We start from the raw sequence: 56293 nt of genomic DNA, 5'->3' as shown, positions 1-56293 counted from the left end.
CGCACAGGGCAGTTCCCGCACTTCGGCGCGCGGATACCAGGCCGGCCAGGTCTGCCGGAGCAGGTCCGCCGACAGTGCCGGGTCGAGCGCCCCGGCGATCGCGAGCGCCGGGACGGTCGCGCCCTCGACACGGTTGTGGAAGTCGTCCCGCGCCCAGGAGTCCAGCCAGGCGCGGAACGCCTTGGGGTCGCTGCACGCCAGCGAGCGTGCGACCATCCGGTCCAGCCAGGCGGCGGGGCGGCGTCCGCCCGTGGTGATGTCGATGATGGCCCGCCGGTTCTCCGGCCGGTGCGCGGCGTCGGCGAACAGCTCCCACTGCTCCGGCGGCAGCGCCAGCCCCGAGGCCGGCACCGGTGAGACGCCCACGATCCGGTGTATCCGGTGCGGGGCGACGGCCAGCAGCCGCTGGGCGACCGCGCCGCCCATCGAGTGCCCCACCACCGAGAACCGCTCCCAGCCCAGCCGGCCGGCCAGCTCCACCAGGTCCAGGGCGGCCTCCCGGGTCGTGTACTCGCCCGGGGCGTCGCGGGCCTCGCCGTAGCCGCGCAGGTCGACCAGCGCGTACTGGAACGCCGTGCGGTCCAGGTCCGGCAGCACCGGCGCGTACGCGGAGCGGTCGGCGAACCAGCCGTGCACGGCGAACACTTTGTGGGCGCCGTCACCGTGCAGTTCGTGGGGGAGTGCGAAGGACGTCATGGGCACCACCGTGGCGGGAGGTCGAAGGGGCGGCAAGGGTGTGCACGAGCGAGGAACACGAGTGCGTACACGGGAGGAACGGACCCGCTCCCGCCCACGCTCCCCGACCGGCCGCGATTCACGCGATGGTGTGATCATGTGCGGCCACGCGGATGCCCCGCCGGGAGCGGGGGTAGGGCCCGGCCATGACGCAGCCCTTCGAACTCCCGCACTTCTACATGCCGTACCCCGCGCGGCTGAACCCGCATCTCGACGAGGCGCGCGCCCACTCGACGGTGTGGGCGCGTGAGATGGGCATGCTGGAGGGCTCCGGGATCTGGGAGCAGGCCGACCTCGACGCACACGACTACGGACTGCTCTGCGCCTACACCCACCCCGACTGCGACGCGGACGCCCTCTCGCTCATCACCGACTGGTACGTGTGGGTGTTCTTCTTCGACGACCACTTCCTGGAGACGTTCAAGCGCAGCCAGGACCGCGCCGGCGGCAAGGCCTACCTGGACCGGCTTCCGCTGTTCATGCCACTGGACCCGGCCGCGCCCGTGCCCGCGCCGCAGAACCCGGTCGAGGCGGGCCTCGCCGACCTGTGGGCCCGCACGGTGCCGTCCATGTCGGCCGACTGGCGGCGCCGGTTCGCCGTCGCCACCGAGCATCTGCTCAACGAGTCCCTGTGGGAGCTGTCCAACATCAACGAGGGGCGGATCGCCAACCCCGTCGAGTACATCGAGATGCGCCGCAAGGTCGGCGGCGCCCCCTGGTCGGCCGGTCTGGTGGAGTACGCGACCGCCGAGGTACCCGCCTCCGTCGCCGGATCCCGCCCGCTGCGGGTGCTGATGGAGACCTTCTCGGACGCCGTGCACCTGCGCAACGACCTGTTCTCCTACCAGCGGGAGGTCGAGGACGAGGGCGAGAACAGCAACGGCGTGCTCGTCCTGGAGACCTTCTTCGGCTGCACCACCCAGGAGGCCGCCGACACCGTCAACGACGTCCTCACCTCACGGCTCCACCAGTTCGAGCACACCGCGCTCACCGAGGTCCCCGCGCTGGCCCTGGAGAAGGGGCTCACCCCGGCCGAGGTCGCCGCGGTGGCCGCGTACACCAAGGGACTCCAGGACTGGCAGTCCGGCGGCCACGAGTGGCACATGCGCTCCAGCCGCTACATGAACGAGAACGCCACCGCGACCGGCCCCGGGCAGGTCCTCGGCGTGCTCGGCACCTCCGGCACCGACATCCGCGGCCTGCTCGCCTCGGCCGGGGCGGAGCGGCTGCGCGCCTACACCCACCGGCCGTACCAGAAGGTCGGCCCGTCCCGCATCCCCGACATCCGCATGCCGTTCCCGCTGCGCCTCAACCCCGGCCTCGACGGCGCCCGCGCGCGCCTGCTGCCCTGGGCGCACCGGATGGGCATCCTCAGCGAGGGCGTCTGGGACGAGGACAAGCTGCACGCCTACGACCTGCCGCTGTGCTCCGCCGGCCTCGACCCGGACGGCTCCGACGAGGCGCTCGACCTCAGCGCCCAGTGGCTGGCCTGGGGCACCTACGGCGACGACTACTACCCGCTGGTCTTCGGGCACCGCCGCGACCTCGCCGCCGCGCGCCTGACCACCGAACGCCTGGCGGCCTGCATGCCGCTGGCCGGCGAGACGCCGGTCGTCCCGGTGAACGGCATGGAGCGCGCCCTGAGCGACCTGTGGCGGCGCACCACCGCGGGGATGGACGAGGACGCCCGCCGCGTCCTGAAGGACTCCGTGAACGTGATGACGGAGAGCTGGCTGTGGGAGCTGGCGAACCAGATCCAGAACCGCATCCCCGACCCCGTCGACTACCTGGAGATGCGCCGCGCCACCTTCGGCTCCGACATGACGATGAACCTGTGCCGCATGGGCCACGGTCCCTCGGTCCCGCCGGAGGTCTACCGCAGCGGCCCGGTGCGCTCCATGGAGAACGCGGCCGTCGACTTCGCCTGCCTCCTCAACGACGTCTTCTCGTACCAGAAGGAGATCGAGTACGAGGGGGAGATCCACAACGCGATCCTGGTCGTGCAGAACTTCTTCGGCATCGACTACCCGACCGCCCTCGGTATCGTCGCCGACCTGATGAACCAGCGCATGGAGCAGTTCGAGCACGTGGTCGCGACGGAACTGCCCGTCGTCCACGAGGACTTCGACCTGTCCGACGAGGCCCGCGCCGGGCTGGAGAGCTATGTGAACGCGCTCCGGAACTGGATGGCCGGCATCCTGAACTGGCATCGCGCGGTGGACCGCTACAAAGCCGACTGGCTGGCCGGCCGTGCCCACGGCTTCCTCCCGGACCGCGCGCCGGCGGTGCCCGTCCCCGCGTGGGTCAGCTGATCGCCCGAACTCTTGAACGCCAGCCGGGCAGGCCGATCAGGATCTCCAGCGCCTCGTCGGCGCTCGACGAAGGCGGCCAGGGCGGCCGGCCGGCGGTCCTGCCGCAGCTGCCGCAGCGCGTGATCGGTCATGTCGCAGAACGTGACAGTCGCCACCGACAACGGCTCCGGTGGTACAGAGGAACGGACTTCCAGCTCCTGGGCCGCGACGCCTACGACGTCTCGGGCTTCGACCCGGAGATCGGCGGCACCCGCAGCCCGATCCGCTACGACGCGCGCACCCGCATCCCCCTCGCCCCCAACGAGCGCGGCCACAAGGACACGTTCCGGGTGCCGGGGAACCAGATGCTGCGCGTCATGGGCCGTTCGACGGGGCGTACGGCCGCTTCATGTACCACTGCCACCTCCTCGAACACGAGGACATGGGCATGATGCGGCCCTTCGTGGTCATGCCGCCCGAGGCGCTGAGGTTCGACCACGGCGGGGCCCACGGCGGCCACGGCGAGGGCCACACGGGCTGAGGCCACGGGCGACCGCGTGCCGCCCCGCGGACGGCCACTGGGGCGGCACGCGGGTGGGGCGCGCGGGTGGGGCGCGCGGGTCAGACCGGCTGACGTGCCTCCCGCGCGGCGGCGTGCCCGACCGCGGCGCGCGCCAGCGCCCGGATCACAGGGTGCGGCTGCGAGCCGTCGCCGGACAGCTCCGGCTGGAACAGCGTGGCGACGAAGAAGGGGTGCCCCGGAAGTTCGGCGATGCGGACGGCGCCGTCGTCGTCCCGGCCGGAGAACCGCAGCCCGTGCGCGCGCAGCGTGTCCAGGTGCCGGGAGGGGCCGTAGTTGCAGGAGTAGCGCTCGACCGTGCGCTCCGAGCCGAGGAGGGAGTGGATCAGGGAGCCCGGCTCCAGCCGTACGGCGGCCTCGTGGCCGGCCAGCGAGCAGGCCAGCGGCTCGATCAGGAAGTCCTGGGCGCCGGGGTCGTTCTCGGCGTGCGCGACCCCGGTCAGGCCGCACACCGCGCGGGCGAACTCCAGCAGCGCGTGCTGGAAGCCGCCGCACGTGCCGAGGAACGGGATGCCCTCCTCCCGCGCGGTGCGGATCGCGGCGAGCACGCCCGCCTCACTGCGGTACGGGCTGCCGGGCACCACCCACACGGCGTCGAACCCGCGCACCGCGCCGTCGGCCTCGGCGTCCTCGGAGGGGATCCAGTACGGGTCGAGGACGAGCCGGTCACGCGCGGCGAGCGCGTCGAGCAGCCGCGGAATGCGGGCGTGCGAGACGACGTTGGGCGTACGGTCGCCGACCAGGGCGACCCGCGCGGGGCGAGCTGCGGTGCGAGCTGAGGTGCGAGACGCGGGATGAGGGGCGGGGGGAGGCGCGAAGTGAGATGCGATGTGTGATGCGGTGCCCGATGCGGGGCGAGCTGCGGTCGGTGTCATGGCGTTCATCCTCCGCACGGCCGCTCGTTCACGTCCAACGATGATCTCTGCACTCTCGATAAGCAACGCTGATGAGAGGGTGACCCCCATGGACCCGCACCTCCTGCGCACCTACGTCACCGTCGCCCGCCTCGCCTCCTTCTCGGAGGCCGCGCGGGAGCTGGGCTACACCCAGTCCGCGGTGTCCCAGCACATCGCCGCCCTCGAACAGGACCTCGGCGCGCCGCTGCTGACCCGCCGCCCCGTGGCCCCTACCGCCGCCGGCGAACGGCTCCTGGAGCACGCGGGCCCGCTGCTGCTCCGCCTCGACGCGGCCCGCGCGGACGTGTCCCGGATCGCGGCGGCGCCCTCGCACGGGCTGAGCCTCGCCGCCACCCCGACCGCGCTCGGCCCCCGCGTCCTCGCCGCCCTCCCGCCCGCCGGCGTCACCCTCCGGGTCCGCACCCGCGAGGAGGTCCCCGCGGCCGTCGCCACCGGCGCCGCGGACCTGGGTCTCGTCGACGGCCTGGCCGCCCCCAGCGACCCGCTGCGGATGCCCGACGTGGCGCCGCTGACCACCGAGGGCGTCGGCGAGGAACCGGTCTGCGTGCTGTTGCCCGCCGGCCATCCGCTGGCCGGCCGCAGCGGACTGCGCCTCGGCGAGCTCGCCGACGCCCGCTGGCTGGACGCCCCCGACGCCGGCCTGCCGCTGGCCCAGCTGCGCGCGGCCGCGGGCGGCCGGGGTTTCCGCCCCGCCCTGCGCTACGAGGGCACGGACCTTCGCGTGCTCACCGCACTGGCCGCCGCCGGCCACGGACTGACCGTGCTGCCCCGCGCGGCGGCCGTCTCGGTCCCGGGCGCGGTCGCCGTCCCCGTCGTCGCCCCGCGCGTCGTCCACCGTACGGAACTGGTGTTCGCGGGGCCGCCGAGGGGAGCGGCGGCGGGCCTCGCGGACGCGCTGCTCGTCCGCGCGTGAGGTGCCCGCGCGGGGAGCCTGCGCGAGGCACCCGCGCGGGGTGCCTGCGCGAAGTACCGAGACCTTCCCGCCCCTGACCACCGGTCAGTCTCACTCGTTCGTGGCACGTCGCGCGCCGGTGCCCCGGGTAGAGCACCAGCCGGAGGCGATCGATGGAACAGAGTGCGCTGCGTCCCAAGCCGATGCCCGGTCAGGAGCCCGGCGGCGGCACAGGCCGCCCCGCCGGCTCCGTCCGGCCCCCGCACACCGTGCGCCGGCGCGGCCGGCGGCTCACGACCCTGCTGCTCGGCCTGTTCGCCGGGACGGCCCTGCTGCTGTCCGGGGTCGGCCTCGGCACGGTCGGTGCCACCGTGATCGGTGTGAGGACCCTCGCGGAACTCCAGCAGCGACCGGGCCAGACGGGCCAGACGGGCCAGACGGGCCAGACGGGCCAGACGGATCAAGCAGGCCAGTCAGGCCAGACGGGCCAGACGGGCCAGACGGATCAAGCAGGCCAGTCAGGCCAGACGGGCCAGAGGGGTGAGCCGGGGCGGCCGATACGGCCGGGCACGCAGTCCGCGCCCGCACGCCCCGGCGCGTCCGCGTCACCCACGCCCGCCCGGTCACCCGCCAGGGCGATCCTCGGCCTGGAGGTCGTGGACGCGGGCACGTCCGGCGCCCAGGTCGTCGGGGTCCACATCCCCGGCCCGGGATACGCGGCGGGCCTGGTCCGCGGCGACGTCCTGCTCACCTTCGACGGCATCCGCGTCGACTCGGCGGCCGACCTGGTCGAGGCCGTGCACCGGGCCCGCCCCGGCGAGCGCGTCACACTGACGGTGCGCCACCGGGGCGGCGGCCACCAGCGGCTCACGATCGTCCCCGGCGTCCTGACCTGACCGCGCGGGGCACCACGCCGGGGAGGAGCCGGTACGGGCCGCGGCGGGGCGCGTCACGCGCCGAAAACCACTGGTCGGCCCCCGCCGCGCGGAGCGACGATGAGCCCCATGCTGAGCACCCTCCTCGTCTTCCTCGGCGCCTGCACCCTGATCGCGGCCTCGCCCGGACCGAGCACCGTGCTGATCATCAAGCAGTCGCTGCGCAGCCGCCGCTCCGGCTTCCTGACCGTGCTCGGCAACGAGACCGGCGTCTTCGTCTGGGGCGTGGCGGCCGCCTTCGGCCTCACCGCCCTGCTGACCGCCTCCGAAGTGGCGTACGACGTGATGCGCGTCGCCGGCGCGGTCGTCCTCGTCTGGTTCGGCGTCCAGGCCCTGCGCCAGGCCCACCGGATGCGGCGCACCGGCGAGGCCACCGAGGTCTGGCAGGACGTCGAGCGCAGCGGCTGGTCCGCCTACCGCGCGGGACTGCTGCTCAACCTCGCCAACCCCAAGGCGGCCGTCTTCGCGCTCTCCTTCCTCCCGCAGTTCGTCCCCGAGGGCGCCCCGCACCTGCCCGCCATGGTCGGCCTCGCCGCCGTCTGGGCCGTCTTCGAGATCGGCTACTACGGCCTGTACGTGTGGTTCGTCGGCCGGATGAAGGCCTTCCTCTCCCGCGCCGGGGTGCGCCGGCGGCTGGAGCAGGTCTCCGGCGGCGTGCTGCTCCTCCTCGGCGTCCGCATGGCCCTCGACAGCTGAGCCACGACCGCGGACGCGCCCGCCGTGACAGCGGCCCCCGCCGTGACCGCGGACCCGCGTCCCGTAGCCGCGCACCCGCCCGCCATGGCCACGGACCCACCCGCCGCAACCGGGCACCCGCCCGCCGCGACCGCGCACCCATCCGCCCCCACCGTGCACCTTCCCACCAAGGCCGGGCACCCTCCCGCCAAGGCCGGGCCCCCCTCCGCCAGCCATGAAAGCGCCGCGCACCGGCTCGCGCGGCCCCCGCTGGCCGGGCAGGATGCTGCCCGTGGTTCCCGCACCCGCCGAGGAGGCCCGGATGACCGGCAGCAGCACACCCGCGGGCAGGGGCGCGGCCGCGCCCTTCACCGCCGACGACTACCGGGCCCGCATGGAGCGCGCCGCGCGGGCCGCCGCCGACGCCGGGCTGGCCGGGCTCCTCGTCGCCCCGGGGCCCGACCTCGCGTGGCTCACCGGTTACGCGCCCACCGCGGTCACCGAACGGCTCACCCTGCTGGTCCTCGCCGCCGGCCGGGACCCCGTCCTCGTCGTCCCCACCCTGGAGGCCCCCGACGCCGAGAAGGCCGCCGGCGCGCCCGCACTGACCCTGCGTGACTGGACCGACGGCAAGGACCCCTACGCCGCCACCGCCGCCCTCCTCGACGCCACCGGCACCTTCGGCGTCAGCGACAACACCTGGGCCATGCACCTGCTCGGCCTGCAGAAGGCGCTGCCCGGCACCTCCTACGCCTCCCTCACCGAGGCCCTGCCCATGCTCCGCGCGGTCAAGGACGAGGCGGAACTGCGTCTCCTGGCGGCTGCGGGGGCCGCCGCCGACGCCACGTTCGAGGAGATCCGGAAGGTTCCCTTCGGCGGGCGCCGGGAGTCCGACGTCGCCGCCGACCTCGCCGGCCTGCTGCGCCGCTCCGGTCACCAGCAGGTCGACTTCACCATCGTCGCCTCCGGCCCGAACGGCGCCAATCCGCACCACGAGGCCGGCGACCGGGTCATCGAACGCGGCGACATGGTCGTCCTCGACTTCGGCGGCCTCAAGGACGGTTACGGCTCCGACACCTCCCGTACGGTCCACGTCGGCGAACCCACCGACGAGGAGCGCCGGGTCCACGACATCGTCCGCGAGGCGCAGGAGGCGGGGTTCCGCGCGGTGCGGCCCGGTGTGGCCTGCCAGGAGGTCGACCGGGCGGCCCGCGCGGTCATCGCCGACGCCGGGTACGGCGAGTACTTCATCCACCGCACCGGCCACGGCATCGGCGTCACCACCCACGAACCGCCGTACATGATCGAGGGCGAGGAGCAGCCCCTGGTGCCCGGCATGTGCTTCTCGGTGGAGCCCGGTGTCTACCTCCCCGGCCGGTTCGGCGTCCGCATCGAGGACATCGTGACCGTCACCGAGGACGGCGGCCGTCGCCTGAACGACACCCCGCGCGAGATGGTGACAGTGGACTGAGACCGACGCGTTCCGCCCTCCCGTCCCCGTACGCCCGCACACGACAACGGCCCCGACCATGACCCAGGCACCGACACCCACCGCGGACACCGTCCGCCGACTCGTCCGTTCCCTGCTCAAGGAGGGCGCGGGCACCGCCGCAGGCCCCGACGTCCGGCCGGTCGCCGACGGCGAGGACGCCGTCACCTGGTGGGTCGGCACCCGCCATGTGCTGCGGCTCGCCCCCGACGCCGACGCGGCCGTCCGGCAGCGCCGCGAACTGCGGTTGCGCGACCTGGTCCGGCCGCACCTCCAGGTCGCCGTGCCGACCAGCGTCGCGCACGGCGAGTGGGCCCCGGGCCTCACCTACACGCTGGACACCAAGGTGCCCGGCGGCTCCGGCGAGCAGCACGAGGTCTCCGCCCTGGGCGAGGCCGACCTCGCCGGGCTCCTCACCGGTCTGCGCGAGGTGCCGCCGCGGCAGGCGGAGGCGCTGGGCGTGCCGCGCACCGCCCCGCGCTCGCTGGAGGCGCTGCGCCGGGCCGCCGTACAGGCTGCCGAACGCCTGGCCGAAGCGGACGAGTTCGACGCGGCGCGGCTGCGGCAGCTCACCCCGCCCGCCGCAGGCCAGCTCACCGTGCAGCCCGGCGGAGCGGTCCTCGTCCACCACGGGCTCACCGGCGCACACCTGGTGGTGAGCGCCGACGGCAGGGTGCGCGCGGTGCTCGGCTGGGCCGACGCGGTCATCGGCGACCCGGCCGAGGACATCGCCGGGCTCGCCCGCGCGGTCGGCGCCCCCGCCGCCGTGCGCGCCGCGACTCTCGCCGGCTACGGCGCCCGCCCCTGCCTGCGCGGCCTGTGGCTGGCCCGCTGCGACTCCGTCCGTCACCTCGCCGAAACCCTCTCCGGCCGCGCCCGCACGCCCCTGCCCCTCCTGCGCGCCGAGCTGCGCCGCGCGTGGGAGCCGATCCTGCTGGAACGGGTGACGGACCTGCGGGAGGACGTCACGGGCGACACCCTCTGAGGGGTGTTTCGCCGATCAGCCGGGCCGAGTACGACCCGTACCCGGCCACCCCCGCTCACGGCTGCGCCAGCACCACGCACGACTCCGCGGGCACCCGCAGCACCCCCTGCGCGTCGGGGCCGTCCACCGGCTCCCACGCGGCGAGGATCTCGGCCGGGCGGGTGCCCAGGGGGATCACCGCGGGCTCCCCGGCCAGGTTCACGGCCACGCACACGTCACCGCGCCGGAAGGCGAGCCAGCGGGCCTCCTCGTCGTAGGCCACCTTGATGTCCGACAGGTCGGGGTCGGTGAGGTCGGGCTGCCGGTGGCGCAGCGCGACGAGGCGGCGGTACCAGGCGAGCACGCGCGCGTGGGGCTCGCGTTCCGGCTCCGACCAGTCCAGGCACGAGCGCTGCCGGGTCGCCGGGTCCTGCGGGTCCGGGACGTCCTCCTCGGCCCACCCGTGCGCGGCGAACTCCCGCCGCCTGCCCCGCCGTACCGCCTCGGCCAGATCGGGGTCGGTGTGGTCGGTGAAGAACTGCCAGGGCGTGCCCGCCGCCCACTCCTCGCCCATGAACAGCATCGGCGTGAACGGCCCGGTCAGCGTCAGCGCGGCGGCGCACGCCAGCAGCCCGGGGGAGACGAGCGAGGCCAGCCGGTCGCCCTGGGCCCGGTTGCCGACCTGGTCGTGCGTCTGGCTGTAGCCGAGCAGCCGGTGCGCGGCCACCCGTGTGCGGTCCAGCGGACGCCCGTGCCGACGGCCGCGGAAGCTGGAGTAGCTACCGTCGTGGAAGTACCCGCCCGTGAGCGTCTTGGCGAGCGCCTTCATGGGGGCGCGCGCGAAGTCCGCGTAGTAGCCCTGCGACTCACCGGTCAGCGCCGCGTGCACGGCGTGGTGGAAGTCGTCGTTCCACTGCGCCTGCAAGCCGAAACCGCCCTCCGCGCGCGCGGTGACCAGCCGGGGATCGTTCAGATCGGACTCCGCGATCAGGAACAGCGGCCGGCCCAGGTCCGCCGCCAGGGCGTCCACCGCCGTGGACAGCTCCTCCAGGAAGTGGCACGCGCGCGTGTCCACCAGCGCGTGCACCGCGTCCAGCCGCAGCCCGTCGATCCGGTAGTCCCGCAGCCACGCCAGCGCGCTTTCGACCAGATACGCGCGCACCTCGTCCGAGCCCGGCGCGTCGAGGTTCACCGCCGCGCCCCACGGCGTCTGGTGCGTCTCGGTGAAGTACGGCCCGAATTGCGGAAGGTAGTTGCCCGACGGGCCCAGATGGTTGTGGACGACGTCCAGCACCACGCCGAGACCCAGCTCATGGGCCCGGTCGACAAAGCGCTTCAGCGCCTCGGGGCCGCCGTACGGCTCGTGCACCGCCCACAGCGACACCCCCTCGTACCCCCAGCCGTGGCGCCCGGGGAACGGGCACAGCGGCATCAACTCGACGTGCGTCACGCCCAGTTCCGCCAGATGTTCCAGCCGTCCGGCCGCCGCGTCCAGCGTGCCCTCGGGGGTGTACGTGCCCACGTGCAGCTCGTACAGGACCGCGCCCGGCAGCGGGCGGCCCGCCCACTCCGTACGCCACGCGTACCGCCCCTGGTCGACGACCGCGCTCAGCCCGTCCGGCCCGTCCGGCTGGCGGCGCGAGCGCGGGTCGGGCAGGACGGGACCGTCGTCCGGCGCGAAGCCGTACCGGGTGCCGTCCCGCGCCTCCGCCTCGGCGATCCACCACCCCGCGCGCTCGGGATCGCGCTCCATCGCGTGCGTGACTCCCTCGCAGTGGAGCGTCACTCGGCCGGCCTGCGGTGCCCACACCTCGAACTGCACGGACGGTTCCCCTTCGTCTGCCCACGGTGACGTAGCCCGTCCATGGTGCGTCAAAAGAGATCAATCCGCTTTTGAATCTTCCCTTTTGCGCCGGGTGTCGTCGGATACGCGCACGGGAGGACCGATTCCATGATTTCTGGACACCTGGGGTTCACTGACCGACAATCACCAGCGTGACGTCGTCTTTCGAGTTCCCGGCCTCCCTGCCGCGCCCCTCGGACGCGGAACGCGATCAGGCGCTGAAGGTCCTGCGTGACGGCGTCGCCATGGGCCGTCTGTCCCACGACACCTTCATCCGGCGGATGGAACTCGCCCTCGCCGCCCGCCGCTCCGACGAGCTGGCCGCGCTCACCGCGGACCTGCCCACCGAGGGCCGGTTCTCCCGGATCGTGTTCGGCACCGTCGAGGCCGTGTCCGGCTTCGGCGAGCGGCTGCGCCGGGCCTGGCAGGCCGAGCGGCTGCCGAAGCTGCTGCTGCCCCACCCGTCGGCGGGCGGCTGCCTGCGCATAGGCCGCGACCCCGCGAGCGGGCTCAGGCTGACCCACGAGACGGTCTCGCGCGCGCACGCCGAACTCAGCCGTCAGGGCGGCATGTGGATCCTCCGCGACCTCGGCTCGACCAACGGCACCACCGTCAACGGCCGCCGCGTCATCGGCGCCACCGTCGTCCGCGAAGGCGACCAGGTGTCCTTCGGGCAGGTCGCGTTCCGGCTCGCCGCGCACTGAGACGACGGTCAAATCACGGCTCCGGTCGCGGTGTTGACGTACACCTGAAGTCGTGACTGACTGTGCCTACACCACATACACCAGGTGAACCGACGGCGCCACGGAGGTGTGCTCTGCCGCCCCTCCGCCGTTACCCGACCGTCGACGAGCTGGGCGCTCGGGCCGCCGCCCTGGTCGCCCGGCACCCGCGCGACGCCCGGCTGCGCCGCGTCGGCACCTCCCGCGCGGGCACGCCCCTGTGGCTGCTCTCGGTCGGCCACGGCGGCCGCCAGGCCCTCGTCGTGGCCGGACCGCACGCCAACGAGCCCGTCGGCGGGGTCACCGTGCTGCGCCTGGCCGAGCGCGCCCTCGCCGATCCGAGCCTGACCGAGGGCGCCGACGCCACCTGGAACCTGCTGCTGTGCCTCGACCCCGACGGGCTGCGCCGCAACGAGGGCTGGCTGAGCGGCCCGTACCACCTCGGGCGCTACTTCCGGCACTTCTTCCGCCCCGGCTTCCTGGAACAACCCGAGTGGCTGCCCGACGGCGCCGCCGCCGCGGCCCTGCCGGAAACGCGTGCCCTGCTCGCTCTCCAGGACGAGCTGAAACCTTTCTTCCAGTGCTCTCTGCACGGCGTCGACGTCGGCGGCGGCTTCGTCGAACTCACCCGTGACCTGCCGGGACTCGCCCAGCGCGTCGCCGACATCGCCACCCGGCTGGGCGTCCCGCGCGAACTCGGCCCCTACGACACCCTGTACTGGCCGAGCCTCGGTCCCGCCGTCTACCGCATCCCACCGCCCCACCCGGGTGACCGGGCCGCGGCCATCACCGAGGCCGCCGTCGAGTCCACCTGGTTCCACCCGCACCGGTACGGCACCGTCACGGCCGTCGTGGAGGCGCCCATGTGGGGCGTGGCCGCCGTGGAGGACGCCTCCGTGCCCGCCGACCCGGAGGCGGTGCTGCGCACCGTCAGCCGCACGCTGCGGCACGACATGCGGCTGCTGCGGGAGCTGCTGGCCCGCCTGGCCCCGTACGCCGCGGGCGCGCCGGACGCGGACCGCCTGCGGCTGCCCGTCGACGACTACCTGCTCGTCTGGCCCGGTCTCGCCGACGCCTGGGACCCGGACAGCGCCCACCGGACCCGGCCCCTGCCACCGCCGGACGCCGGTCACCTGACCGCCCTGCGGATCGCCGGGCGCCGGCTCGCCCTGCGCACGGGCGGACTGCTGCACCAGCTCGTCACCCGGTCCGGCCGTGACCCGGCGGGCGTGCTGCCCGAGCTGGACCGGCTCCTGGACGCCTGGTGCGCCGACTACCGCGACGGCTGCGGCGCCGCGTGGGTCCCGGTGGCCCGCCAGGCCGAGTACCAGTCCCGCGTGGTGCTCGCCGCGTTCGAACTGGCCGCGCGGCAGGCGCCCGCGCGGTTCCGTTCGGGTGAGCCGGACTGGGGTTCCGAGCCCGTCGTGCCGATGCACCGGGAATGACGCACACCATCACAGCGAAGGCCGCCCGCCGCCGGCCGCGGGGTACGGCCGTGACGCCGGCCGTGACGGCGGCCGCCCTGTTCGCCGTCCTCGCCGCCACGGCGGCCCCCGCGCGGGCGATGGCCGAGCCGGCCGCTCACATCGGTCACAGCACCTGGCTCCACCTCACCGTCACCAGGGACGACATCCCCACCCCGGGTCTCGGCTTCTCCCTGCGACCCGGACCGCGACCCGTCGGCGACACGCGCGGCACCCTGCTGCTGTGCGACCCACCGCAGGGTCACACACGGGCCGCCGAGGCCTGCGCCCAGCTCGACGCCGCGGCCGGCGACATCCGCCGCTTCCCGCTGAGGGACGCCGCCTGCCCGATGGTCTACGCACCGGTGACCGCGGAGGCGCGCGGCGAGTGGCAGGGGAACCCCGTCGACTACCGGGAAACCTTCCCGAACGCGTGCGCGATGGAGGCGGTGACGGGGGTGCTGTTCGCCTTCGACGCCTGACGCGGCGCGGCGCGTGTGCCGTCGGGTCTGACTCGGGCGCGGCGTCGGGGTCTGGTGTCTGCGGGCTCTGCAGACACCCGGTTTCGACGGGGTGGTCGGGGCCGGGGGCCCGGTGATGCCGGATGGCGCACGCGTGCGACTCGGGTGCGGCACGCGTGTGCCGTCGGGTCTGACTCGGGCGCGGCGTCGGTGCCCGGTGTCTGCGGGCTCCGCGGGAGCTTGGTTCGGGCGGAGCGGTCGGGGCCGGGGACCCGGTGAGACCGGACGGCCACGCGTTCCGCTCGGGGGAGTCGCCGGTGCGCTACCCGGGCGGGGGCGCGGGCCGACCGGTGGGACCGGGCCGTGGCGGGCCTCGGGCCGGCCTCGGGAGCACATCGAGGGGGATCGGCGCTGGTGCGGCGTCACGGGCGGCTGCGTGGGCACGGGGCGCGTCAAGTCTCGGGAACCGGCATGGGGGCGGACCGGCGCGACTCTGCCGCCGCCCGCGTCACGCCGCGCGTTCGCGTGCGTGCAGGGCCGCCGCGACGACCGTGCGGGACTGGTGCTCGACCTGGTGCCGCAGGGGGATCCAACGAGCGCGGAAGCGGTCCGCGAAGGCCTCGCTCCAGGTGGTCACGAGCCGTTCCAGCCGGGGCACCGCGCGGTCGTCGGCCTCGCGCAGGACCCGCAGCAGCATCGCCGCGGCGCGCAGCGGCAGCCGCCGGGCGAAGGCGTCCACGCTGCCGACGTACGCCATGGTGTGGTCGGCGGGCGGTGTGTGGATCAGGTCCGCGGCCAGGCCCGGCACCAGCTCCAGCACCCATCGGGTGGCCCGCAGCAGGGGCCCGTCGAGGCCGTCCAGGCGGGGCAGCGCCTCGGTGAGGACGTCCTCGACCTCCCGCGCGTCCCGCAGCAGCCGCTCCGCCAGCCGCCGCAGCGCCGCCGCCGGGGCGGGGTGGGGCGCCGGATCGTCCACGAGGTCGCTCGCCCACATCGGCACCTCGACCACCGCGGTCAGACCGCCGTACCGGTGCGCGTGGTACCAGGTGCTGTGCCGGGCGTCGTCCGGCAGGCTCGGGTACGCGATCGAACCGGGCGCCGGCATCACATGCACCCCGGGGCCCGACGCGGGCCAGCCGGCGGCGTCCGACGCGCCCGTCTCCACCGGGATGTGCAGCTCCGCCGCCGACTTGGCGAACGGTTCCGCGAGCCCCGGTATGTCCCGGGTCAACTGCACCCAGCTGCCGCCCAGATCGGTTCCGTGCAGGGTCACCTGGAGGTAGGGGCGCAGCTCGTCGATCACCCCGGTCAGGGCGCGGGTCTCGGGCGGCAGCCGGTCCGGGGGCAGCACGGCCGGCGACCACTCCGGCTGCTCGGGTCCGGCGGGCCGGAAGAAGCCGCGGTGGTAGTCGAGCAGGCTGCGCGGCGCCGGCGTCACATGCAGGCTCGCCCCGTCCGGGTCCGCGCACAGCAGGAAGTGCCAGGACGTCCCCGACCGCAGCGACGGTTCGGCCACCACCCGCTCGGCGAGCGCGAGGAGCGTGGAGCCGCCGGCCGGCTCGTTGGCGTGGGCGCCCGCGACGACGAGCACCGCGCGCCGCGCGCGGCCGACGGACAGCACGTGCAGCGGGCGCCCCGCGCGGGAGGTGCCCACCTCGCGCAGGGTGCACAAACCGGGGTGCGCCGAGGCCAACGCGCGCGTGGAGACGACCAGTTCCGCCACAGTGGGATAGCGCAGCTCCGGCAGGTGACTCACCCCCGTTTGTCCGCCCGGCTCGCACCGGCAGTACCGCACGGTCCAGGGGCGGTGTCAAGGCAACGAGAGGGGAGGCTCCGGGGGGCGCTCAAGTGCACATCCGGCCTGTGCGCGGGGGTGCGCGCCCCGGTGGTCACTGCTGGTGCAGCCCCCGTCCGGCGAGGGTCAGGAACGCCTCGCCGACCGCCTCCGACAGCGTCGGGTGGGCGTGCACGTGCCGGGCGACGTCGGCGGGCTCCGCGTCCCAGCCGACGATCAACTGGCTCTCGGCGATCATCTCGGACACGTGGGGGCCGACCAGGTGCACGCCCAGCACCCGCCCGCCGCCCGCCTCGGCGACGACCTTCACCGTCCCGCCCTGCCCGTGCACCATCCCCTTGGCCACGGCCGTCAGCGGCATCGTGTTCACGGCCACCTCGTGCCCCCGCGCGCGTGCCTCCGCCTCGCTCAGGCCCACCGATGCCGTCTGCGGCGACGAGTACGTCACGCGGGGCACCGCCGCGTAGTCGACCGGCGCGGACGCCACCCCCGCCAGTGTCTCCGCCACCAGCAGGCCCTCGGCGAAGGAGGCGTGGGCCAGCCCGGGGGACGGCGGGGGCAGCAGGTCGCCCACGACGTGCACCCCGGGCACGGCCGTCTCCAGCTGGCCCCAGTCCGCCGGTACGACGAATCCCCGCTCGTCCGCGGCCAGGCCGGCGGCGGCCAGGTCCAGGTGGTCGGTGACCGGGACCCGGCCGACGGCCACCAGCAGCCGCTCGGCCTCCACCGCGCGGACCTCTCCGCGGGCGGTGCGCACACGCGCGCGCACGCCGTCCGCCACCACCTGCGCGTCCAGCAGCCGCGCGCCGGCGCGCACGTCGATGCCGCGCTTCTTCAGACCGCGCGTCACATGCCGTGAGACATCGGCGTCCTCCAGTGGCAGGATCCGGTCGGCGGCTTCCACGAGGGTGACCCGCGCACCCATGGAGCGGTGGAACGAGGCGTACTCGACGCCGATCGCGCCGCCCCCGAGCACCAGCACGGAATCCGGGAGCGCGGGCACGAACAGGGCGTCGTCACTGGTCACCACGCGCCGCCCGTCCGGTGTGAGCCCCGGGAGCGTGCGCGGGCGTGAGCCGGTCGCGAGGACGATCCCACGGCGCGCGGCGAGGTCGCGCACGCCGTCCACCCGGACCGAGCGCGCCCCCGTCAGCCGCGCACTGCCCCGCACCACCCGCACCCCCGCGTGCGCCAAGTGCGCCTCCACGCCCCTGTGGTTGCGGGCCACGATGCCGTCCCGGGTGGCGACCAGTGCCGGCCAGTCCACCGCCTCCAGGGTCGCCTTCACCCCCCACCGCTCGCGTGCCTCCGCGATCCCGTCCACCAGTTCCGCCGCGTGCAGCATCGCCTTGCTGGGGATACAGCCGCGGTGCAGACAGGTCCCGCCCACCTTGTCGCGCTCGACGAGCACGACCTCGAGACCGAGGGCCGCGGCACGCAGGGCGGTGCTGTAACCGCCGGTGCCGCCGCCGATGACGATGACGTCCGCTGTGTCCATGCGCCCAGCCTCCGCCCGCCCCTTGCCATGCGTCCAAGGCAATGTTCTTGTGGATCCGATGAACGACGTTTATGGCAGCGAGCACGCGCACAGCCACGACCACGACCACGACCACGACCACGGGCGCGACTGCGACCCCAACCCCGGCCACGGCCACACACACGGCCAAGGGGAACCGGCATGAGCCTGCGTCAGATGGAGTACTTCCTGACCGTGATCGAGGAAGGATCCTTCACCCGCGCCGCCGAGGTGCTGCACGTGTCACAGCCCGCGCTCTCGCACCAGATCAAGGCCCTGGAACGGTCCGTGGGCGGCGCGCTCCTGGAACGCCTCCCGCGCGGAGTGCGGCTGACGCCGATGGGCCGCGCCTTCCGCCCGCACGCCGAACTCGCGGTCCGCAGCGCCGCCCAGGCCCGCCGCGCGGCCCGCGCGACCGCCGGCGCGGAGGGCGGTGAGCTGCACATCGCGGCCGTCCACGCGCTCGCGGTCGGTGTCCTGCCGGAGGTGTTCGCCCACTGGGGCGCCACCCACCCGGACGTGTTGCTGCGCTTGCACGAGTACGCCGAGACCGCCTCCCTGAGGGATGCCGTCGAACGCGGCACGGCCGATCTCGCCATCGGCCCGTCGCCCGCCGACTGGCCCGGCAGCCTCGTGCCCCTGGGGGAGGAGGAGATCGTCCTCGTCGTGCCGTTCGACGACCGCTTCGCGGGCCGTACGTCGGTGTCGCTGCCCGAACTGGCGGACCGGCCCTGGGTCCGCTGCGCCATGGAACCCCTCGTCCAGGGCGAGCGGGTCCTCGACTGGGCCTGCCGCCGGGCCGGCTTCACGCCCCGTACCGCGGTGTGGACCGAGCACAGCTCCACGGCGGTGCGGATGGCCGCCGCCGGCGCCGGAGTGTGCGCCGTGCCCTCGCACGTCGTCCGCGGCGCCGTCGGCGAGGACTGCGTGGTGCTCTCGCACGAGCCGCCCTGGAAGCGGCCCCTGAGCCTGTTCTCGCGCGTGCCCCCGACCGGCGTCACGGAGACCTTCACCGACCTCCTGCGCGCCCGCCTCCCAGCCGAGGCACCCGTCACCCCCGCCCCCGCCCCCGCCTCGGCCCCCGCTCCCGCTCCGGCCCCGGCGCACCTCCCTCCGGCCGCCCCGGCCCCGGCCTCCCCGCCGTCGATCAGTCCCCGTCGCCCACCCGCTCCAGCAGCGCCACCGGAAGGTGCTCGAACAGCTCCTCCACGCGCGCGTGCCCGGTGAACTCCCGCCCACCCGGGGTCAGCGCGTCGGCCCAGCGGCCCGGCGGCAGGGCGAGCCGGGTGTCCCGCCAGCCGCCCGCCCCGGCCAGGCGGAGTGACAGCCGGGTGACCGCGGTGACGGCCTGCCCGGAACGCGCGTACGCCAGCACGTGGTCCGCCGCGGGCCCCTCGGCGGCCAGCGGCGCGTACGACGCCGCCACCCCGAAGACCTCCGGCCGCCGCGCCCGCAGCCGCAGCGCCGCGGCCGTCACCGCGCCCTTGACGCCGGCATCCTCGGGCGGGAACCGCACGAGCCGCCGGTTGTCCGGGTCGACCAGGCTGCGGCACTCGGCCTCCGTGCCCTGGTACACGTCCGGCACCCCCGGCATCGTCAGATGCACCAGCGCCACCCCCAGCACGTTCGCCCGGATGTGCGGCTCCAGCTCGCGGCGCAGCGCGGCCATCCGCTCGCCCGGCGCCCCGCACGGCCCCGCCGCCACGAACGCCGCCACGGCGTCCTCGTACGGCGGCTCCTGCTCGGTCCAGCTGGTGTGCATCCCGGCCTCGCGCACATGCTTCAGCAGCGCGTCCCGCACCCGCTCCGGGTCCGCCGGGCCCAGCCCGAAGACGGTCTGCCAGGCCGCCCAGGCCAGCTGCCCGTCCGGGGCGCCCGTGTCGGCCCGGCTCACCTCGCCCAGCGCCTCCGACCAGCGCTCCGGGCACTCGGTGAGCACCATCAGCGCCGCCCGCACGTCCGCGCTGCGCTTGGTGTCGTGCGTGGAGACGACGGTCCCCGTGACCGGCCAGTCGCGCTGCAACCGCGCGCAGTACGCGTGGAACTCCCCGGGGGACACCGCCGGCCGCCCCGGATTCCCGCCCACCTCGGTGGCCGACAGCAGCGGCACATAGCGGTAGAACGCCGTGTCCTCCACCGACTTCGCGCGCAGCGCCGACGCCGTCTGCGCGAACCGGGTGCGGAACTCCAGCCGGTCCGGCCCGTCGCCGTACTCCCCGAGCAGCAGCCCGCGCACGACGTCGACCGCCCCGGCCTCCTCCGGCACGGCGAACGCCTGCCGGGCCGCCGCCGCGTGCTCCTCGGTGACGACCAGGGCGGCGTCCTCGGACTCGTAGGGCCGGTACACCTCCAGACGGACCAGGAGCTCGCGCAGCGCCGTGCGCAGCGCCCAGGGGGCCCGGTCGCGCAGCGCCGGATCCGGGGAGGCGGCGCACAGCCGGGTCACCACGCGGGTCAACCGGTCGAGTTCGGTGGCCAGCTCGTGCTCCAGGACCCGGTGGGCCGCCCGCCGCGCGGTGGCCTCCCAGTGCCCGCCCCGGTCCGTCTGCGGGGCCGCGAACCGCCGGTAGCGGGAGAGCAGTTCCGCGGCGCCCGCCGGGTCCGTGAACACGCCGTCCACGTGCCGCAGGGCGTCGTAGCCCGTGGTGCCCGCGACCGGCCAGGCGGCGGGCAGCCGCTCGCCGTCCGACAGGATCTTCTCGACGACCGTCCAGCGGCCTCCGGTCGCCTCGTGCAGCCGCCGCAGGTAGCCGTCGGGGTCGGCGAGCCCGTCGGGGTGGTCCACGCGCAGCCCGTCCACGACCTCCTCGCGCAGCAGCCGCAGCAGGGTCGCGTGCGTGGCGTCGAACACCTCGGGGTCCTCCACGCGGACCCCGATCAGCTCCGAGATGCTGAAGAACCGCCGGTAGTTCAGCTCCGTCCGGGCCAGCCGCCACCACACGGGCCGGTACCACTGGGCGTCCAGCAGCTGCGGCAGCGGCAGGTCCTCGGTGCCCTCCCGCAGCGGGAAGACCTGGTCGTAGTAGCGCAGCACGTCGCCGTCGGCCCTCAGGTGCGTCAGCTCCGCGCCGAGCGGACCGCCCAGCACCGGCAGCAGCACCTGGCCGCCCTGCGCCTCCCAGTCGATGTCAAACCACCGCGCGTACGCCGATTTCGGCCCCTCCCGCAGCACCTCCCACAGGGCCCGGTTGTGCCGCGGCGCCATCGCCATGTGGTTGGGCACGATGTCCACGACCAGGCCGAGACCGTGCTCCCGCGCGGTGCGGGACAGCGCGCGCAGCCCGTCCTCGCCGCCCAGCTCGCCGCGCACGCGCGCGTGGTCCACCACGTCGTAGCCGTGCAGCGAGCCGGGGACGGCCTCCAGGACGGGGGACAGGTGCAGGTGCGAGACGCCGAGCGAGGCCAGGTACGGCACGGCCGCCGCCGCGGCGGCGAACGGGAACTCGGGCGTGAGCTGGAGCCGGTACGTGGCCGTGGGCACCGTGGGGTGAGCTCGCTGAGGGGTCATGCAGAGCTACGTACCCGCCCCGCCGCGTTTCGTGTCATCGTCCCCCGGCCGGGCGGCGGGCACATGGGCCGGACGGGGTACGGCGCGCGCGGGGCGGTGTACCCCGGACGCGCGCCGTACCCGGCCCCTCAGGCGGGCCGCTGCAGCACCGTCAGGCTCCGGTCGACGAGCCGCAGCCGCTCCCCGGCCGCGACCTTCGCGCCCGAGCCCGGCGGCACCCCGTCCGGGCGGGCGGTGTCGACGACGACCTGCCACTGGCGGCCGTGGTTGACCGGCACCAGGAAGTCCAGCGCCTTGGGGGAGGCGTTGAACATCAGCAGGAAGGAGTCGTCGCTGATGCGCTCCCCGCGCGGACCCGGCTCGGAGATGGCGTTGCCGTTGAGGAACACCGTCAGGGCCGAGGCCTGCGCCGACTCCCAGTCCCGCTGGGTCATCTTCCGGCCGTCGGGGGTGAACCAGGCGATGTCGGACAGGTCGTCGTGGGTGCCCTCCACGGGCCGGCCGTGGAAGAAGCGCCGGCGGCGGAAGACGGGGTGGTCCTTGCGCAGCCACACCATCGCCCGGGTGAACTCCAGGATTTCCCGGGGCAGGCCCTCGCCGTCCGGCCATTCCACCCAGGACAGCTCGCTGTCCTGGCAGTAGGCGTTGTTGTTGCCGCGCTGGGTGCGGGCGAACTCGTCGCCGTGGCTGATCATCGGCACGCCCTGGGACAGCATCAGCGTGGCGATGAAGTTGCGCATCTGCCGCGCGCGCAGCTCCAGCACGGCCGGGTCGTCGGTCTCGCCCTCCGCCCCGCAGTTCCAGGAGCGGTTGTGGCTCTCGCCGTCGCGGTTGTCCTCGCCGTTGGCCTCGTTGTGCTTGTGGTTGTACGACACCAGGTCGTGCAAGGTGAAGCCGTCGTGGCAGGTGACGAAGTTGATCGAGGCGAGCGGACGCCGGCCGTCGTCCTGGTAGAGATCGGACGAGCCGGTCAGCCGGGAGGCGAACTCCGCGAGGGTGCGCGGCTCGCCCCGCCACAGGTCCCGCACGGTGTCGCGGTACTTGCCGTTCCACTCGGTCCACAGCGGCGGGAAGTTCCCCACCTGGTAGCCGCCCTCGCCCACGTCCCACGGCTCGGCGATCAGCTTCACCTGGGACACGACCGGGTCCTGCTGCACCAGGTCGAAGAAGGACGACAGCCGGTCCACCTCGTGGAACTGGCGGGCGAGGGTGGCGGCGAGGTCGAAGCGGAAGCCGTCGACGTGCATCTCGGTCACCCAGTACCGCAGCGAGTCCATGATCAGCTGGAGCACGTGCGGGGAGCGCATCAGCAGGGAGTTGCCGGTGCCCGTGGTGTCCATGTAGTAGCGGGGATCGTCCGCGAGCCGGTAGTACTGCGGGTTGTCCAGCCCCCGGAAGGACAGGGTCGGGCCCAGGTGGTTGCCCTCGGCCGTGTGGTTGTAGACCACGTCGAGGATGACCTCGATGCCCGCCTCGTGCAGGGCGCGGACCGCCGACTTGAACTCCAGCACCTGCTGCCCGCGGTCGCCCCAGGAGGCGTACGCGTTGTGCGGGGCGAAGAAGCCGATCGTGTTGTAGCCCCAGTAGTTGTTGAGGCCCATGTCGACCAGCCGGTGATCGTTCACGAACTGGTGCACGGGCATCAGCTCCAGTGCCGTCACGCCCAGTTCGGTGAGGTGTTCGATCAGCGCCGGGTGGGCCAGTGCGGCGTAGGTGCCGCGCAGCTCCTCCGGCAGCCCCGGATGGCGCATGGTGAGGCCCTTCACATGCGCCTCGTAGATCACCGTCTTGTGGTATTCCGTGCGGGGCGGCCGGTCGTCGCCCCAGTCGAAGTACGGGTTCACCACGACCGAGGTCATGGTGTGCGGGGCGGAGTCCAGGTCGTTGCGCCGGTCGGGCGCGCCGAAGTGGTAGCCGTACACCTCCTCGCCCCAGTCGATCGTTCCGCTGATCGCACGCGCGTACGGGTCGAGCAGCAGCTTCGCCGAGTTGCAGCGCAGCCCGCGCTCCGGGGCGTAGGGGCCGTGCACGCGGTAGCCGTACCGCTGCCCCGGCATCACGCCCGGCAGGTACGCGTGCCGTACGAACCCGTCACTCTCCCGTAGTTCCACCGCCGTTTCCGAGCCGTCGTCGTGCAGCAGACACAGCTCTACTCGGTCCGCGGCCTCCGTGAAGACCGCGAAGTTCGTGCCGGCGCCGTCGTAGGTGGCGCCGAGTGGATACGCCTCTCCAGGCCAGACCTGCATGGATACGACTCTTCCAGGTGTGCCGCGCGACGAGGGGTGCCTTGGGTCCGAGTCTCCTTCGAAAGTGAGGGAACCTTCCCTGCCCTCTTTCCCTCTTACCGGGCGACCAGTGCATACGCGTCTGCACGAACAAGCGGGGCACCGACGGACGTACTCCCAGATACAGCGCGGGAGCAGGGGGACGATGTGCGCGAGACAGTGCGCCGCCACCTGGGCAAGGTGGTGGCCGGAACGGGGATCGCGGTCGCGGGGACCGCGCTGATGGTGGGGATCACCCTGCCGGGCACGGCCGGTGCGGAGGACTCGGCCGGGGGGCCGGGGGCCGGCCGCACGGCCGGACAAGCGGTCGCGGGGCGGGCGCCGGGCGGCCCGGGAGGACAGGGCGGCCCGGACGGACAGACCGCGGTCGAGCCGGGCGCCGTCGAGGAGGCGCCGCCCGAGGGCGAGAAGGGCACGGGGCGGGACCCGCTCACCGACGACGAGGCGAAGCGGGTCGAACGGATCGCGCTCAGCCCGCAGCTCGTCCGCTCCAGCGAGGACGTCGACGGGGACCGCGGGCCGCAGCGCGTCGGAATCGAGCTCGCCGATCCGGAGGCCGGCGAACTCGACGACCCGGGCGCGCCCCGGCGCGCCGAGGTGAGCTTCTACGACTACAAGGACGACACCCTCGTCACCCGGACGGTCAACCTGGAGACCGGCAAGGTGGAGCGGACGGACACCCAGCGGGGCGTCCAGCCGCCGCTGAGCCGGGCGGAGGAGACCGAGGCGGCCCGGCTGCTGCTCGCCGATCCGCTGGCCGCGGAGCTGAAGACGGACCACAAGGACGCCACCGGCGAGGAACTGACCTCGCCGGACCAGCTCGTGCTGCACAGCATGATCTACGACGCGGCACCCGGTGCCCAGCCCGCCGCTCTCGACCGGTGCGGTGAGCACCGCTGCGCGCGGCTGTACCCGAAGGTCAAGAACGGCCCGTGGATCGACGCGGGGCACCTGGTGATCGACCTGAGCACGCGCAAGGTCACCGCGCTCGACCGCGACTGAGCCCGTCGAGGGTTCACTCTGCCAACTCACCTCCAGAGGACCTGCTCCTCCCATGAGGGCTTGCTTCTCCTGTAAGGGAGTCAATCTCTGATGTCTGCGAGAAGAATCAGCCGTGCCCGTACGCGGGCCGCCCTAGGACTCACCCTCGCCGCGCTGGCCGCCGGAACCGCGGCCGGCGCGGGGCCGGCCGCGGCCGAGCCCGCCGGCCAGTCCGAGGCCGCCCCCGCGGCGCCCGCCGCCGACTGCAGCGCGGCTTTCCGGATCGAAGAGAAGCTTGTCTCCGGCACCACCTGGCGGATGTGCTGGCGTCCCGAGCCCCGCGAGGGGATCGTCCTGGAGGACATCTCCTATCAGCCGCCGGGCGAGGCCCGCCCGATCAAGGTCCTCAACAGCGCCAAGCTCGCCCAGATCCACGTGCCGTACGACGACGGCCACAGCGAGTTCAACGACCTGACGGACTACTTCTTCGGCAAGGGCTTGCTGGAGATGTCGCCCGGCGAATGCCCCGGCGGCACCATCAAGACCGTCAAGGTGCCCGGCTCCGCCGCGGTCAAGGGCCTGTGCACCACCACCCGCGCCCGCGGCCACGCCTACCGCTACCAGCCGGACACGGGCAAGTCCTATCAGAAGCAGGGCAGGGACCTGCTCGTCTACAGCGTCAACGAGGTCGACTGGTACGAGTACATCACCGAGTGGCGCTTCTCCGACGACGGCACCATCTCCATGAACGTCGGCGCGACCGGCAGCCTCTCGCCCCACGACTACGACGCCGGTGACGGCCGCGGGTGGCCGATCGGCAAGGGCGCCGAGGCCAGGGCGACCAGCCACAGCCACAACGTCTTCTGGAAGCTCGACTTCGCGCTCGACGGCTCCTCCAAGACGAAGATCGAACAGTACGACTCGACGGTCAGCCCGCCCGGCCAGGGCCGCCCGGGGCCGTCCAACAAGACAACCCGCACCAAGGTCGCCAAGGAACTCGCCGGCGATATCAAGAACATGCGCTGGTGGCGCGTGGTGAGCACGGCCGGCAAGAACAAGGACGGGCACCCGCGGTCGTACGAACTGGTTCCCGGCCCCACCGCCAAGTACCCGGGCCGTGCCTTCACCAAGCACGACATCTACTTCACCGAGTACAAGAAGTGCGAGCAGTACGCCAGTGACAACCCGCACGACTGCGGTCCCGGCGGCGGGCGGTCGGTCGACAAGTGGGTCAATGGGCAGACCCTCACCCGGCCCGTGGTCTGGATGAACATCGGCTTCCACCACATCGCCCGCGACGAGGACCAGCAGCCCATGCCGGTCCACTGGCAGGGCTTCTCCATCTCCCCGCGCGACGTCACCGCTATGAATCCGCTCACTCCGAAGGAGCTGGCGGGCGAGAACGGCCAACCCGACTAGGGAGGTTGAGTAAAGGTCCGCGTCCATCAGGCTGCACCGCCGACCGCTCCCGGAGTACCCTTCCTTGATCGTTGACACGGGAGTGGCGGTAAGTGGAAGGCGGTGCGCGGGTGGGCTCGGGAGGGCTGGAGCTGCCCCCTGGTGACGAGGCTGGTCACGAGGGGAACTCCACAGACGTCCCGCCCGGCACGGTGTCCCTGGCCAGACCGATGGAGACGGGCTCCATCGGCCCAGAACTGGACTGGGACGCCGACGCCTGGCGCGAGGTGCGCACCCGCGCCCAGCGGGCGGGCCGGGCGTACATCTGGCTGAACCTGGTGGAACAGCGGCTGCGCGCGGTGGTGGCCGCCGTGCTGCGCCCCATCTACGAACCCGTCCACGGCGACGACTGGGTGGTCGCCGCCGCCGGACCGGCCGGCCAGGAGTGGGTGCAGCGCGCGGTCGCGGTCCGCGAGGTCAGCCGCCGCAAGGGCTATCTGCTCGACCCGGCCGACGACAACGTCCTCAGCTTCCTCACCCTGCCGCAGCTGCGCGAGCTGATGGTGCAGCACTGGCCGTGCTTCGAGCCGTACATCGACGAGCGCCGCGATGTCGAACTCGCGCTCGACGAACTGGAGGTGACCCGCAACGTCGTCTCCCGCAACCGGGCCCTGTCCGAGGCCGTGCTGAGCCAGGCCGAGCGGGCCTCGGCGCGGCTGCTGGAGATCCTGGGCGCGGGCGGCGACGTGCCGTCGGCGCGCCGGCTGCCCGTCGACGCGGTCGAGGACCTGGTCGGCGACCGGTACGCCGACGTGGTCGCCGTCCACCCCGACCGGGTGCGGCTGCTGCGCCAGTTCCCGGCCGAGGACATCTTCGGCCGCGCCCGCCGCCTCGACGCCATCGGCATCGGCCTCAACCTGCTCGTGCAGAACTTCTCCGGGCGGCGCCTGGTCCGCCTCGCCGAGGCCGGCTGCCGGGTCCGGCTGCTGTTCCTCAACCCGGCCTCCAGCGCCGTGAAGCGGCGCGAGCGCGAACTGGGCATCAAACGCGGCGAACTGAGCCGGGCCGTCGAGATGAACATCCTGCACATGCGCCGGGTGCGGGCCCGGCTGCGCGACCCCGGCGCCTTCGAGATCCAGGTCTTCGACGAGACCCCGCGCTTCACCGCCTATCTCGTCGACGGCGACGGCTCCGACGGCATCGCGGTCGTGCAGTCCTATCTGCGCCGGACGCGCGGCATGGAGGCGCCCGTGCTGGTGCTGCGCGGTGGCAGCCGGGTGGTCAGGGCGGACGACCCGGAGGGGGCGCTGGACGGCGGGCTTTTCCCCACCTACCGGGAGGAGTTCGAGCTGGCCTGGGCCGATTCGCGGCCTGTGTCGTGAAATGCGGCCTGTGGTGGGGAACGCGGCTCTTGGCGCACCGCTAAGCGGAAGGCGGTCCGCCGATTGTCAGTGGCGCATGCGAGGGTGGAGACCACTGGGGGAGAGCACCACCGAGGAGGGGGACCGCCCATGGGCTGGCACCGGGAGCTGCTGACCGGCTTCGACCTGGAGACGACGGGGACGGATCCGCACACCGCACGCATCGTCACGGCCGCCGTGATCGAGGTCAGGGACGGGCAGCCCCTGGGCCGCAGGGAATGGCTCGCGGACCCGGGGGTCGAGATCCCGGCGGACGCGGTCGCCGTGCACGGCATCAGCAACGAACGCGCGGCGGCCGAGGGCCGGCCCGCCGACCGGGTCGCGGACGCCGTCGCGGACGTCCTCACGGGGTACTGGAAGACGGGCGTCCCGGTCGTCGTCTACAACGCCTCCTTCGACCTGACCCTGCTCTCCGCCGAACTGCGGCGGTACGGCCTGCCGTCCCTGCGCGACCGCCTCGGCGGCCAGGCCCCCGCCCCGGTCATCGACCCGTACACCATCGACCGCCGCGCCGACCGCTACCGCCGCGGCAAGCGCACCCTCGAAGCCGTCTGCACCGAGTACGGCGTGCCGCTCGACTCCGCCCACGACGCCACCGCCGACGCCCTCGCCGCCGCCCGGCTGGCCCGCGCGATAGCCGGCCGCCACCCCAAGATCGCGGCCCTCGGCCCGGCTGAGCTGCACCGCCGCCAGATCGAGTGGTACGCCGAGTGGGCGGCGGACTTCCAGAACTTCCTGCGCCGCAAGGGCGACGCGGCGGCCGTGGTGGACGGCGCCTGGCCGGTGCGGGAGCCGACCACTGCGGCTACCGGCTGACCGGCCGGCCACCGCGACGACCGGCTGACCGGGCGACCACCGCGGAGAACCATCTCCCCGGCCGACCGGCCGGCCGCCGCGGGGAACCACCTCGCCTCAGAACGGATACCAGCGCACCGCCGGGTCCCCGTCCCGCAGCGACGCCACCCGCCGCTCGAACTCGGCCAGCGCCTTCGGGTTCCCCGGCGCCTGCTGGGCCACCCAGGCGCAGCTCGCCGTCTCCCGGGCGCCGCGCAGCACCGCACAGCCCTCCCACTCGCGCACGTCCCAGCCGTAGGCCGCGGTGAAGGAGTCGTAGGCCTCGGCCGGCAGGCCGTAGCGGTCGCGGGAGAGGGCCATCACCACCAGGTCGTGCTCGCGCAGATCGGCGGAGAAGGTCTCCAGGTCCACCAGGACCGGCCCGTCGGGACCGATGTGCACGTTGCGGGGCAGCGCGTCGCCGTGGATGGGCCCCCGCGGCAGCCGTGGGGTGAGCGCGGCCGCGGCCGCCGCGAAACCGTCCCGCCGCTCGCGCAGATACGCCGCGTCCGCGGGGTCGATCGCCTCGCCGGCCAGACGCAGCCAGCGTTCCACCCCGCCCAGCAGATCGCGGGGCGGCAGCTCGAAGGGGGGAGAGGGCAGTGCGTGGACGATCCGCAGCAGCGCGGCCAGATCACGCGGCTCCGCGGGGCGTACGGGGTCGGGCAGCCGGTGCCACACCGTCACCGGGTGGCCTTCGACGAGCAGCGGCTCCGGCTCGGCCGCCCGCACCGCGGGGACACCGGCCTCTTCCAGCCACCCCGCGACGGCCAGCTCACGGCGGGCCCGGCCCAGCAACTCGGCGTCGCGGCCCACCTTCACGACCAGGCCGCCGGAGGCGAACACGGCGTTCTCGCCCAGGGCGAGCAGCCGGGCGTCCCGCGCCGGGCCGGGCAGCACTCTCGCCCTGGCCAGTACGTCCCGCGCCTGTGCCTCGTCCATCGCCCGCCTCCGTCTTCGTCTTCGTCTTCGTCGCTGTCGTCCGTCGTGCCCTCGCACCGGGGTGGCCGGTTTCCGCCGCCCCGCGGTCAGTCTCGCATCCGCACAGGTCGGACCGTGTGCGCGGTGCCTTGACGGCGCATCCCCCCTTCACGACCATGACGGAGGCCCGCCGGGCCCGGACCGTCACGAGCCGCCAAAGGAGCCGATACGTGACCGTGGTGACCGAGGCCGGGCGCGCGTCACAGAGCCCGCCGAGCCCGGGCCGCCGAAGGCGTGGCGGCGGCGCCGGCCCCGGTGCCTGGTTCCTGGTGCTGCCCGCGCTGATCCCCATCCTGCTGCTGAGCGTCGGCCCGCTGCTCTACGGCGTCTCGCTGGCCTTCACCGACGCCCAGTCGGGCCGCACCGAGCCGACGCAGTGGATCGGCGGGCTCAACTTCACCGACCTCGCCCGCGACACCCTGTTCTGGGAGTCCTTCCGCATCGGCCTGGTCTGGGCGGTCGGGGTGACGGTGCCGCAGTTCCTGCTGGCGCTCGGCCTCGCGCTGCTGCTGAATCAGAACCTGCGGCTGAGATGGCTCGCCCGCGCGCTGGCGATCGTGCCGTGGGCGATGCCGGAGGTGGTCGTCGGCATCATGTGGCGGCTGGTCTACAACCCGGACGCCGGCATCCTCAACGAGACCCTGCGCGACCTCGGCCTCGGCGACGGCCGCGACTGGCTCAGCGGCCTCGGCACCGCGCTCCCGGCGGTGATCCTCGTCGGTGTCTGGGCCGGGATGCCGCAGACCACGGTCGCCCTGCTCGCCGGACTGCAGAACATCCCGCGCGAACTGCACGAGGCGGCGGCCGTCGACGGCGCGGGCGCCTGGCGCCGCTTCCGCACGGTGACCTGGCCCGCCCTGCGCCCCGTCGCGCTCGCCGTCACCGCCCTGAACTTCATCTGGAACTTCAATGCGTTCGCCTTGGTCTACGTCCTGACCAACGGCGGCCCCGGCGGCCGCACCCGCCTTCCCATGCTCTTCGCCTACGAGGAGGCCTTCCGGTACGGCCAGTTCGGGTACGCGGCGGCGATGGGCTGCGTCATGGTGGCGGTGATCTCGGTCCTGCTCGCCGTGTTCCTGGCCGGCCGGCTCAAGGGAGGTGACGACGCGTGAGGACCCGTACGGGAGCCCGGATCGGACAGTACGCGGCGCTGCTCGCGTATCTGCTCTTCCTCGCCTTCCCCTTCCTCTGGCTGCTCTCCACGGCCTTCAAGCCGCCGCGCGAGCTGGGCAGCCCGCACCCCGCCTGGATCCCCGACCACCCCACCCTGGCCAACTTCCGGCAGGCCTTCGACGAGCAGCCACTGCTCCAGGCGGCGCTCAACTCGCTGCTCGCCGCGGCCGGGGCCGCCCTCGTCGCCGTGCTGATCGCCACGCCGATGGCCTACGTCATGGCCCGCCACCGCACCCGGCTGGCGCGGGCCGCGACCGGGTGGGTCGTGGTCAGCCAGGCGTTCCCGTTCGTGCTCGTGATCATTCCGCTGTTCCTGCTCCTGAAGAACCTGCGGCTGATCGACTCCCTGGCGGGGCTGGTGCTGGTGTACGTGGTGTGGGCGCTGCCGTTCGCGCTGTGGATGCTCGTCGGATACGTCCGCGCGGTGCCCACCGAGCTGGAGGAGGCCGCCGCGGTCGACGGGGCCGGGCGGCTGCGGACCCTGGTGTCGGTGACCGCGCCGCTGCTCGCGCCGGGCATCGTGGCGACGGCGCTGTTCGCCTTCATCACCGCGTGGAACGAGTTCTTCTTCGCGCTGGTCCTGCTCAAGTCCCCGGAGAAACAGACCCTGCCCGTGATCCTCACCCACTTCATCGGCGCGGAGGGCGTCGCCGACCTCGGCCCCCTCGCCGCCGCCGCGTTCCTCGCCACCCTGCCCTCGCTGGTCGTCTTCGCTGTCATCCAGCGGCGGATCACGGGCGGCATGCTCGCCGGGGCGGTGAAAGGCTGATGCGCACCCGGTTCACGGCCGCGCTCGTCGCGGTCCTCGTACTGCTCGCGGGCTGCTCCGGCGGCGGGGACGACCGGCGCGGCGACGGCCGGATCACCCTGCGGTTCCAGTCCCTGGCCTGGCAGCAGGAATCCGTCGAGGCCAACAAGGAGCTGGTGGCCGAGTGGAACGCGGCCCACCCGGACGTCCGCGTGGAGTACGTCCAGGGCAGCTGGGACAGCGTCCACGACCAGCTCCTCACCTCCTTCGAGGGCGGCGAGGCCCCGGACATCATCCACGACGCCTCCGACGACCTCGCGGACTTCGCGTACGGCGGCTACCTCGCCGATCTGACGGACCTGCTGTCCGAGCGGCTCAAGGCCGGCATCCCGCGGCGCACCTGGTCCACGGTGACCTTCGGCGACGGCGTCTACGGCGTGCCGTTCCTCCAGGAGCCCAGAGTCCTCATCGCCAACGCGACCTGGCTGCGGGAGGCGGGGGTGCGCATCCCGACGCCCGAGGACCCGTGGACGTGGGCGGAGTTCCGCGAGGTCACGCGGCAGTTGTCGGGGGACGGGAAGTACGGCGTGGCCTGGCCGCTGAAGGAGCCCGTCTCCGCCACGCTCAACCTCTCGCTGTCGGCGGGCGGCCGGCTGTTCCACCGGGGCGCGGACGGAAAGGTCACCGTCCGTTTCGAGGAGGCCGACGCGGTGCTGCCGCGCACGATCCACGACCAGGTCACCACCGACCGCAGCGCCTCGCCCACCACCCTGGGCAGCGGCGGCTCGGACACCCTGCCCGGCTTCTTCGGCGGCAGGTACGCGATGGTCCCGCTGGGCTTCTCCTACCGTCAGCAGATCGTCCAGCAGGCCCCGGAGGGCTTCGACTGGCAGGTGCTGCCCGCCCCGGCCGGCGCGGACGGACTCGCCCAGGGCGTCAGCCCGCAGACGCTGTCCATCGCCGAGGACAGCCCGCACAAGAAGGAGGCCGCCGCGTTCGTCGACTTCCTGCTCCGACCGGAGAACATGGTGCGGCTCGCCCTCGGCGACTGGATGCTGCCGACCGGCACCGAGGCGCTGAAGGACCCGGCCCTGCACACCGCCGAGCACGGCTGGGCGACCGGCACCGCCCTCGCCGCCCACCTGCGCTCGGCACCCGCCCAGGCGGTCCGGGGCTATCCCGAGTGGAAGGACAAGGTGGCCACCCCGGCGTTCCAGGAGTACTACAGCGGCGCGATCGGCCTGGAGGAGCTGCGCGACCGCCTGGAGGACGACGGCAACCTGGTGCTGGCCCGCTACCAGCGCTGAGCACTTCAATCGATTGGACGATACGTATCGTCTCGCCTAGGGTGATGGGCATGACCTCACGCGCCCACATCGCCATGTTCTCCATCGCCGCCCACGGCCATGTGAACCCCAGCCTGGAGGTGATCCGGGAACTCGTCGCGCGCGGCCACCGGGTCACCTACGCCATCCCGCCCGTCTTCGCGGACAAGATCGCGCAGACCGGCGCCGAACCGAAGCTCTGGAACTCCACGCTGCCCGGCCCCGACGCCGACCCGTCGGACTGGGGCAGCACCCTGCTGGACAACGTCGAACCCTTCCTCGACGACGCCATCCAGGCCCTGCCGCAGCTCGCCGCGGCCTACGAGGGAGACGAACCCGACCTCGTCCTGTACGACACCACCGCCTACCCGGCCCGGGTCCTCGCCCACCGCTGGGGTGTCTCCGCCATCTCCCTGTCGACCCACCTCGTCGCCTGGGAGGGGTACGAGGAGGAGGTCGCCGCCCCGATGTGGGAGGAGCCGAAGAAGACCGAGCGCGGCAAGGCGTACTACGCCCGCTTCCAGGCCTGGCTGGAGGAGAACGGGATCGGCCTGCATCCCGACGACTTCGTCACCCGCCCCGCCCGCTCGCTCGTGCTCATCCCCAAGGCGCTCCAGTGGAAGGCCGACCAGGTCGACGAGAACGTGTACACGTTCGTCGGCGCCTGCCAGGGCGACCGCACCTCCGAGGGTGACTGGCAGCGGCCCGCCGGCGCCGAGAAGGTGGTCCTCGTCTCGCTGGGCTCCGCCTTCACCAAGCAGCCGGAGTTCTACCGCAACTGCGTGCGGGCCTTCGGCGACCTCCCCGGCTGGCACCTGGTGCTCCAGATCGGCCGGCACGTCGACCCGGCCGAGCTGGGCGACGTACCGGCGAACGTGGAGGTCCACTCCTGGGTGCCGCAGCTCGCCGTGCTGAGGAAGGCCGACCTGTTCGTCACCCACGCCGGGGCGGGCGGCAGCCAGGAAGGCCTGGCCACCGCCACGCCGATGATCGCCGTACCGCAGGCCGTCGACCAGTTCGGCAACGCGGACATGCTGCAGAGCCTCGGGGTCGCCCAACGCCTGTCCACCGAGGAGGCCACCCCCGAAGCCCTGCGCACGGCCGCCCTCGCTCTCGTCGACGACCCCGAGGTCGCCCAGCGGCTGAAGGACATCCAGGCGCAGATGGCCCAGGAGGGCGGCACCCGCCGCGCCGCCGACCTCATCGAGGCCGAACTGCCCGCCGGACGACGGCAGTCGTAGCCGTCTGCCACGCCCCAGAGTCAGGCGTACGCCGCGGCCGACGGGCCTGCGCCCCGGCCGTCAGGCGCACGCCCCGGCCGTCAGGCGCACGCCCCGGCCGTCAGGCGTACGCCGTGGTGTCCAGGCGGGCCTTGTAGATGATCGCGCCCTCCCGTGCCCGCGCCACTCCGCTGACGTTGAAGTGGACGTACTTCGTGCCGAAGACGTTGCCGTTCTCGACCGCGCCCGTCCACATCTGCTCGCCGGAGGAGTGGCGTACGTACGACTTCACGTACCGCCGCTCGTGCAGCGTGGACCTGGTCATCGACGCCGTGTCGACGGCGTACACCCCGTAGGTGTCGGTGACCAGCAGGCGGCCGGGGCGCCGGAAGTCCGGCTGGAGGTCGTGGGCGCGGGTGAAGGCGTCCAGGCGGCGCTCGGTGTCCTCCACCAGCTTCGCCGAGTTCGCCGTCGTCACGATCCGGTAGGCGGTCAGCCGCTTGCCGCCGCTCACCCACAACCGCTCCAGCCGCGGGTCCCACAACAGACCGTGCGCCGGAACGGGACCGGGCTGCCCGCCCGCACCAGCGAACTCGCGTGGCTGTTCGCCGGCCGGAACACATGGAGGCTGCCGCCGGTCGCCGCGCCGCCCCCGCTGCCGTGGCTGCGCCCCGCGACGACGACCACGCCCGTGCCGCGGGCGCGTTCGATGCTGTGCGGGTAGTTCCGCACGTCCGACACCGACCACAGCAGCTTCTTGTCGCGGCGCCGGTAGACGCTCGCCGTGCCGGTGGTGGAGGTGCCGGTCACCGCGAGCAGGATCTCGCCGTCACCGTCGGTGGCGCGGAAGCGGTGCTCCATCGGGTGGCCCGAACCGGCCGGATTCAGCTGCTACTTGACGGTGCGGTCGGTGAACGGCTTGTTACGGTCGAACAGGAGGATCCTCCCGGAGTTCACGTCCCCGATCAGCACGTCGAACGCGGCCGGGGCGGCGCTCGCCTCCCGCGCCGTCAGCAGTCCGGCCGCCGGTGCGGCCACGGTCCCCGCGAGCGCGCCCCTCAACAGGCTCCGTCTGTCCATGAGTCGTCCTCCCCCTGGCCGACATCAGGTCGTCGTCCGGTCAGCCAGACAGCGGCGAGGGCCCGTCGGTTCCCCCGGAACCGACGGGCCCTCGGCCCAGGCGGACGGAATCAGCCCCTCCGCGGGCCCGTGCCCTCCGTCAGACCCGCAGCGGCTCGGGTTCGCCGTCCTCGTCCCGCGCCGGCCGGCTCACGACCGCCTCCGGCGCCTCGTCGTGGGTGAGGTCGGGCAGCCGGTCGAGCCACCGCGGCAGGTACCAGTTGCGCTCGCCCAGCAACGCCATCACCGCGGGCAGCAGCACCCCCCGGATGATCGTCGCGTCGATCAGCACCGCTGCCGCCAGACCCACGCCCATCTGCTTCATGGACTGCATGGACAGCGTGCCGAAGATGGCGAAGACGGCGACCATGATGACCGCGGCGCTGGTGACCACCCCGGCCGTGGTGACCACGCCGTGGGCGATCGCGTCCTTGGTGGACCGGCCGCGCAGCCGCGCCTCGCGGATCCGCGACACCACGAACACGTGGTAGTCCATCGAGAGGCCGAACAGGATCACGAACAGGAACAGCGGCAGCCAGCTGACGATCGCGCCGACACCCTCCGCGCCCACCAGCGAGGCGCCCCAGCCGTGCTGGAAGACGGCGACCAGGATGCCGTAGGCGGCCCCCACCGACAGCAGGTTCAGCACGATCGAGGTGACCGCGACGGTCAGCGACCGGAACGACAGCAGCATCAGCACGAAGGCGAAGACCACCACGAAGACGAAGACCGGCACGACCGAGCCGACGAGCTGGTCGTTGAAGTCCTTCGACCCCGCGACCTGCCCGGTGATCGGCGCCTCGACGCCCTCGACCTTGCCGAGCGTGGCCGGGCGCACCTCGTCGCGCAGCTTGTCCAGGCTGGCCCCCGCCTTGTCCAGGTCGGAGCCGCCGACCAGCGGGACGTAGACGAAGGCGACGTTCCGCTCGTCGTGCAGCTTGATCTCGACCGGGCCGCGCGAGGCGCCCGAACTCACCGCGCGCTCCCGGAACGCGGCGAGCGCGTCGCGCACCTCGGGCGCGTTGATGTCGTCCGCCTTGACGACCACCTCCGCCGGGTCGGAGCCGCCGGGGAAGGCCTCGTTGACCCGGTTGTACGTCTGCACGATCGGCAGCGAGTCGCCGAACTCCTGGTCCAGGGTGAGGTTCTGCGTCTTCATGCCGAGCGCGGGAGCCGCGATCGCCAGCAGCGCACCGCACGCCACCACCACGGACACCACGGGCCGCGCGAGCACGCCCTTCAGCACGGCGGTCCAGAACCGGCTCCCGCCGGCGCCCCCGGAGCCGCTCCCGTCACGGCGCCGGCGGGACAGGAACGGGATACGGCCCTTGTCCACCCGCTCGCCCAGCAGCGACAGCAGCGCCGGCAGCACGGTCACCGACCCGATCATGGCGACGGCCACCACCATCAGCGAGGCCAGGCCCATCGCCTCGAACTCGGCGATGCCGGTGAACAGCATGCCCGCCATCGCCACACAGACCGTCACACCGGAGACGACGATCGCGCGGCCACTGGTCGCGGCGGCGATCCGCAGCGCCGTCTGCGCGTCCCGCCCGGCGGCCCGCTCCTCACGCTCACGGCGCAGGTAGAACAGGCAGTAGTCGACCCCGACGGCCATGCCCACCAGCAGCATCACCGAGTTGGCGGTGTCGCTCATCGGCATCACATGGCTGACCAGGCCCATCAGACCCATCGTCGCCATGATCGCGGTGATCGCCAGCAGCACCGGCAGCAGCGCCGCCACCAGCGCGCCGAACGCGATCAGCAGGATGCCGAGGGCGACCGGGACGGCGGAGTACTCGGCCTTCTTGAAGTCGTCGCCGAACGCGTCGTCGAACGTCTTCATCATGCTCGCGCCGCCGATCTGCTCGATCCGCAGCGCCCCGTGGTCCCGCTGGACCTCCTCGACGGCCTTCAGCACGGGCTCGACGCGCTCGCCCGCGGTGTCCGCGTCGCCGCGCATGTCGAACTGCACCAGCGCGCTGCGGCCGTCCGCCGAGATCGTCTTCGTGTCGTACGGCGAGCTGATGTCGGTGACCCGGCCGGTCCCGTCGACCGCCCGCACCACGGCGTCGACGGCGGCCCGGAACTCCGCGTCGGTCGCCTTCAGCCGGCCGTCCTTCGACTGGAGCAGGACCGTCTCACCGGCCGGCTCCTCGATCCCCGCGTCCTCGACGATCTTCGCCGCGGTGCGCGTCTCGCCCTTGATCTGGTCGCTGTCCTTGACGTCGACCCGGCCCGCCGCCGAGCCGAGCCCCATCGCCAGGACGACGAACAGCACCCAGATGCCGATCGCCGCCCAGCGGTGCCGGGCGCTCCAGCCGCCGGCCCGGGCGGCGAACCCCCGTACCCGTGTCTCTCTGTCGGACATCAAGGTCCCCCTGCCGGTCTTCATGCCGGACTGCCCCTCCTGCGCGGCGGCGGCCCCCTGCCGCCACCTGTCGCTACTGAAGGTAGGGGCCGGGCAAGGCCATCTCGTCGTGCTGCCCGGTGAAGCGGAGCACCCCCGGCTACTCCCCTCGGTCCCCCTCCCCTCCCCACTGAGGAGGACGCGGGCCCCTTACATCTATCGGGACATCCCCCACATCCACCGGGACATCCGCAGGCCGGACGGGCGGGCGACGCACCGCTGTTGTGCATGACGCACCCTTGTCGAACACGTCACAGACACGTGCGGCTGTTGATCCACACCCCCTGCCTCGGCCAGAGTTCCGCGCAACCCCCCACCCCGGGCCGGCGGTCGTCGTGCCCGCCCCCACGGGGCACGACGGCCGCCTAGGGTGGGGCCCGTGACGACGTATGCGGCGCTGCTGCGCGGGATCAACGTGGGCGGCAGCAAGAAGATCCCGATGGCCGACCTGCGCACCCTCATGGAAGGCCTCGGTTACGACGGCGTGCGCACCTACCTCCAGAGCGGCCAGGCCGCGTTCACCTCCGCCCACGGCGACGAGGAGTCCCTGGCCGCCGAACTCACCCGGGCGATCGAGCAGCGCTACGGCTTCCGGGTGGACGTCATCGTGCGCGACCACGCCTATCTGAAGGCGGTCGCCGACGCCTGCCCGTTCCCCGCCGCCGACCTGGAGCCCAAGCAGCTCCACGTCACCTACTTCTCCGCCCCGGTCGACGAGGACCGCTTCGCCGCCGTCGACCGCGAGGCCCACCTGCCGGAGGAGTTCCGCCTCGGCGACCGCGCCCTCTACCTCTACGCCCCGGACGGCCTCGGCCGCTCCAGACTCGCCGACGTCCTCTCCCGCCCTCGCCTGACCAAGGGCATCATCGCCACCACCCGCAACTGGAACACCGTGCTCAAGCTGGTCGAACTGACCGCTCCTCGGTGAGGGAACCCCACGGCGCGCCTGTTCGTCCTCACAGACGAGGCCGGACCTCCGGACGACGCGACGGAATCGAGGGGCCATGAGCACGAACGACCCGAAGCTGCAGACGACTTTGGCCGACGGACGGCGGCTCACCCTGTCGCTCCCGCCGACGGACGCGCCCTGGGCCGCAGACGGCGTCGCGGGCCTGCGCCCCGTCCCGCCCACCCACACCGGCCGCGGCGACGAACCCCAGCCGCTGCCGTCCCGTCCCGCGCTGCCGCTGGAGGTCGCCCTGCTCGGCCTGGGGGCCTGAGCCGGCTCTTTCCCGGGCGCTGAGCCGGCCCGTTCCCGGGCGCTGAGCCGGCCCGTTCCCGGGCGCCCTACGCGCCGACCGCCGCCAGCATCGGCGCACGCGCCCCGTCGTAGCGCTCCACCAGCAGCCGGGCCACCTCCGGTGCCGGGCCCAGGACATCGGCGAGGACGTCCGCCCCGGCGGCGCCGCGGGCGATGCGGTCCGGGAGGAAGCCGGGGGCCAGGACGTACGGGGCGACGGCGACGCGGGCGCAGCCCAGCGCACGCAGTTCGCGGACCGCCTCCTCGGTGCGCGGAAGGGATGCGGAGGCGAACGCAGGCCGCACGGCGCACCAACCGGTGTGCCGCCACTCCCGCGCGATTTCTGCGATCACTGCGATCGCCTCCGGGTCGGTGGACCCCGCCGAGGCCAGCACGACCCCGGTCGAGGACTTGTCGGCGGGGGTGAGCCCCGCCTCGTACAGCCGCCGTTCCAGGGCGGCGAGCAGCAGCGGCGACGGGCCGAGCACGTCCGCCTGGCGGATCCGCAGCCGGCGCGGCGCCTCCCGCAGCACCGCGGGGATGTCCGCCTTGGCGTGGAACGCGCGGGTCAGCAGCAGCGGCAGCGCGACCACGTCCCGCACGCCCTCCGCCGCCAGGGACTCCAGCACCGCCGGCACGGACGGGATGGTGAAGTCCAGGAAGCCGGTCTCCACCCGCAGGCCCGGACGCTCGGCGCGCACCCGCTCCACGAGGGCGTGCACGGTCGCGGCGTGCCGCGGGTCGCGGCTGCCGTGGGCGATGACGACAAGCACCGGCCGCATGGGAATCAGCCCTTCACCAGCAGACCGCGGCTGCGCAGCACCCGCCGCTCCAGCGGACTGAAGATCAGCAGGTCGATCGCGATACCGACGATCAGGATGAGCAGGATGGCGAGGAACACCATCGACATGGAGCTGGTGTTGCGGCCGTTCTCCAGCAGCTGGCCGAGACCGACGCCGAGGTCGGGGGAGGAGGCGATGATCTCGGCGGCCATCAGGGACCGCCAGGAGAACGCCCAGCCCTGCTTCAGGCCCGCGAGGTAGCCGGGCAGCGCGGCCGGCATGACGATGTGCCAGGTGCCCTTCAGTCCCGTCGCGCCCAGCGTGCGGCCCGCGCGCAGATACAGCGGCGGCACCTGGTCCACGCCCGACACCAGTCCGTTGGCGATGGACGGGACCGCGCCGAGCAGGATGACGGCGTACATCATCGAGTTGTTCAGGCCCAGCCAGATCACGGCCGGCGGCACCCAGGCCACCGACGGCAGCGACTGGAGGCCGGACAGGATGGGGCCGATCGCCGCCCGCACGAACTTCACCCGCGCCACCAGCAGCCCCAGCGGGGTGCCGATGGCGAGCGCGAGCAGGAAGCCGAGCAGGCCGCGCGAGACGGACGTCCAGATGTAGTCCAGGAGGGTGCCCTGCAGCCAGGCGGTGCGGACCTCGGCCCACACGTCGGCGGGGGCGGGCAGCTTCGTCGGGTCGTCGACGATCCCGAAGGCGACCAGCGCCTGCCACACCACCAGCACCAGCGCGATCGCGGTGACCGGCGGCAGCACCTTGCGCAGCAGCGTCTCGCGCAGCGGGGTGCGGCCCGACTCGACCGTCTCCAGGGCGTCCAGACCGGCCTCCAGGCCGGCCAGATCGCTCCCGTCCTTGACGGGCGCGCCGGCGGACGTGTCAGTGCTGGCCATGACGGCGGATCTCCCCACGCAGTTCTTCGGTGATCTCCCGGGACAGCTCGGCGACCTCGCTGTCCTCGATACGGCGCGGCTGCGGGATGCCCACCGTCCACTGGCGCGCGATGCGGCCCGGCCGGGACGACAGCAGCACCACGCGCTGCGCGAGCCGTACCGCCTCGCGCACGTTGTGCGTCACGAACAGCACCGACAGGCCGGTCTCGCGCCAGATGCGGGTCAGCTCGTCGTGCAGCACGTCCCGTGTGATGGCGTCCAGCGCCGCGAACGGCTCGTCCATCAGCAGCAGCCTGCTGTCCTGGGCGAGGGCACGCGCCATCGCCACCCGCTGGCGCATTCCGCCGGACAGCTCGTGCACCCGCTTGCCGTACGCGCCCTTCAGGCGGACCAGTTCGAGCAGTTCCTCGGCCCGTTCGCGGCGCTCGGCCTTGGCGGCGACGCCGCGCAGCTTCAGCGCCAGCTCGATGTTCTTGCCCGCGGTCAGCCACGGGAACAGGGCGTGCTCCTGGAACATCAGCGCCGGCCGGCCGTCGGTCGCGATCGACCCGGCGGACGGCCTGTCCAGTCCGGCCACCAGGTTGAGCAGGGTGGACTTGCCGCATCCCGAGGCGCCCAGGAGGGTGACGAACTCGCCCGGCGCGACATCGAGGCTGATGTCGTCCAGCACGAGCTGCTGCCCGGTGGGGCCCGGGAACGACTTCGAGACGTGCTCGATGCGGGCGGCGTGCCCGGCGGCCGAGGTCTCGGTACCGTCGGCGGCCTTGGCGAGTGTCGTGGCCATGGTCGTCACCTCCTGGATCTCTCGGGATTCGCTTACCGGACGCCGAGGCCGGCGTCGTCGACGGTGGCCTCGCCCCTGGCCGCCAGGACCTTGTTGAGCAGGGTGAGGTCGTAGATCCCGGTCAGGTCCGGCTGCTCCAGCAGACCGGCCTTGACCGCGTGGGCGGCCTGGGCGTCGAGGGTGGCGGCCAGCGGGTCGTCCAGGAAGGCGATCGACTTCCAGGCCGGGTCGATGACGTCCGCGGGCAGCGGCTTGCCGGTGTCGGCCGCCAGCTGCTCGTTCGCGGCCGCCTTGGCCTGCTCCGGGTGGGCGTTGATCCACTCGTTGGCCGCGACCGACGCCCGCAGCACGGCCTCGACGACGTCCGGGTGCTCCTTCAGGAAGTCCTGCCGCACGATGATGTTCGTGATGACGAACTTCTCGTCCGGCCACAGGTGGGACTCGTCCAGCAGCACCTTCGCGCCCTCGGCGACCAGTTTCGAGGCGGTCGGCTCGGGCACCCACGCGCCGTCGACGGAACCGGACCTGTAGGCGTCCGGCGCGATCTTGTTGTCGGTGCGCACGACGGAGACGTCGCCCTTGCCGCTCTGCGCGTCGACCGTCCAGCCCTGCCCGGCGGCCCAGTTGAGGAACGCGACGTCCTGGGTGTTGCCGAGCTGGGGGGTGGCGATCCGCTTGCCCTTGACGTCCTTCAGGGACGTGATCTTCTCCGGGTTCACCACCAGCTTCACACCGCCGGACGCCGAACCGCCGATGATCCGCAGGTTCTTCCCGTTCGCCTTCACATAGCCGTTGATGGCGGGGGAGGGGCCGATCCAGCCGATGTCGATGGACTTCGAGTTCAGCGCCTCGATCTCCGAGGGACCCGCGTTGAAGGTGGCGTACTGCGCGACGGTGGCGCCCAGTTCCTTCTGGAAGAAGCCCTGCTGCCGGCCGACCAGCGCGGTCGCGTGCGTGAGGTTGCCGAAGTAGCCGATCCGGACGGAGTCCAGACCGTCGATCTTCTTCGCCCCGGCGGCGATCCGCACGGTGTCGTCGTCCTTGGCCTGGGAGCCGTACCCGCACGCGGCGAGCGCGAGCAGCGGGAGGGCGGCGATCACCGCGAGGGCGCGGCGCGGGACGGGGGTGGCAGGCACGGGGTGTTCCTCTCGGGGACCCGGCGGTCACGGAGCCGGTTCAGTCCGTGGCCGGGAGGTCGGCGGGTTCTCGGCGGCGGCGTACGGGGTCCGCGGGTGTCATCGCGGACGGCGCCGTACACCACGGCTGAAGCGGGAGTTCACGCTCAGAAGTCCCACCCGTCGTCCTCGGCCCCGTCCTTGACGGGCTCGGGGGAGGCGAACGACTCGCCGACCATGCCGGCGGTGAGGGTCGTGCCGTCGTTAGGGTCGATCAGGATGAACGAGCCCGTGCGCCGCGAGTCGGCGTAGGAGTCGACCGGCAGCGGCTCCGCGGTACGGATCTTCACCCGGCCGATGTCGTTGGCGGCGAGCCTGCCCGGGTGCGGGTGCAGGGACAGGTCGTCCAGCGTCAGCCGGGACGGGATGTCCTTCACGATCGCCTTGACCGTGCGGGTGCCGTGCTTGAGCAGCACCCGGTGGCCGACGGTCAGCGGGGCGTCGGCGACGTGGCAGACGGTCGCCTCGACGTCCTGGGTGGTCGGCGGGGCGTCCTTGCTCGGCACGATCAGGTCGCCGCGCGAGATGTCGATGTCGTCGGCGAGCAGCAGCGTCACCGACTGCGGCGTCCAGGCCACGTCGACCGGCTTGCCCAGCAGGTCGATGCCGGTGATCGTGGTCGCCCGGCCGGACGGCAGCACGGTGACCTGCTCGCCGACGCGGAAGGTGCCCGCCGCGATCTGTCCCGCGTAGCCGCGGTAGTCGGGGTGCTCGGCGGTCTGCGGGCGGATGACGTACTGCACGGGCAGCCGCGCGTGGCAGTGCGCCAGGTCGTGGCTGACCGGGACCGTCTCCAGGTGCTCCAGGACGGTCGGGCCGCCGTACCAGTCCATGTTCGCCGACGGCTCCACGACGTTGTCGCCGGCGAGCGCGGAGATCGGGATCGCGGTGACCTCGGGGACGCCCAGCTCGGTGGCGTACGCGGTGAACTCCTCGGCGATGGCCGCGAACACCTTCTCCCGGTAGCCGACGAGGTCCATCTTGTTGACGGCCAGCACCACGTGCGGCACCCGCAGCAGCGCGGCGATCGCGGCGTGCCGGCGGGTCTGCTCGACGACGCCGTTGCGGGCGTCGACGAGGATCACGGTCAGCTCGGCCGTCGAGGCGCCGGTGACCATGTTCCGCGTGTACTGCACGTGGCCGGGCGTGTCGGCGAGGATGAACCGGCGCCGGGGCGTGGCGAAGTAACGGTACGCCACGTCGATGGTGATGCCCTGCTCGCGCTCGGCGCGCAGACCGTCGGTCAGCAGCGCGAGGTCCGGTGCGTCCTGGCCGCGGCTGCGGGAGGCGTGCTCGACGGCCTCCAGCTGGTCGGCGAGGACCGACTTGGAGTCGTGCAGCAGCCGTCCGACCAGGGTGGACTTGCCGTCGTCGACGGAGCCCGCGGTGGCGAACCGCAGCAGGGTGGTGGCCGAGAGCTCCTCGGTCGTGGTCGTGCTCATGCTTAGAAGTACCCCTCGCGCTTGCGGTCTTCCATCGCGGCCTCGGACAGCTTGTCGTCGGCGCGGGTCGCGCCCCGCTCGGTCAGCCGGGAGGCGGCGATCTCGGCGATCACGGCGTCCAGCGTGGTCGCGTCGGAGTCGACGGCTCCCGTGCAGGACATGTCACCGACGGTCCGGTAGCGCACCCGCCGCTTCTCGACCACCTCGTTCTCGCGGGGCCCGCCCCACTCGCCGGCGGTCAGCCACATGCCGCCCCGCAGGAACACCTCGCGCTCGTGGGCGAAGTAGATCTGCGGCAGCTCGATGCCCTCGCGGGCGATGTACTGCCAGACGTCCAGCTCGGTCCAGTTCGACAGCGGGAAGACCCGGACGTGCTCACCGGGCGCGTGGCGGCCGTTGTACAGGTTCCACAGCTCCGGGCGCTGGCGGCGCGGGTCCCACTGGGAGAACTCGTCGCGCAGCGAGAACACCCGTTCCTTGGCGCGGGCCTTCTCCTCGTCGCGGCGCCCGCCGCCGAACACGGCGTCGAACCTCTCGCTCTGGATCTTCTCCGTCAGCGGCAGCGTCTGCAGCGGGTTGCGGGTGCCGTCCGGGCGCTCCTTGAGCACCCCGCGGTCGATGTAGTCCTGCACCGAGGCGACGTGCAGCCGCAGGTTGTGCCGGGCGACCGCGCGGTCCCGGTACTCGATGACCTCGGGGAAGTTGTGCCCGGTGTCCACGTGCAGCAGCGAGAACGGCACCGGCGCGGGCGCGAACGCCTTCAGCGCCAGGTGCAGCATGACGATCGAGTCCTTGCCGCCGGAGAACAGGATCACCGGCCGCTCGAACTCGCCCGCCACCTCGCGGAAGATGTGGACGGCCTCCGACTCCAGCGAGTCCAGGTGGGACAGGGCGTACGGGGTGTCGGTGCCCTCGTCGATGGTGGCGACGGTCGTCATGCCAGTCCCCTCTCGGTGAGCAGCGCGTACACGGACGCGGCGGACTCCTGCACGGTCTGGTTCTGGGACTCGATCCGCAGGTCGGGCGACTCGGGCTCCTCGTACGGGTCGTCGACGCCGGTGAGCCCCTTGAGCTCGCCCGCCGCCTGCTTGGCGTACAGGCCCTTCACATCGCGTACGGAGCACACCTCGACCGGGGTCGCCACGTGCACCTCGACGTACGGCGTCGCGTGGGCCTCGTGCCGCTTGCGCACGGCGTCACGGCTGTCGGCGTACGGCGCGATGACCGGGACGAGGACGAGCACGCCGTTGCGGGCGAGCAGTTCGGCGACGAAGCCGATGCGCTGCACGTTGGTGTGCCGGTCCTCGCGGCTGAAGCCGAGGCCCGCCGAGAGGAACTCGCGGATCTCGTCTCCGTCGAGCACCTCGACGCGGTGGCCCTGCTCGCGGAGCCGTCCCGCCAGTTCGTAGGCGATGGTGGTCTTGCCGGCGCTCGGCAGACCCGTGAGCCAGACGGTGGCTCCGGTCGTCACGTCAGTCTCCTGGATCGTCGTGGTCATCCGTGCAGCCCGCATTCGGTCTTGGCGCGGCCCGCCCAGCGGCCGGCGCGCGCGTCCTCGCCCTCGAGGACCCGGCGGGTGCAGGGGGCGCAGCCGATGGAGGCGTAGCCGTCCATCAGCAGCGGGTTGGTGAGGACGCCGTGCTCGGCGACGTAGGCGTCCACGTCGTCCTGGGTCCAGCGGGCGATGGGGGAGATCTTGACCTTCTGCCGCTTCTCGTCCCAGCCGACGACCGGGGTGTTCGCCCGGGTCGGGGACTCGTCGCGGCGCAGGCCCGTCGCCCAGGCCGTGTAGCCCTTCAGGCCCTCCTCCAGCGGCCGGACCTTGCGGAGCTTGCAGCACAGGTCGGGGTCGCGCTCGTACAGCCTGGGGCCGTACTCGGCGTCCTGCTCGGCGACCGTCTGGCGCGGGGTGAGGGTGATGACGTTGACGTCCATCACGGCGTCCACCGCGTCCCGGGTGCCGATGGTCTCCTCGAAGTGGTAGCCGGTGTCGAGGAACACGACGTCGACGCCGGGCATCACCCGGGACGCGAGGTGGGCGACCACCGCGTCCTCCATCGAGGAGGTCACGCAGAACCGCTTGCCGAAGGTGTCGGCCGCCCACCGGAGGATCTCCGGCGCGGAGGCGTCCTCCAGGTCGCGGCCCGCCTGCTCGGCGAGCGCCTTCAGTTCCTCGGCGGTGTCCTGAGCCGTGGTCATATCTCGTCCCCTCCCGTGGTGTCCTGCCGCACCCCGCGGGCCAGCAGCCCGAGGAAGGTCAGCCGGAACGCGCGATTGCAGGCAGCGCACTCCCAGGCGCCCTGACCCTCCTCGCTGGGGCGCAGGTCCTCGTCGCCGCAGTACGGGCAGTGGAAGGGCACCGCGCGCTCGCTCACGACAGCGCCTCCTCGGAGGCGCGGGCCGCCCAGCTGGCGAACCGCTCGCCGTCCTCGCGCTCCGCCTGGAAGCGCTTCAGGACCCGCTCGACGTAGTCGGGCAGCTCCTCGGAGGTGACCTTCAGGCCGCGCACCTTGCGGCCGAAGCCGGCCTCCAGGCCGAGCGCGCCGCCGAGGTGCACCTGGTAGCCCTCGACCTGCTCGCCCCGGTCGTTGAGGACCAGCTGCCCCTTGAGACCGATGTCCGCCACCTGGATACGGGCGCAGGCGTTCGGGCAGCCGTTGAGGTTGATGGTGAGGGGCTCGTCGAAGTCCGGGATACGGCGCTCCAGCTCGTCGATGAGGGAGGCGCCGCGCTCCTTGGTCTCGACGATGGCCAGCTTGCAGTACTCGATGCCGGTGCAGGCCATGGTGCCGCGCCGGAACGGGGAGGGCCGGGCGGTGAGGTCCAGCGCCTCCAGGGCGTCGACCAGCGAGTCGACTTGGTCCTGCTCGACATCGAGGATGATCATCTTCTGCTCGACGGTGGTGCGGACCCGGCCCGAGCCGTGCGCCTCGGCCAGGTCGGCGATCTTCGTCAGCGTGGTGCCGTCGACGCGGCCGACGCGCGGGGCGAAGCCGACGTAGTAGCGGCCGTCCTTCTGCCGGTGCACACCGACGTGGTCGCGCCAGCGCTCCACCGGCTGCGCGGGGGCGGGGCCGTCGACCAGCTTCCGCTTCAGGTACTCGTCCTCCAGCACCTGGCGGAACTTCTCCGCGCCCCAGTCGGCGACCAGGAACTTCAGGCGGGCGCGGTTGCGCAGCCGCCGGTAGCCGTAGTCGCGGAAGATCGAGATGACGCCCTCGAAGACGTCCGGGACCTCGTCCAGCGGCACCCAGGCGCCGAGCCGCACGCCGATCTTCGGGTTGGTGGACAGGCCGCCGCCGACCCACAGGTCGAAGCCGGGGCCGTGCTCGGGGTGGACGACACCTACGAACGCGACGTCGTTGATCTCGTGCGCCACGTCCAGCAGCGGCGAGCCGGAGATCGCGGACTTGAACTTGCGCGGCAGGTTCGAGAAGGCCTTGTTGCCGATGACCCGCCGGTGGATCTCCTCGATGGCCGGGGAGCCGTCGATGATCTCGTCCTCGGCGATGCCGGCCACCGGCGAGCCGATGATCACGCGGGGCGTGTCACCGCAGGCCTCGGTGGTGGACAGGCCGACGGCCTCCAGGCGGTTCCAGATCTCGGGCACGTCCTCGATCCGGATCCAGTGGTACTGGACGTTCTGCCGGTCGGTGATGTCGGCGGTGCCGCGCGCGAACTCCTGCGAGATCTCGCCGATGACGCGCAGCTGCCGCGTGGTGAGCCGGCCGCCGTCGATGCGGACGCGCAGCATGAAGTACTCGTCGTCCAGCTCCTCGGGCTCCAGGATCGCGGTCTTGCCGCCGTCGATCCCGGGCTTGCGCTGGGTGTACAGACCCCACCAGCGCATCCGGCCGCGCAGGTCGTTGGGGTCGATGGAGTGGAAGCCGCGCTTGGAGTAGATCGTCTCAATGCGTGTCCGCACATTGAGACCGTCGTCGTCCTTCTTGAACTGTTCGTTGCCGTTGAGCGGGGTGAAGTGACCCGCGGCCCACTGACCCTCACCGCGGTGACGGCTCACCTTGCGGCGGGGAGTCGCGGCGGCAGGGTTCTGCGGGTTGGCGGCCATGGTGGATACGTCCTTCGGGACAGGCGGAAGCGGTGCTGACCTGCGCGTACAGGCGCGTTGAGGCATACGTGCGCATCGTCGCGCGAGGGCAGACGGAAGGGAGGGAACCGGGATGCTGGCTTGCTGTCAGCGCGCCGGACAGATGGCGCTGGACATGCGGCCGAGGTCGACGTGCCGTCGACTCACCAAGGCGATTCCAGTTCCAGACATGACGGAAGCGTGTCATGGCGATCTGGACACAGTCCAGCTTCGTCCGGGATGCGGACACCCCTGTCTCGCAGAGCAAGACAGGGGTGTCGTCGGTCACATCGGCCGCAGAGGGCCTTGTCGTCCCAGGTCAGGCGCGGTATGCGGCCCGCCGGACGAGGGTGCGCGCGCGGCTCCGCGGGGCGTACTCCCCGCTCAGGCAGGGTACGCGCCCGGCCAGGGACCGGGCGTGGCGACCTCCGCCTCCTCCTCGACCCTGGTGTCGAACAGCTTGAAGCCCCGGCGCAGGTAGTTCTCCATCGCGAACTCGCCGTCCTTGCTGCACGTGTGCAGCCACACCCGCTTCGTCGGCGGCCGCTGCGGCCAGCGGTCGGCGAGATCCCAGGCGCGCGCGGTGCCGTACGACAGCAGATGTCCGCCGATCCGGCGGCCCCGGAAGGCCGGGAGCAGCCCGAAGTGGAGGATCTCCACCACGCCCTCGTCCTGCGGGTCCAGCTGGACGTACCCGGCCGGCGTGCCCCGGTCGTACGCCACCCAGGTCTCCGCGCCCGGCCGCTCAAGCTCCTCCTGCCACTGGGCGTAGGTCCAGCTCAGCCGGTCCGTCCAGCGGATGTCCCCGCCCACCGCGGTGTAGAGGAAGCGGCTGAACTCGGGCGAGGGCACCTCGGCGCGCACGACGCGGATGTCGCCCTCGGGCTCGGCGGCGGGCAGCAGGTCGCTCGGCGCGGTCTGCTCCAGGGACCAGGTGGTCACGGGGATGTTCGGCATGTCCCTCAGCGAACCATCTACTCCAGCGAGCTGTCGATCGTGTTCAGCCCCAGCGAAAACAGCGTCCGCCCCGACTGCGACCAGACCTCCCCGGTCTCCTCCCAGTAGGACAGGGCCCCGGCCGGTCCGCTCCAGCACTGGTAGGTGCCGTCCGGGCCGCACTGCGCCGACTCCGCGCGGTCCCCGTCCAGCCGGACCAGCGTCCCGTGCCCCTCGAAGGCGCCGTCGCCGCGGGCCAGGTACCAGCGGGAGCGGTGGGCGAGCACGCCGTGCGCACCGGAGGCCGCCTCCGTCTCGTACACCTCGACCGGCGAGGGCTCCGGCAGCCCGGCGCCGGGGCCGGTGGTGTCGGTCTCCAGGGCGTAGCGCCACAGCCGGGCGGGCCGGTCGGCGTCGGCCGGGACCGCCTCGCTCACCGCGAGGCTGTCGGGCGCGGTGCTGCGGTCCAGGGAGAGCGCGCCGATGCGGGCCGCGCCGGTCAGGCGGTACGCGGCGACGGCGGTCAGCGTGAAGCCGTCGGCCTCCCGGCGCAGGCGGTCCATGTCGTAGACGTAGAGGGTCCGGCCGCGGTCCCCGGTGGCCAGCAGCTTGTCCTGGTACCAGACCAGCCCGGACAGCGGTGAGACGAGCGGCCGCACCGAGCGCCCGCCGTCCGCGGGCACCAGGGGACTCACCCAGGCGTAGGTCATGCGCTCGGCGTCGATCACGGCGATCCGGGCCCGGCCCCGCGCGTCGCTCCAGCCCGAGAGCAGCACCCGGTGCTCGCCCCAGTGGCCGTCGTCGTCGGCGTCCCCGGAGCCGGTGAGCGCCCCCGCCCGCGCCTCGCGGGTGTCGGCCTCGGCCCAGCACCAGGCGCGGCCGGCCGCCGGCGTCACCGGCAGCGCGGCGCGCTCGGCGGCGGCGCAGTCGGCGGCGGGGCGCAGCGCGCGGTCGGCGTCCGCGACGACGTCCGCGATCCGGACGGCCGGTCCGGGAGCCGCCGGATAGGTCTCCTCGTGCAGACGCAGCTCGTTCACCTCGGCAGCCGAGGTGAGCGGCTGCAGCGGGCCCGGACGGGCGCCGTCGGTCGCCTGGGAGGCACTGATCATGGTCGCGGCGGCGGTCAGGGCGAGCGCGGTCCCGGCCAGGGCCGCACGCAGCGCCCTGCCCTGTTTGCGTCTGCGGTGTCGGCCGCGGTGCTTCATCAGTCCTCCCGAGGGGCCAACTGCGCCGCGCGTTCCGCACGTTCAGCATGGCGCAGGTGGGGTGGCCGGTAGGGGGATGCTACGGCAGGGCTGCGGGGCCGCGGACGAAGACCCCGTAATTGCCCCCGAGCGGGGCAACGTCCGCGGGGGCCGGCCCCGCGAACGATCTTCGACGGTCCGGGGCGCGGTCCGTCCGACCGGCTCAGGGGCGGGCGGCCGAAGCCGGTCGGTGAGTAGGCCGTCGCGACGCGCACGGCGCTTCAGGGCACCGCGGCCGCCTGCCGGGCCCTGATCACCGCCGGGGCCGTCGAGTGGGGCAGCAGGTCGCGCGGATCGGCGGGCGGCACCACGGTCACGTCGACGTCCTCAGCGAAACGATATGGCCGGTGCTCCAGCAACCCCCCGAGGTAGCGCCGCACCCGCGACAGCTCGGCGCGCACCGTCACCGTGCGCGCGGCGTCGCCGAACATGTCCTCGGCCAGCCCCGCCGCGCTGCGCCCCGAGCGGCGCACGGCCAGCAGATACAGCAACTCCGCGTGCCGGGGGCTCAGTTCGTGCGTCCACGCGCCCAGGCTGCCGGAGACGGTCACCGTCCAGCGGCGCGGCTGTGCCAGGTTCAGCACGACGCGGGTGGTGCCGCTCCGGGGCGGCGGCCCGTCCTCGCCGGCCCGCACCAGCCACCCCCCGGCCAGCGGCTCGACCGTGCACGCCCCGAGGCCCGGCAGCCAACGGCGGCCCCCCGTCAGCGACTTGGGCAACGCGATCCGGTTGGTGTACGGCATTCCCGTCACCGCCGCGGTCCAGCCGTCCCGGTCCACCACCAGCGCCCGCCCGGCGAGCCGGGACAGCGCCGGCGCGGCCACCGCGCGCAGCCGTTCCAGGGCCGTCAGATGCAGCTCGCGCAGCCGGGCCTCGGCGAGCTTGGCCACCGAGTCCACCCAGGCGAGGGTGGCCGGGTGCATGGTCTCCAGCGGGCCGCTGACATCCACCACGCCGATCAGCCGCCCGTCCCGCGGGTCGGTGATCGGCGCGCCGGCGCACGTCCAGGTGGCGTGCGACCGTACGAAGTGCTCGGCGGCGAACACCTGCACGGGCCGCCGGACGACCGCGGGGGTGCCCACCCCGTTGGTGCCGACCGTGGTCTCCCGCCAGTCGGCGCCCAGCAGGAACCCCAGCGCGTCCGCCTTGCGCAGCACCGCCGCGCTGCCCTCCCGCCACAGCACCCGGCCGTCCGCGTCGGCGACCACCATGATGTGGTGCGCGGCGTCGGCCACCGTCACCAGTCCCTCACGCAACACCGGCATCACATGCCGCAGTGGTGACTCCTCACGCCGGCGCCGGACCTCCTCCGCGGTGAGCAGGCGCGACCGGAAATCGTGCTCGGGATCCACGCCGCTGCGCAGCATGCGCCCCCAGGACTCCTCGATGACCGGTCGGGGAGTGAAGGGCGCGCGTTGTCCGGAAAGGGTGGCGTCGCGCACCTCGCTGAGCATTCGCGCCGCGCGGGCGGCGTCGGTGGCGGCGAGTCGCGTCATGTGTAACGGCGAGTTCGCCACAGTCGTCCTCCGGGGAATTGCCTCTCGGGCAACCGGTGTCAAGCCCTCCGGCCGACGGTTTCCGGTCGCATGGTGATGGGGGTCCCATACTGCCGTTCGCCGGGGGACGGAGGGGCACAGTCCGGTCACCGAGCCCTTATAAGTTGCAACCCCTTGCAACCCTGGTGAACCCGTATACGTTGATTGAAACTTGAGCGACGTCGCCCGTGCGGCGCTCGTGGCCTCAACGGGCCAGCGGGCAGGGGTGGTGCCGTGTCGGCGCAGCACCACCCCTGTCGACGTGTCCGGCCTGCTCAGGGGACGACGGGGCGCGCCCGCTCCACCACCGACGCCAGATCCAGCGTGTGCGGCAGCGTCCCGAAGGACGCGCCCCAGTCCCCGCCCAGCCGCGAGGCGCAGAACGCGTCCGCGACCTCCGGCGGCGCGAACCGCACCAGCAGCGAACCCTGCAGCACCAGCGCGAGGCGCTCCACCACGCGCCGGGCGCGCGCCTCCACGCCCTCCAGATCGGCGAGTTCCGTCAGCAGGTTCTTGATCGCCCCGTCCAGCCGGTGATCGGCGCCGCGCGCCAGGCCGATCTCCGTCAGCGTGGCGTTCAGCGCGTCCGGCTCCCGCCGCAGCGCCCGCAGCACGTCCAGCGCCTGGATGTTGCCCGCGCCCTCCCAGATCGAGTTCAGCGGCGACTCGCGCACCAGCCGGGGCAGCCCGGACTCCTCGACGTACCCGTTGCCGCCCAGGCACTCGGCGGCCTCCACCGCCACCGCCGGGCAGCGCTTGGTCACCCAGTACTTCGCGGCGGGCACCGCGAGCCGCAGGAAGGCACGTTCCTGCTCGCCGCCGTCGTCCCAGGCCGCCGCCAGCCGCAGCGCCAGCGTCGTCGCCGCCTCCGATTCCAGCGCGAGATCGGCCAGCACGTTGCGCATCAGCGGCTTGTCGACGAGCTTCCCGCCGAACGCCTCCCGGTGCGCGCAGTGGTGCACCGCCTGCGCGACGGCCTGCCGCATCAGCCCCGCCGAGCCCAGCACACAGTCCAGGCGGGTCGCCGCGACCATCTCGATGATGGTCCGCACCCCGCGGCCCTCCTCGCCGACCCGGCGCGCCCAGGTCCCGTCGAACTCGACCTCCGCGGAGGCGTTCGACCGGTTGCCCAGCTTGTCCTTCAGCCGCTGGACGCGGAACACGTTGCGGCTGCCGTCCTCCAGCACGCGCGGCACCAGGAAGCACGTCAGCCCGTCCGGGGCCTGCGCGAGCACCAGGAACCCGTCCGACATGGGCGCCGAGCAGAACCACTTGTGCCCGGTCAGCTCGTACGTCCCGGCCTCGGCCAGCGGCGTCGCCGCCGTCGTGTTCGCGCGGACGTCGCTGCCGCCCTGCTTCTCGGTCATCCCCATGCCGAACAGCGCGCCCGCCTTGCGCGCCGCGGGCCGCAGGTCACGGTCGTACACCGTGGACGTCAGCCGGGGCTCCCACTCGGCGGCCAGCCCCGGATCGGCGCGCAGCGCGGGCACCGCCGCGTGGGTCATCGACAGCGGACAGCAGTTGCCCGCCTCGACCTGCGTCCACACCAGGAAGGCCGCCGCCCGCCGCACATGCCCGCCGGGCCGGTTCCAGGCCGCGGTCAGCCCCGCCGAGACACCCTTGCCGAGCAGCCGGTGCCACGCCGGGTGGAACTCCACCTCGTCGATCCGGTTGCCGTAGCGGTCGTGGGTGCGCAGCCGGGGCGGATGCTCGTTCGCCAGCACCCCCCACTCCTGCACCTGTGCCGACCCGGAGGTCCGGCCGAGCCCCGACAGCTCCGCGCGCGCCTCGTCGAGCAGCCGCGGATCAAGGTGGCCGAGATGCCGCTCGACGGCCGCCACGAGCGCCCGGTCGGCCGCGTAGACGTCGTAGTCGGCCAGCGGCGGGGGCTGATTGGTCACGGTGTGGGTGCTGCGCGCCATGACTGGGAACCTACCCCGCGGTACGCCCCTGGTCACCCGTGGACCGGCGGCGGCCGCCCGGCGCTCTCGCGCCGCGACCGGCCGCCCCGGGGGTGCGGGCTGCCCACCCGAAGGTGCGGGGGCGGCCGCCGGGGGCGCGCCCGCCGGGCCGTCCGCAGGACCATGGTGAGCGTGACCTCGTACGGCGGATACCGTTGGGTCGTGCAGCCAGCAAGTGACATCCCCCAGCGGCCCTCCGGCCGTCTCCACCGTGCGCGTGCCCTCTACCGGAACGTCTCCAAGCGCAGGACCGCCTGGCTGTTGCTCAAGGACACCGTCAACTCCTGCATCGAGTACCGCATCCTCGGGCTCGCCGCCGAGGCCGCGTTCTTCACGCTGCTCTCCGTGCCGCCGCTGCTGCTCAGCATGATCGGCCTGCTCGGCTACGTCGACGACTGGACCGGCACCGACACCATCAGCAGCCTGGAGACCAACCTCCTGGAGGCCTCCCGGACCGTCCTGTCCGACAAGGGCGTCACCGAGATCGCCCAGCCGATCCTGGACGACGTGATGAACGGGGGCCGGCCCGACGTCATCTCGATAGGGTTCCTGTTCGCCCTGTGGTCGGGCTCGCGCGCGGTGAACGTCTTCATCGACACCATCACCGTCATGTACGGCCTCGACGGGGTGCGCGGCATCGTCAAGACCCGGCTGATGGCGTTCCTGCTGTTCATCGTGGCCCTGCTGATCGGCTCGGTCGCACTGCCGCTGATGGTGGCCGGACCGGACGCGGTCGTGCGCATCCTGCCCTGGTCGACGACGGTCGTCCAGGTCCTGTACTGGCCCGTGGTGATCGTCCTGTCCATCGTCTTCCTGACGACGCTCTACCACGTGTCCGTGCCCGTCCGCTCCCCGTGGATCGAGGACGTGCCCGGCGCCCTGGTCGCCCTCGGCATGTGGGTCCTCGGCAGCTTCCTGCTGCGCATCTACCTCACCAGCACCATCGAGGGCGCGACGATCTACGGCTCGCTGGCCGCCGCCGTCGCCGTCCTGCTGTGGATCGGCGTGTCCGCCTTCGCGGTCCTCGTCGGCGCCGCCATGAACGCCGCCATCGACCGCGTCTGGCCGGCCGCCGCCACCGCCGCGGCCCGCGAGGCCAACGAGCGGATGCGCGAGGCGCAGGTCGCCGAGTACGTCGCCCGTGCCGCCGCGGCCGCCCGCGAGGCCGACCCCGACGACCCCGACATGCCCTCCGAGTTCCCGGAACGCTGGTCCCGCTTCCTGCCCCCGGAGGACGTCACGGCCCGCCTGCGCGCCCACGCCAAGAGCGCGCCGAAGGGCGAGCACCCGCCGCAGGACTGAGGCGGCGGACGGGGGCGGCCGGTCAGTCCGCCACCCAGACGCCCGCCGCCGCGGCCCGCGCCGCGTACGCCGCGAAGTCGCGCGGCTCGCGGCCCAGCACCTCGCGCACCCCGTCCGAGAGGTGCGCGTTCCTGCCGTCCAGCAGGGACGCGAAGAGGTCGACGAGATACGTGACCTCCTCGGGCGGGTATCCGAACGCGGCCAGTCGCTCGCCGTACGCCCGCGCCGCCACCGGCCGGTACGCCAGCTCCCGCCCGGCCGCCCGCGCGACCTCCGCCACCGCCTCCCCGAACGTCAGCAGCCGCGGCCCGGACACCTCCAGCACCCGCCCCGCGTACCGGTCGCCCCCGGTCAGCGCGGCCACCACCACGTCCGCGACATCCCCCAGGTCCACGAAGGGCTCCGCCACCTCGCCGCCGGGAAACACCAGCTCCCCGCGCTGCCGCAGCTCGTCCGCCAGCGGCCCCTCGCTGAAGTTCTGCGCGAACCACGCGGCCCGTACGACCGTCCACCGGGCGCCCGGCACGCGCAGCGCCTCCTCGGTGGCCTTGGCCTGGTCCTCGCCGCGCGCCGACAGCAGCACCAGCCGCCGCACCCCGAGCGCGACCGCCTCCCGCGCCAGCCGCCCGACCGCCTCGGCGGCCGCCGGGGCGCCCACGTCCGCCGGGTGCGCCAGGTACGCCGCGTCCGCGCCCCGCAGCACGTCCGCCCAGCCGGCGGGACGGTCCCAGTCGAAGCCGTGGGCGCGCGAGGCCGGCCGTACGGTCAGCCCGGCCGCCCGCGCCGCCTCGGCGACCCGGCGCCCGCTGCGGCCGGTCGCACCCGTCACCACGACGGTCATCCCCTCGGGCCGCTTCCCGACCGTGATCACCGCGTCGTTCGTGTTCGCCGGGTTCGCCGTGTCTGTCGTCTCCGTGGTCTTCGTCGCATCCGTCAAATCCATCGTGTCCGTCGTCCGCGTCACGCTGTTCGCTGTCATGCCGCCAGTCAACCGCCGCCGTCCGTCCGGTCCCATCGCCGAACGGCTCATCCCCATAAGCGCGCGTCTACGCTGACCGCATGGACGCCCTCGCAGCCCTGCTCGCGGGTCCCCGCGCCCGCGGCGCCTTCATGATCCGGGCCTGCTTCGACCCGCCGTGGGCGGTACGGGTGGCGGACCGGGCGCCGCTGACGGTGATGGTGATGGCCCGCGGCGACGCCTGGATCACCCCGGAGACGGGCGAACCGGTGCGGCTGACCGCCGGTGACCTGGCCATCGCCCGCGGCCCCGACCCGTACACCTGCGCCGACGACCCCGGCACCGCCCCGCAGGCGCTGATCCTGCCGGGCGGCCGGTGCCGGTACCCCGACGGCCGCCCGCTGAACGGCTCCATGGACCTGGGCGTGCGCACCTGGGGCGACCGGGCCGACGGCAGCGCCGTGCTGCTGATCGGCACCTACCAGTGGCCCGGCGAGATCGGCGCCGGCCTGCTGGACACGCTGCCCCCGCTGATCACCCTCACCGCCGGTGTCTGGGACTGCCCGCTGACCCCGCTGCTCGCCGAGGAGATCACCCGCGACGCGCCGGGCCAGGAGGTCGTCCTCGACCGGCTGCTCGACCTGCTGGTGATCGCCGCGCTGCGGGCCTGGTTCGCCCGGCCGGAGGCGGAGCCGCCCGGCTGGTACCGGGCGATGGGGGACCCGGTGGTCGGCCGGGCGCTGCGGCTGCTGCAGGACGACCCGGCGCACCCGTGGACGGTGGCCACGCTCGCCGCCAAGTGCGGGGTCTCCCGCGCCGGGCTGGCCCGCCGCTTCACCGAGCTGGTCGGCGAGCCCCCGATGAGCCACCTCACCGGCCGGCGGCTGGCCCTCGCCGCGGACCGGCTGCGGGAGACCGACGACACCCTGGAGGCCATCGCCCGCCACGTCGGCTACGGCAGCGCCTTCGCCCTGTCCAGCGCGTTCAAACGGGTGTACGGGGTGAGCCCGCAGGAGCACCGGGCACGGACCCGGGCGGGGCAGGAGCGCGCACAAGGGCGCGCACAGGGGCGCGCGTAAGCTGGCCGCGTGTACACGGAACGGGTGTCGTCGCTGGTCGAGGCGACGGTGTGGACGAACACCCCGGCCGGGACCGGGCTCGGGCGGGTGCTGCCGGACGGCTGCATGGACCTGCTGTGGAGCGAGGGCCGGCTGTCGGTCGCCGGGCCCGACACCCGCGCGTACGTCCCCGACGGCCC

The 56293-nt window shown here is 73.3% G+C and carries 52 protein-coding genes and 1 pseudogene (2 of these 53 only partly in view); 25 read left to right on the top strand and 28 right to left on the bottom strand.

From position 1 onward, the window contains the following. Nucleotides 1-696, bottom strand: partial view of an alpha/beta hydrolase gene (locus AB0K92_RS17995; protein ID WP_365923920.1) — the 5' portion only. It extends 99 nt beyond the left edge of the window; the window shows 696 of its 795 coding nt (coding positions 1-696); it begins with the start codon at nucleotides 694-696; its stop codon lies off the left edge, out of view. Between the two features lie 185 nt (nucleotides 697-881). Between AB0K92_RS17995 and cyc2 the strand changes: the two genes are divergently transcribed. Next, entirely contained in the window at nucleotides 882-3047 is a 2166-nt protein-coding gene (gene cyc2 / locus AB0K92_RS17990; protein WP_365923918.1) for a germacradienol/geosmin synthase Cyc2, read from the top strand. Nucleotides 3048-3232: 185 nt separating this feature from the next. After that, nucleotides 3233-3567: pseudogene (locus tag AB0K92_RS17985) on the top strand (multicopper oxidase domain-containing protein); the annotation flags it as partial. An 80-nt stretch (nucleotides 3568-3647) separates the two neighbouring features. Here the strand turns inward: AB0K92_RS17985 and AB0K92_RS17980 are convergent. Next, on the bottom strand, nucleotides 3648-4481 hold the full coding sequence (locus AB0K92_RS17980) for a gamma-glutamyl-gamma-aminobutyrate hydrolase family protein (protein ID WP_365923916.1): 834 nt from the start codon (nucleotides 4479-4481) through the stop codon (nucleotides 3648-3650). An 88-nt stretch (nucleotides 4482-4569) separates the two neighbouring features. Between AB0K92_RS17980 and AB0K92_RS17975 the strand changes: the two genes are divergently transcribed. The 5 genes from AB0K92_RS17975 (at nucleotide 4570) to AB0K92_RS17955 (ending at nucleotide 9499) form a co-directional block, all read left to right on the top strand. Next, the gene (locus tag AB0K92_RS17975) at nucleotides 4570-5436 is read left to right on the top strand and encodes a LysR family transcriptional regulator (RefSeq protein ID WP_365923915.1); all 867 of its coding nucleotides are present in this window, start codon (nucleotides 4570-4572) and stop codon (nucleotides 5434-5436) included. 152 nt (nucleotides 5437-5588) lie between these two features. Then, the gene (locus AB0K92_RS17970) at nucleotides 5589-6311 is read left to right on the top strand and encodes a PDZ domain-containing protein (RefSeq protein ID WP_365923913.1); all 723 of its coding nucleotides are present in this window, start codon (nucleotides 5589-5591) and stop codon (nucleotides 6309-6311) included. A gap of 108 nt (nucleotides 6312-6419) precedes the next feature. Then, the gene (locus AB0K92_RS17965) at nucleotides 6420-7046 is read left to right on the top strand and encodes a LysE family translocator (protein WP_365923911.1); all 627 of its coding nucleotides are present in this window, start codon (nucleotides 6420-6422) and stop codon (nucleotides 7044-7046) included. Between the two features lie 301 nt (nucleotides 7047-7347). Then, nucleotides 7348-8496: an aminopeptidase P family protein gene (locus AB0K92_RS17960; RefSeq protein ID WP_365923938.1), complete on the top strand. Its 1149-nt coding sequence runs from the start codon at nucleotides 7348-7350 to the stop codon at nucleotides 8494-8496. 58 nt (nucleotides 8497-8554) lie between these two features. After that, complete coding sequence (locus AB0K92_RS17955) at nucleotides 8555-9499, top strand: aminoglycoside phosphotransferase family protein (protein ID WP_365923909.1); 945 nt, start codon at nucleotides 8555-8557, stop codon at nucleotides 9497-9499. A gap of 55 nt (nucleotides 9500-9554) precedes the next feature. Here AB0K92_RS17955 and treZ read toward each other — a convergent pair whose 3' ends face one another. After that, on the bottom strand, nucleotides 9555-11300 hold the full coding sequence (gene treZ / locus AB0K92_RS17950) for a malto-oligosyltrehalose trehalohydrolase (protein ID WP_365923907.1): 1746 nt from the start codon (nucleotides 11298-11300) through the stop codon (nucleotides 9555-9557). Between the two features lie 173 nt (nucleotides 11301-11473). Between treZ and AB0K92_RS17945 the strand changes: the two genes are divergently transcribed. From AB0K92_RS17945 to AB0K92_RS17935, 3 genes are all read left to right on the top strand, one after another. Beyond that, nucleotides 11474-12025: a DUF1707 and FHA domain-containing protein gene (locus tag AB0K92_RS17945; protein WP_365923905.1), complete on the top strand. Its 552-nt coding sequence runs from the start codon at nucleotides 11474-11476 to the stop codon at nucleotides 12023-12025. Between the two features lie 113 nt (nucleotides 12026-12138). Next, nucleotides 12139-13488 carry a M14 family zinc carboxypeptidase gene (locus AB0K92_RS17940; RefSeq protein WP_365923936.1) on the top strand — a complete coding sequence of 450 codons (1350 nt, stop codon included), beginning with the start codon at nucleotides 12139-12141 and terminating at the stop codon, nucleotides 13486-13488. Next, nucleotides 13485-13988 carry an SSI family serine proteinase inhibitor gene (locus AB0K92_RS17935; RefSeq protein WP_365923903.1) on the top strand — a complete coding sequence of 168 codons (504 nt, stop codon included), beginning with the start codon at nucleotides 13485-13487 and terminating at the stop codon, nucleotides 13986-13988. The genes AB0K92_RS17940 and AB0K92_RS17935 overlap by 4 nt, the downstream gene beginning before the upstream one ends. 487 nt (nucleotides 13989-14475) lie before the next feature. Here AB0K92_RS17935 and AB0K92_RS17930 read toward each other — a convergent pair whose 3' ends face one another. Next, nucleotides 14476-15723, bottom strand: coding sequence for a M14 family zinc carboxypeptidase (locus AB0K92_RS17930; protein ID WP_365923901.1), 1248 nt, complete (start codon nucleotides 15721-15723; stop codon nucleotides 14476-14478). 133 nt (nucleotides 15724-15856) lie between these two features. After that, the gene (gene lpdA, locus AB0K92_RS17925) at nucleotides 15857-17260 is read right to left on the bottom strand and encodes a dihydrolipoyl dehydrogenase (protein WP_365923899.1); all 1404 of its coding nucleotides are present in this window, start codon (nucleotides 17258-17260) and stop codon (nucleotides 15857-15859) included. Nucleotides 17261-17318: 58 nt separating this feature from the next. Here lpdA and AB0K92_RS17920 point away from each other — a divergent pair, with 58 nt between their 5' ends. Together AB0K92_RS17920 and AB0K92_RS17915 are read left to right on the top strand one after the other, a co-directional pair. Continuing rightward, entirely contained in the window at nucleotides 17319-17444 is a 126-nt protein-coding gene (locus tag AB0K92_RS17920) for a hypothetical protein (RefSeq protein WP_365923897.1), read from the top strand. Then, nucleotides 17441-18505: a LysR family transcriptional regulator gene (locus AB0K92_RS17915; RefSeq protein ID WP_365923895.1), complete on the top strand. Its 1065-nt coding sequence runs from the start codon at nucleotides 17441-17443 to the stop codon at nucleotides 18503-18505. The genes AB0K92_RS17920 and AB0K92_RS17915 overlap by 4 nt, the downstream gene beginning before the upstream one ends. Here AB0K92_RS17915 and treY read toward each other — a convergent pair. Together treY and glgX are read right to left on the bottom strand one after the other, a co-directional pair. Further along, nucleotides 18426-20786 (bottom strand): malto-oligosyltrehalose synthase, encoded by a 2361-nt coding sequence (gene treY / locus AB0K92_RS17910; RefSeq protein ID WP_365923893.1) that lies wholly within the window; start codon nucleotides 20784-20786, stop codon nucleotides 18426-18428. The two genes, AB0K92_RS17915 and treY, sit on opposite strands and share 80 nt — an antisense overlap. 128 nt (nucleotides 20787-20914) lie before the next feature. Beyond that, entirely contained in the window at nucleotides 20915-23032 is a 2118-nt protein-coding gene (gene glgX, locus AB0K92_RS17905) for a glycogen debranching protein GlgX (RefSeq protein WP_365923891.1), read from the bottom strand. 186 nt (nucleotides 23033-23218) lie between these two features. Between glgX and AB0K92_RS17900 the strand changes: the two genes are divergently transcribed. The 4 genes from AB0K92_RS17900 (at nucleotide 23219) to AB0K92_RS17885 (ending at nucleotide 27687) form a co-directional block, all read left to right on the top strand. After that, nucleotides 23219-24073, top strand: a complete 855-nt coding sequence (locus AB0K92_RS17900; RefSeq protein WP_365923889.1) for a Tat pathway signal sequence domain protein — start codon at nucleotides 23219-23221, stop codon at nucleotides 24071-24073. 90 nt (nucleotides 24074-24163) lie between these two features. Beyond that, on the top strand, nucleotides 24164-25471 hold the full coding sequence (locus AB0K92_RS17895; RefSeq protein WP_365923887.1) for a copper amine oxidase: 1308 nt from the start codon (nucleotides 24164-24166) through the stop codon (nucleotides 25469-25471). 110 nt (nucleotides 25472-25581) lie between these two features. Further along, complete coding sequence (locus AB0K92_RS17890; RefSeq protein WP_365923885.1) at nucleotides 25582-26832, top strand: SAV2148 family HEPN domain-containing protein; 1251 nt, start codon at nucleotides 25582-25584, stop codon at nucleotides 26830-26832. Nucleotides 26833-26961: 129 nt separating this feature from the next. Beyond that, on the top strand, nucleotides 26962-27687 hold the full coding sequence (locus AB0K92_RS17885) for a 3'-5' exonuclease (RefSeq protein WP_365923883.1): 726 nt from the start codon (nucleotides 26962-26964) through the stop codon (nucleotides 27685-27687). A gap of 96 nt (nucleotides 27688-27783) precedes the next feature. On the opposite strand, the gene AB0K92_RS17880 is transcribed toward AB0K92_RS17885, so the two are convergent. After that, complete coding sequence (locus tag AB0K92_RS17880) at nucleotides 27784-28647, bottom strand: aminoglycoside phosphotransferase family protein (protein ID WP_365923881.1); 864 nt, start codon at nucleotides 28645-28647, stop codon at nucleotides 27784-27786. Nucleotides 28648-28856: 209 nt separating this feature from the next. Here AB0K92_RS17880 and AB0K92_RS17875 point away from each other — a divergent pair, with 209 nt between their 5' ends. From AB0K92_RS17875 to mgt, 4 genes are read left to right on the top strand one after another with little or no spacing between them, the layout of a single operon-like run. Further along, nucleotides 28857-29798 carry a sugar ABC transporter permease gene (locus AB0K92_RS17875; RefSeq protein ID WP_365923879.1) on the top strand — a complete coding sequence of 314 codons (942 nt, stop codon included), beginning with the start codon at nucleotides 28857-28859 and terminating at the stop codon, nucleotides 29796-29798. Beyond that, entirely contained in the window at nucleotides 29795-30628 is an 834-nt protein-coding gene (locus tag AB0K92_RS17870; RefSeq protein WP_365923877.1) for a carbohydrate ABC transporter permease, read from the top strand. Before AB0K92_RS17875 ends, AB0K92_RS17870 begins: the two co-directional genes overlap by 4 nt. Continuing rightward, nucleotides 30628-31914 carry a sugar ABC transporter substrate-binding protein gene (locus AB0K92_RS17865; RefSeq protein WP_365923875.1) on the top strand — a complete coding sequence of 429 codons (1287 nt, stop codon included), beginning with the start codon at nucleotides 30628-30630 and terminating at the stop codon, nucleotides 31912-31914. The genes AB0K92_RS17870 and AB0K92_RS17865 overlap by 1 nt, the downstream gene beginning before the upstream one ends. A gap of 44 nt (nucleotides 31915-31958) precedes the next feature. Continuing rightward, nucleotides 31959-33173, top strand: coding sequence for a macrolide-inactivating glycosyltransferase (gene mgt / locus AB0K92_RS17860; RefSeq protein WP_365923873.1), 1215 nt, complete (start codon nucleotides 31959-31961; stop codon nucleotides 33171-33173). 100 nt (nucleotides 33174-33273) lie between these two features. Here mgt and AB0K92_RS17855 read toward each other — a convergent pair whose 3' ends face one another. The 4 genes from AB0K92_RS17855 to AB0K92_RS17840 form a co-directional block, all read right to left on the bottom strand. Beyond that, complete coding sequence (locus AB0K92_RS17855; RefSeq protein ID WP_365923871.1) at nucleotides 33274-33666, bottom strand: hypothetical protein; 393 nt, start codon at nucleotides 33664-33666, stop codon at nucleotides 33274-33276. Beyond that, nucleotides 33663-34013, bottom strand: a complete 351-nt coding sequence (locus tag AB0K92_RS17850) for a hypothetical protein (protein WP_365923869.1) — start codon at nucleotides 34011-34013, stop codon at nucleotides 33663-33665. The genes AB0K92_RS17855 and AB0K92_RS17850 overlap by 4 nt, the downstream gene beginning before the upstream one ends. 30 nt (nucleotides 34014-34043) lie before the next feature. Next, on the bottom strand, nucleotides 34044-34232 hold the full coding sequence (locus AB0K92_RS17845) for a hypothetical protein (protein ID WP_365923867.1): 189 nt from the start codon (nucleotides 34230-34232) through the stop codon (nucleotides 34044-34046). Between the two features lie 139 nt (nucleotides 34233-34371). Next, complete coding sequence (locus AB0K92_RS17840; protein WP_365923865.1) at nucleotides 34372-36642, bottom strand: MMPL family transporter; 2271 nt, start codon at nucleotides 36640-36642, stop codon at nucleotides 34372-34374. 418 nt (nucleotides 36643-37060) lie between these two features. Here AB0K92_RS17840 and AB0K92_RS17835 point away from each other — a divergent pair, with 418 nt between their 5' ends. Then, entirely contained in the window at nucleotides 37061-37609 is a 549-nt protein-coding gene (locus AB0K92_RS17835) for a DUF1697 domain-containing protein (RefSeq protein ID WP_365923863.1), read from the top strand. Between the two features lie 76 nt (nucleotides 37610-37685). Next, the gene (locus tag AB0K92_RS17830; RefSeq protein ID WP_365923861.1) at nucleotides 37686-37901 is read left to right on the top strand and encodes a hypothetical protein; all 216 of its coding nucleotides are present in this window, start codon (nucleotides 37686-37688) and stop codon (nucleotides 37899-37901) included. Nucleotides 37902-37968: 67 nt separating this feature from the next. On the opposite strand, the gene AB0K92_RS17825 is transcribed toward AB0K92_RS17830, so the two are convergent. The 15 genes from AB0K92_RS17825 to AB0K92_RS17755 all read right to left on the bottom strand — a co-directional run bounded on the left by AB0K92_RS17825 (nucleotide 37969) and on the right by AB0K92_RS17755 (nucleotide 52736). Then, a complete protein-coding gene (locus tag AB0K92_RS17825; RefSeq protein ID WP_365923859.1) occupies nucleotides 37969-38703 on the bottom strand; it encodes a sirohydrochlorin chelatase in 735 nt (244 codons plus the stop codon). Nucleotides 38704-38708: 5 nt separating this feature from the next. After that, complete coding sequence (locus AB0K92_RS17820; RefSeq protein WP_365923857.1) at nucleotides 38709-39611, bottom strand: ABC transporter permease; 903 nt, start codon at nucleotides 39609-39611, stop codon at nucleotides 38709-38711. Continuing rightward, nucleotides 39598-40395, bottom strand: coding sequence for an ABC transporter ATP-binding protein (locus AB0K92_RS17815; protein ID WP_365923855.1), 798 nt, complete (start codon nucleotides 40393-40395; stop codon nucleotides 39598-39600). The genes AB0K92_RS17820 and AB0K92_RS17815 overlap by 14 nt, the downstream gene beginning before the upstream one ends. Before the next feature lie 32 nt (nucleotides 40396-40427). Continuing rightward, on the bottom strand, nucleotides 40428-41531 hold the full coding sequence (locus tag AB0K92_RS17810) for an aliphatic sulfonate ABC transporter substrate-binding protein (RefSeq protein ID WP_365923853.1): 1104 nt from the start codon (nucleotides 41529-41531) through the stop codon (nucleotides 40428-40430). Nucleotides 41532-41677: 146 nt separating this feature from the next. Continuing rightward, entirely contained in the window at nucleotides 41678-43012 is a 1335-nt protein-coding gene (locus AB0K92_RS17805) for a GTP-binding protein (protein ID WP_365923851.1), read from the bottom strand. A gap of 2 nt (nucleotides 43013-43014) precedes the next feature. Then, nucleotides 43015-43950, bottom strand: a complete 936-nt coding sequence (gene cysD, locus AB0K92_RS17800) for a sulfate adenylyltransferase subunit CysD (protein ID WP_365923849.1) — start codon at nucleotides 43948-43950, stop codon at nucleotides 43015-43017. Then, nucleotides 43947-44483, bottom strand: coding sequence for an adenylyl-sulfate kinase (gene cysC, locus AB0K92_RS17795; protein ID WP_166002921.1), 537 nt, complete (start codon nucleotides 44481-44483; stop codon nucleotides 43947-43949). The genes cysD and cysC overlap by 4 nt, the downstream gene beginning before the upstream one ends. Nucleotides 44484-44506: 23 nt before the next feature. Then, complete coding sequence (locus tag AB0K92_RS17790; RefSeq protein WP_365923847.1) at nucleotides 44507-45211, bottom strand: phosphoadenylyl-sulfate reductase; 705 nt, start codon at nucleotides 45209-45211, stop codon at nucleotides 44507-44509. Next, complete coding sequence (locus AB0K92_RS17785; protein ID WP_365923845.1) at nucleotides 45208-45387, bottom strand: hypothetical protein; 180 nt, start codon at nucleotides 45385-45387, stop codon at nucleotides 45208-45210. The genes AB0K92_RS17790 and AB0K92_RS17785 overlap by 4 nt, the downstream gene beginning before the upstream one ends. Continuing rightward, a complete protein-coding gene (locus tag AB0K92_RS17780) occupies nucleotides 45384-47081 on the bottom strand; it encodes a nitrite/sulfite reductase (protein ID WP_365923843.1) in 1698 nt (565 codons plus the stop codon). Before AB0K92_RS17780 ends, AB0K92_RS17785 begins: the two co-directional genes overlap by 4 nt. 126 nt (nucleotides 47082-47207) lie before the next feature. Further along, the gene (locus tag AB0K92_RS17775; RefSeq protein ID WP_310591794.1) at nucleotides 47208-47291 is read right to left on the bottom strand and encodes a putative leader peptide; all 84 of its coding nucleotides are present in this window, start codon (nucleotides 47289-47291) and stop codon (nucleotides 47208-47210) included. Nucleotides 47292-47483: 192 nt separating this feature from the next. Further along, nucleotides 47484-48056: a GNAT family N-acetyltransferase gene (locus AB0K92_RS17770; protein WP_365923841.1), complete on the bottom strand. Its 573-nt coding sequence runs from the start codon at nucleotides 48054-48056 to the stop codon at nucleotides 47484-47486. A 17-nt stretch (nucleotides 48057-48073) separates the two neighbouring features. After that, a complete protein-coding gene (locus tag AB0K92_RS17765; protein WP_365923839.1) occupies nucleotides 48074-49240 on the bottom strand; it encodes a hypothetical protein in 1167 nt (388 codons plus the stop codon). A gap of 260 nt (nucleotides 49241-49500) precedes the next feature. Then, a complete protein-coding gene (locus tag AB0K92_RS17760; RefSeq protein WP_365923837.1) occupies nucleotides 49501-50796 on the bottom strand; it encodes a GAF domain-containing protein in 1296 nt (431 codons plus the stop codon). A 293-nt stretch (nucleotides 50797-51089) separates the two neighbouring features. Then, complete coding sequence (locus AB0K92_RS17755; protein WP_365923835.1) at nucleotides 51090-52736, bottom strand: acyl-CoA dehydrogenase family protein; 1647 nt, start codon at nucleotides 52734-52736, stop codon at nucleotides 51090-51092. A gap of 201 nt (nucleotides 52737-52937) precedes the next feature. Between AB0K92_RS17755 and AB0K92_RS17750 the strand changes: the two genes are divergently transcribed. Further along, nucleotides 52938-54077 (top strand): YihY/virulence factor BrkB family protein, encoded by a 1140-nt coding sequence (locus AB0K92_RS17750; protein ID WP_365923833.1) that lies wholly within the window; start codon nucleotides 52938-52940, stop codon nucleotides 54075-54077. Nucleotides 54078-54099: 22 nt separating this feature from the next. Here AB0K92_RS17750 and AB0K92_RS17745 read toward each other — a convergent pair whose 3' ends face one another. Then, the gene (locus AB0K92_RS17745) at nucleotides 54100-54918 is read right to left on the bottom strand and encodes an NmrA family transcriptional regulator (protein ID WP_365923934.1); all 819 of its coding nucleotides are present in this window, start codon (nucleotides 54916-54918) and stop codon (nucleotides 54100-54102) included. 218 nt (nucleotides 54919-55136) lie between these two features. On the opposite strand from AB0K92_RS17745, the gene AB0K92_RS17740 reads away from it, so the two are divergent. Together AB0K92_RS17740 and AB0K92_RS17735 are read left to right on the top strand one after the other, a co-directional pair. Beyond that, nucleotides 55137-56114 carry an AraC family transcriptional regulator gene (locus AB0K92_RS17740; protein ID WP_365923831.1) on the top strand — a complete coding sequence of 326 codons (978 nt, stop codon included), beginning with the start codon at nucleotides 55137-55139 and terminating at the stop codon, nucleotides 56112-56114. 9 nt (nucleotides 56115-56123) lie between these two features. Beyond that, nucleotides 56124-56293, top strand: partial view of a helix-turn-helix transcriptional regulator gene (locus AB0K92_RS17735; RefSeq protein WP_365923829.1) — the 5' end (the start) only. It continues 514 nt past the right edge of the window; 170 of the gene's 684 nt are visible here — the first part of the coding sequence; the start codon lies at nucleotides 56124-56126; its stop codon lies off the right edge, out of view.

The sequence above is a fragment of the Streptomyces sp. NPDC052687 genome (assembly GCF_040678395.1).
In the GTDB taxonomy this organism is placed as follows: domain Bacteria; phylum Actinomycetota; class Actinomycetes; order Streptomycetales; family Streptomycetaceae; genus Streptomyces.
The sequence above is the reverse complement of the archived record's forward strand: the minus strand, read 5'-3'. Positions and strand labels throughout refer to the sequence as shown.

What these genes read in the sequence shown, in the direction of transcription:
- cyc2 (WP_365923918.1), top strand. Translation starts at nt 882, where the DNA reads ATGACGCAGCCCTTCGAACTCCCGCACTTCTACATGCCGTACCCCGCG.
- AB0K92_RS17980 (WP_365923916.1), bottom strand. Translation starts at nt 4,481, where the DNA reads ATGACACCGACCGCAGCTCGCCCCGCATCGGGCACCGCATCACACATC.
- AB0K92_RS17975 (WP_365923915.1), top strand. Translation starts at nt 4,570, where the DNA reads ATGGACCCGCACCTCCTGCGCACCTACGTCACCGTCGCCCGCCTCGCC.
- AB0K92_RS17970 (WP_365923913.1), top strand. Translation starts at nt 5,589, where the DNA reads ATGGAACAGAGTGCGCTGCGTCCCAAGCCGATGCCCGGTCAGGAGCCC.
- AB0K92_RS17965 (WP_365923911.1), top strand. Translation starts at nt 6,420, where the DNA reads ATGCTGAGCACCCTCCTCGTCTTCCTCGGCGCCTGCACCCTGATCGCG.
- AB0K92_RS17960 (WP_365923938.1), top strand. Translation starts at nt 7,348, where the DNA reads ATGACCGGCAGCAGCACACCCGCGGGCAGGGGCGCGGCCGCGCCCTTC.
- AB0K92_RS17955 (WP_365923909.1), top strand. Translation starts at nt 8,555, where the DNA reads ATGACCCAGGCACCGACACCCACCGCGGACACCGTCCGCCGACTCGTC.
- AB0K92_RS17935 (WP_365923903.1), top strand. Translation starts at nt 13,485, where the DNA reads ATGACGCACACCATCACAGCGAAGGCCGCCCGCCGCCGGCCGCGGGGT.
- lpdA (WP_365923899.1), bottom strand. Translation starts at nt 17,260, where the DNA reads ATGGACACAGCGGACGTCATCGTCATCGGCGGCGGCACCGGCGGTTAC.
- AB0K92_RS17920 (WP_365923897.1), top strand. Translation starts at nt 17,319, where the DNA reads ATGAACGACGTTTATGGCAGCGAGCACGCGCACAGCCACGACCACGAC.
- AB0K92_RS17915 (WP_365923895.1), top strand. Translation starts at nt 17,441, where the DNA reads ATGAGCCTGCGTCAGATGGAGTACTTCCTGACCGTGATCGAGGAAGGA.
- treY (WP_365923893.1), bottom strand. Translation starts at nt 20,786, where the DNA reads ATGACCCCTCAGCGAGCTCACCCCACGGTGCCCACGGCCACGTACCGG.
- glgX (WP_365923891.1), bottom strand. Translation starts at nt 23,032, where the DNA reads ATGCAGGTCTGGCCTGGAGAGGCGTATCCACTCGGCGCCACCTACGAC.
- AB0K92_RS17895 (WP_365923887.1), top strand. Translation starts at nt 24,164, where the DNA reads ATGTCTGCGAGAAGAATCAGCCGTGCCCGTACGCGGGCCGCCCTAGGA.
- AB0K92_RS17885 (WP_365923883.1), top strand. Translation starts at nt 26,962, where the DNA reads ATGGGCTGGCACCGGGAGCTGCTGACCGGCTTCGACCTGGAGACGACG.
- AB0K92_RS17880 (WP_365923881.1), bottom strand. Translation starts at nt 28,647, where the DNA reads ATGGACGAGGCACAGGCGCGGGACGTACTGGCCAGGGCGAGAGTGCTG.
- AB0K92_RS17865 (WP_365923875.1), top strand. Translation starts at nt 30,628, where the DNA reads ATGCGCACCCGGTTCACGGCCGCGCTCGTCGCGGTCCTCGTACTGCTC.
- mgt (WP_365923873.1), top strand. Translation starts at nt 31,959, where the DNA reads ATGGGCATGACCTCACGCGCCCACATCGCCATGTTCTCCATCGCCGCC.
- AB0K92_RS17850 (WP_365923869.1), bottom strand. Translation starts at nt 34,013, where the DNA reads ATGGAGCACCGCTTCCGCGCCACCGACGGTGACGGCGAGATCCTGCTC.
- AB0K92_RS17845 (WP_365923867.1), bottom strand. Translation starts at nt 34,232, where the DNA reads ATGGACAGACGGAGCCTGTTGAGGGGCGCGCTCGCGGGGACCGTGGCC.
- AB0K92_RS17840 (WP_365923865.1), bottom strand. Translation starts at nt 36,642, where the DNA reads ATGTCCGACAGAGAGACACGGGTACGGGGGTTCGCCGCCCGGGCCGGC.
- AB0K92_RS17830 (WP_365923861.1), top strand. Translation starts at nt 37,686, where the DNA reads ATGAGCACGAACGACCCGAAGCTGCAGACGACTTTGGCCGACGGACGG.
- AB0K92_RS17825 (WP_365923859.1), bottom strand. Translation starts at nt 38,703, where the DNA reads ATGCGGCCGGTGCTTGTCGTCATCGCCCACGGCAGCCGCGACCCGCGG.
- AB0K92_RS17820 (WP_365923857.1), bottom strand. Translation starts at nt 39,611, where the DNA reads ATGGCCAGCACTGACACGTCCGCCGGCGCGCCCGTCAAGGACGGGAGC.
- AB0K92_RS17815 (WP_365923855.1), bottom strand. Translation starts at nt 40,395, where the DNA reads ATGGCCACGACACTCGCCAAGGCCGCCGACGGTACCGAGACCTCGGCC.
- AB0K92_RS17805 (WP_365923851.1), bottom strand. Translation starts at nt 43,012, where the DNA reads ATGAGCACGACCACGACCGAGGAGCTCTCGGCCACCACCCTGCTGCGG.
- cysD (WP_365923849.1), bottom strand. Translation starts at nt 43,950, where the DNA reads ATGACGACCGTCGCCACCATCGACGAGGGCACCGACACCCCGTACGCC.
- AB0K92_RS17790 (WP_365923847.1), bottom strand. Translation starts at nt 45,211, where the DNA reads ATGACCACGGCTCAGGACACCGCCGAGGAACTGAAGGCGCTCGCCGAG.
- AB0K92_RS17780 (WP_365923843.1), bottom strand. Translation starts at nt 47,081, where the DNA reads ATGGCCGCCAACCCGCAGAACCCTGCCGCCGCGACTCCCCGCCGCAAG.
- AB0K92_RS17775 (WP_310591794.1), bottom strand. Translation starts at nt 47,291, where the DNA reads ATGTCTGGAACTGGAATCGCCTTGGTGAGTCGACGGCACGTCGACCTC.
- AB0K92_RS17770 (WP_365923841.1), bottom strand. Translation starts at nt 48,056, where the DNA reads ATGCCGAACATCCCCGTGACCACCTGGTCCCTGGAGCAGACCGCGCCG.
- AB0K92_RS17765 (WP_365923839.1), bottom strand. Translation starts at nt 49,240, where the DNA reads ATGAAGCACCGCGGCCGACACCGCAGACGCAAACAGGGCAGGGCGCTG.
- AB0K92_RS17755 (WP_365923835.1), bottom strand. Translation starts at nt 52,736, where the DNA reads ATGGCGCGCAGCACCCACACCGTGACCAATCAGCCCCCGCCGCTGGCC.
- AB0K92_RS17745 (WP_365923934.1), bottom strand. Translation starts at nt 54,918, where the DNA reads ATGACCGTCGTGGTGACGGGTGCGACCGGCCGCAGCGGGCGCCGGGTC.
- AB0K92_RS17740 (WP_365923831.1), top strand. Translation starts at nt 55,137, where the DNA reads ATGGACGCCCTCGCAGCCCTGCTCGCGGGTCCCCGCGCCCGCGGCGCC.